Origin of the sequence: Cetobacterium sp. ZWU0022 (genome assembly GCF_000800875.1) — a bacterium.
Classification (GTDB): Bacteria; Fusobacteriota; Fusobacteriia; order Fusobacteriales; family Fusobacteriaceae; genus Cetobacterium_A.
The window spans coordinates 1-57,671 of the sequence record NZ_JRJZ01000191.1 but is presented as its reverse complement, the minus strand read 5'-3'; the positions used below and the strand labels follow the sequence as shown (position 1 = coordinate 57,671).

The 57,671-nt window shown below is 32.0% G+C and carries 46 protein-coding genes and 1 riboswitch (1 of these 47 running past the window's edge); of the genes, 18 read left to right on the top strand and 28 right to left on the bottom strand.

Annotation, left to right across the window (positions count from 1 at the left end):
* Positions 1-178, top strand: the 3' portion of a protein-coding gene (locus tag L988_RS12970) for a replication initiation protein (RefSeq protein WP_047384893.1). 959 nt of this gene lie to the left of the window's left edge; only the last 178 of its 1,137 coding nucleotides appear in the window; its start codon lies beyond the left edge, outside the window; its stop codon occupies positions 176-178.
* Positions 179-222: 44 nt separating this feature from the next.
* On the opposite strand, the gene L988_RS12965 is transcribed toward L988_RS12970, so the two are convergent.
* The 8 genes from L988_RS12965 to speD all read right to left on the bottom strand — a co-directional run bounded on the left by L988_RS12965 (position 223) and on the right by speD (position 10,428).
* The gene (locus L988_RS12965; RefSeq protein ID WP_156111974.1) at positions 223-1,422 is read right to left on the bottom strand and encodes an NRAMP family divalent metal transporter; all 1,200 of its coding nucleotides are present in this window, start codon (positions 1,420-1,422) and stop codon (positions 223-225) included.
* 108 nt (positions 1,423-1,530) lie between these two features.
* Positions 1,531-2,808: an ArsB/NhaD family transporter gene (locus tag L988_RS12960; protein ID WP_047384892.1), complete on the bottom strand. Its 1,278-nt coding sequence runs from the start codon at positions 2,806-2,808 to the stop codon at positions 1,531-1,533.
* Between the two features lie 14 nt (positions 2,809-2,822).
* Entirely contained in the window at positions 2,823-3,746 is a 924-nt protein-coding gene (locus L988_RS12955) for a PTS sugar transporter subunit IIA (protein WP_047384890.1), read from the bottom strand.
* A 198-nt stretch (positions 3,747-3,944) separates the two neighbouring features.
* On the bottom strand, positions 3,945-6,713 hold the full coding sequence (locus tag L988_RS12950; protein ID WP_047384889.1) for an EAL domain-containing protein: 2,769 nt from the start codon (positions 6,711-6,713) through the stop codon (positions 3,945-3,947).
* 92 nt (positions 6,714-6,805) lie between these two features.
* Entirely contained in the window at positions 6,806-8,500 is a 1,695-nt protein-coding gene (locus L988_RS12945; RefSeq protein WP_047384886.1) for a DUF2207 domain-containing protein, read from the bottom strand.
* Positions 8,481-9,032 carry a LemA family protein gene (locus tag L988_RS12940; RefSeq protein WP_047384885.1) on the bottom strand — a complete coding sequence of 184 codons (552 nt, stop codon included), beginning with the start codon at positions 9,030-9,032 and terminating at the stop codon, positions 8,481-8,483. The genes L988_RS12945 and L988_RS12940 overlap by 20 nt, the downstream gene beginning before the upstream one ends.
* A gap of 123 nt (positions 9,033-9,155) precedes the next feature.
* Complete coding sequence (gene speE / locus L988_RS12935) at positions 9,156-10,007, bottom strand: polyamine aminopropyltransferase (RefSeq protein WP_047384884.1); 852 nt, start codon at positions 10,005-10,007, stop codon at positions 9,156-9,158.
* Positions 10,008-10,011: 4 nt separating this feature from the next.
* Entirely contained in the window at positions 10,012-10,428 is a 417-nt protein-coding gene (gene speD / locus L988_RS12930; protein WP_047384882.1) for an adenosylmethionine decarboxylase, read from the bottom strand.
* A 223-nt stretch (positions 10,429-10,651) separates the two neighbouring features.
* Here speD and L988_RS12925 point away from each other — a divergent pair, with 223 nt between their 5' ends.
* From L988_RS12925 to L988_RS12915, 3 genes are all read left to right on the top strand, one after another.
* Positions 10,652-11,191, top strand: coding sequence for a helix-turn-helix domain-containing protein (locus L988_RS12925; RefSeq protein ID WP_047384880.1), 540 nt, complete (start codon positions 10,652-10,654; stop codon positions 11,189-11,191).
* 158 nt (positions 11,192-11,349) lie between these two features.
* A complete protein-coding gene (locus L988_RS12920; RefSeq protein ID WP_047384878.1) occupies positions 11,350-12,741 on the top strand; it encodes a hypothetical protein in 1,392 nt (463 codons plus the stop codon).
* Positions 12,742-12,822: 81 nt separating this feature from the next.
* Complete coding sequence (locus L988_RS12915) at positions 12,823-14,214, top strand: HTH domain-containing protein (RefSeq protein ID WP_047384876.1); 1,392 nt, start codon at positions 12,823-12,825, stop codon at positions 14,212-14,214.
* Positions 14,215-14,246: 32 nt separating this feature from the next.
* Here L988_RS12915 and L988_RS12910 read toward each other — a convergent pair whose 3' ends face one another.
* Together L988_RS12910 and L988_RS12905 are read right to left on the bottom strand one after the other, a co-directional pair.
* On the bottom strand, positions 14,247-14,540 hold the full coding sequence (locus tag L988_RS12910) for a MarR family transcriptional regulator (protein WP_047384875.1): 294 nt from the start codon (positions 14,538-14,540) through the stop codon (positions 14,247-14,249).
* A gap of 92 nt (positions 14,541-14,632) precedes the next feature.
* Positions 14,633-14,708, bottom strand: a riboswitch (cyclic di-GMP riboswitch).
* Between the two features lie 489 nt (positions 14,709-15,197).
* Positions 15,198-16,313, bottom strand: a complete 1,116-nt coding sequence (locus tag L988_RS12905) for an RNA-guided endonuclease TnpB family protein (protein WP_047384873.1) — start codon at positions 16,311-16,313, stop codon at positions 15,198-15,200.
* A gap of 76 nt (positions 16,314-16,389) precedes the next feature.
* Here L988_RS12905 and L988_RS14145 point away from each other — a divergent pair, with 76 nt between their 5' ends.
* Positions 16,390-16,611: a transposase gene (locus L988_RS14145; protein ID WP_369798255.1), complete on the top strand. Its 222-nt coding sequence runs from the start codon at positions 16,390-16,392 to the stop codon at positions 16,609-16,611.
* Positions 16,612-16,754: 143 nt separating this feature from the next.
* Here the strand turns inward: L988_RS14145 and L988_RS12900 are convergent, their stop codons facing one another.
* The 11 genes from L988_RS12900 to L988_RS12850 form a co-directional block, all read right to left on the bottom strand.
* Positions 16,755-19,106 carry a TIM-barrel domain-containing protein gene (locus tag L988_RS12900; protein ID WP_047384871.1) on the bottom strand — a complete coding sequence of 784 codons (2,352 nt, stop codon included), beginning with the start codon at positions 19,104-19,106 and terminating at the stop codon, positions 16,755-16,757.
* Between the two features lie 58 nt (positions 19,107-19,164).
* Positions 19,165-20,463: a TRAP transporter large permease gene (locus L988_RS12895; RefSeq protein ID WP_047384869.1), complete on the bottom strand. Its 1,299-nt coding sequence runs from the start codon at positions 20,461-20,463 to the stop codon at positions 19,165-19,167.
* A 3-nt stretch (positions 20,464-20,466) separates the two neighbouring features.
* Positions 20,467-20,946: a TRAP transporter small permease gene (locus tag L988_RS12890; protein ID WP_052191860.1), complete on the bottom strand. Its 480-nt coding sequence runs from the start codon at positions 20,944-20,946 to the stop codon at positions 20,467-20,469.
* A gap of 12 nt (positions 20,947-20,958) precedes the next feature.
* Positions 20,959-21,933 (bottom strand): TRAP transporter substrate-binding protein, encoded by a 975-nt coding sequence (locus L988_RS12885; RefSeq protein WP_047384867.1) that lies wholly within the window; start codon positions 21,931-21,933, stop codon positions 20,959-20,961.
* A 29-nt stretch (positions 21,934-21,962) separates the two neighbouring features.
* Entirely contained in the window at positions 21,963-23,567 is a 1,605-nt protein-coding gene (locus L988_RS12880) for a mannitol dehydrogenase family protein (RefSeq protein WP_047384865.1), read from the bottom strand.
* A 26-nt stretch (positions 23,568-23,593) separates the two neighbouring features.
* Positions 23,594-24,640, bottom strand: a complete 1,047-nt coding sequence (uxuA, locus tag L988_RS12875; protein WP_047384863.1) for a mannonate dehydratase — start codon at positions 24,638-24,640, stop codon at positions 23,594-23,596.
* A gap of 30 nt (positions 24,641-24,670) precedes the next feature.
* Positions 24,671-26,074, bottom strand: coding sequence for a glucuronate isomerase (uxaC, locus tag L988_RS12870; RefSeq protein WP_047384860.1), 1,404 nt, complete (start codon positions 26,072-26,074; stop codon positions 24,671-24,673).
* 187 nt (positions 26,075-26,261) lie between these two features.
* On the bottom strand, positions 26,262-26,957 hold the full coding sequence (locus L988_RS12865; RefSeq protein ID WP_047384858.1) for a GntR family transcriptional regulator: 696 nt from the start codon (positions 26,955-26,957) through the stop codon (positions 26,262-26,264).
* Between the two features lie 83 nt (positions 26,958-27,040).
* Complete coding sequence (locus tag L988_RS12860; RefSeq protein WP_047384857.1) at positions 27,041-28,321, bottom strand: TRAP transporter large permease; 1,281 nt, start codon at positions 28,319-28,321, stop codon at positions 27,041-27,043.
* A complete protein-coding gene (locus tag L988_RS12855) occupies positions 28,321-28,851 on the bottom strand; it encodes a TRAP transporter small permease (RefSeq protein ID WP_047384855.1) in 531 nt (176 codons plus the stop codon). Before L988_RS12855 ends, L988_RS12860 begins: the two co-directional genes overlap by 1 nt.
* 4 nt (positions 28,852-28,855) lie before the next feature.
* Positions 28,856-29,833 carry a TRAP transporter substrate-binding protein gene (locus L988_RS12850; RefSeq protein WP_156111973.1) on the bottom strand — a complete coding sequence of 326 codons (978 nt, stop codon included), beginning with the start codon at positions 29,831-29,833 and terminating at the stop codon, positions 28,856-28,858.
* A 204-nt stretch (positions 29,834-30,037) separates the two neighbouring features.
* Here L988_RS12850 and L988_RS12845 point away from each other — a divergent pair, with 204 nt between their 5' ends.
* Entirely contained in the window at positions 30,038-31,453 is a 1,416-nt protein-coding gene (locus L988_RS12845; protein WP_047384853.1) for a hypothetical protein, read from the top strand.
* 39 nt (positions 31,454-31,492) lie between these two features.
* Here the strand turns inward: L988_RS12845 and L988_RS12840 are convergent, their stop codons facing one another.
* The 3 genes from L988_RS12840 to L988_RS12830 all read right to left on the bottom strand — a co-directional run bounded on the left by L988_RS12840 (position 31,493) and on the right by L988_RS12830 (position 34,018).
* Complete coding sequence (locus L988_RS12840; RefSeq protein ID WP_047384851.1) at positions 31,493-32,335, bottom strand: Rpn family recombination-promoting nuclease/putative transposase; 843 nt, start codon at positions 32,333-32,335, stop codon at positions 31,493-31,495.
* A 141-nt stretch (positions 32,336-32,476) separates the two neighbouring features.
* Positions 32,477-33,229 carry a transporter substrate-binding domain-containing protein gene (locus L988_RS12835; protein ID WP_231549851.1) on the bottom strand — a complete coding sequence of 251 codons (753 nt, stop codon included), beginning with the start codon at positions 33,227-33,229 and terminating at the stop codon, positions 32,477-32,479.
* A gap of 18 nt (positions 33,230-33,247) precedes the next feature.
* On the bottom strand, positions 33,248-34,018 hold the full coding sequence (locus tag L988_RS12830; RefSeq protein WP_047384848.1) for a MetQ/NlpA family ABC transporter substrate-binding protein: 771 nt from the start codon (positions 34,016-34,018) through the stop codon (positions 33,248-33,250).
* A gap of 176 nt (positions 34,019-34,194) precedes the next feature.
* Here L988_RS12830 and L988_RS12825 point away from each other — a divergent pair, with 176 nt between their 5' ends.
* The 3 genes from L988_RS12825 (at position 34,195) to L988_RS12815 (ending at position 37,572) form a co-directional block, all read left to right on the top strand.
* The gene (locus tag L988_RS12825) at positions 34,195-35,229 is read left to right on the top strand and encodes an iron-containing alcohol dehydrogenase family protein (RefSeq protein WP_052191859.1); all 1,035 of its coding nucleotides are present in this window, start codon (positions 34,195-34,197) and stop codon (positions 35,227-35,229) included.
* Positions 35,230-35,240: 11 nt separating this feature from the next.
* Entirely contained in the window at positions 35,241-36,386 is a 1,146-nt protein-coding gene (locus L988_RS12820; protein ID WP_047384846.1) for an aminotransferase class I/II-fold pyridoxal phosphate-dependent enzyme, read from the top strand.
* A 442-nt stretch (positions 36,387-36,828) separates the two neighbouring features.
* The gene (locus L988_RS12815; protein WP_047384845.1) at positions 36,829-37,572 is read left to right on the top strand and encodes a MipA/OmpV family protein; all 744 of its coding nucleotides are present in this window, start codon (positions 36,829-36,831) and stop codon (positions 37,570-37,572) included.
* Positions 37,573-37,653: 81 nt separating this feature from the next.
* Here the strand turns inward: L988_RS12815 and L988_RS12810 are convergent, their stop codons facing one another.
* Positions 37,654-38,241, bottom strand: coding sequence for a sigma-70 family RNA polymerase sigma factor (locus L988_RS12810; RefSeq protein WP_047384843.1), 588 nt, complete (start codon positions 38,239-38,241; stop codon positions 37,654-37,656).
* A gap of 307 nt (positions 38,242-38,548) precedes the next feature.
* On the opposite strand from L988_RS12810, the gene L988_RS12805 reads away from it, so the two are divergent.
* From L988_RS12805 to L988_RS12775, 7 genes are all read left to right on the top strand, one after another.
* Positions 38,549-40,063 carry an ABC transporter substrate-binding protein gene (locus L988_RS12805; protein WP_047384841.1) on the top strand — a complete coding sequence of 505 codons (1,515 nt, stop codon included), beginning with the start codon at positions 38,549-38,551 and terminating at the stop codon, positions 40,061-40,063.
* Positions 40,064-40,174: 111 nt separating this feature from the next.
* Complete coding sequence (locus tag L988_RS12800; protein WP_047384839.1) at positions 40,175-41,413, top strand: TolC family protein; 1,239 nt, start codon at positions 40,175-40,177, stop codon at positions 41,411-41,413.
* Between the two features lie 9 nt (positions 41,414-41,422).
* Positions 41,423-42,484, top strand: a complete 1,062-nt coding sequence (locus L988_RS12795) for an efflux RND transporter periplasmic adaptor subunit (RefSeq protein WP_047384837.1) — start codon at positions 41,423-41,425, stop codon at positions 42,482-42,484.
* Position 42,485: 1 nt separating this feature from the next.
* Positions 42,486-45,512, top strand: a complete 3,027-nt coding sequence (locus L988_RS12790) for an efflux RND transporter permease subunit (RefSeq protein ID WP_047384834.1) — start codon at positions 42,486-42,488, stop codon at positions 45,510-45,512.
* Between the two features lie 8 nt (positions 45,513-45,520).
* Positions 45,521-46,324: a MerR family transcriptional regulator gene (locus L988_RS12785; RefSeq protein WP_047384833.1), complete on the top strand. Its 804-nt coding sequence runs from the start codon at positions 45,521-45,523 to the stop codon at positions 46,322-46,324.
* A gap of 98 nt (positions 46,325-46,422) precedes the next feature.
* Positions 46,423-46,773, top strand: coding sequence for a hypothetical protein (locus L988_RS12780; protein WP_047384832.1), 351 nt, complete (start codon positions 46,423-46,425; stop codon positions 46,771-46,773).
* Between the two features lie 151 nt (positions 46,774-46,924).
* Positions 46,925-48,346, top strand: a complete 1,422-nt coding sequence (locus tag L988_RS12775) for a helix-turn-helix domain-containing protein (protein ID WP_047384831.1) — start codon at positions 46,925-46,927, stop codon at positions 48,344-48,346.
* 73 nt (positions 48,347-48,419) lie between these two features.
* Here the strand turns inward: L988_RS12775 and L988_RS12770 are convergent, their stop codons facing one another.
* On the bottom strand, positions 48,420-51,131 hold the full coding sequence (locus L988_RS12770) for a hypothetical protein (RefSeq protein ID WP_047384830.1): 2,712 nt from the start codon (positions 51,129-51,131) through the stop codon (positions 48,420-48,422).
* A gap of 299 nt (positions 51,132-51,430) precedes the next feature.
* Between L988_RS12770 and yjeM the strand changes: the two genes are divergently transcribed.
* Together yjeM and L988_RS12760 are read left to right on the top strand one after the other, a co-directional pair.
* Positions 51,431-52,945 (top strand): glutamate/gamma-aminobutyrate family transporter YjeM, encoded by a 1,515-nt coding sequence (gene yjeM, locus L988_RS12765; protein WP_047384828.1) that lies wholly within the window; start codon positions 51,431-51,433, stop codon positions 52,943-52,945.
* Positions 52,946-52,984: 39 nt separating this feature from the next.
* On the top strand, positions 52,985-54,367 hold the full coding sequence (locus tag L988_RS12760; protein WP_047384826.1) for an aminopeptidase: 1,383 nt from the start codon (positions 52,985-52,987) through the stop codon (positions 54,365-54,367).
* Between the two features lie 25 nt (positions 54,368-54,392).
* Here the strand turns inward: L988_RS12760 and L988_RS12755 are convergent, their stop codons facing one another.
* Positions 54,393-56,396 (bottom strand): GGDEF domain-containing protein, encoded by a 2,004-nt coding sequence (locus L988_RS12755; RefSeq protein ID WP_047384824.1) that lies wholly within the window; start codon positions 56,394-56,396, stop codon positions 54,393-54,395.
* A gap of 197 nt (positions 56,397-56,593) precedes the next feature.
* Positions 56,594-57,671, bottom strand: a 1,078-nt coding sequence (gene rfbB / locus L988_RS12750; RefSeq protein WP_047384823.1) for a dTDP-glucose 4,6-dehydratase, incomplete at its 5' end; no start/stop codon positions are given.

Below are 57,671 nucleotides of genomic sequence, written 5' to 3'. Positions count from 1 at the left end.
GACAATATATAACATAATGATTGGATATAACTTTTACTATTCATTAAACTTCAAGTTTTTAAAAGATATAAAAGAGTTCCAAGAAGGGGATACATTTTTCTATAGAGATGAAAACTACATTATTTTTGGAACATATCTTGAAAATCGTGGAAGTTTTAAGATTTTCCAACCCCAATAAAAAAAGCGTATCAGATTATATTAGTTTCTGATACGCTTCATTTTTTAAAGAATTGAAAATATACTATCTAGTGATGATATTCCTTCATATCCCATAACTAAAACAACAATCACACCGAATATAGTTAAAATTGTTGAGTGTCTATAGTTACCTACTATCTCCTTTTTTCTAGAAGCAAGTAGGGTTATTCCTAAAGTTATTGGTAAAATAAGACCATTCAATGCACCCGCTAAAACTAGAAGTGATACTGGTTTTCCGATTCCTGCCATAACAATTGTTGAAAGTAAAATAAATCCTATTATGAATCTTTTCTCATATTTTAATACAAATGGGAAAAGAGTTTTCAAAAATGAGATAGATGTATACGCAGCGCCTATTATCGTTCCTAACGATGATGCTAGTATTACAACTCCAAATATTTTATAACCTATATATCCCGCTCCCTGCATAAAAGCTGAAGCTGGTGGGTTATCTGGATTAAGTTTTGCTCCAGAAGATACAACCCCTAAAACCGCTAAGAAAAGAGCTATTCTTATAACCGAAGCTATACTCACACCTATAAGTAAACTTTTATTTATATTTTCTAGATTTTCCTCACCTTTAATATTTGCATCTAAAAGTCTATGTCCTCCTGCAAATATTATATAGCCACCTATTGTTCCACCAAGCAGTGTCAGTAGTGAAAAACTTAAATCACTATAACTCTCTGGAAAAATAGCACTATATGCTGCTTCTACCACAGGTGGTTTACTTTCTAAAGCAACATACGATATAACTAAAATCATTAAAACCCCAAGTACTTTTGTAAACTTATCAATAAACTTTCCTGCATCTTTCGAGATAAAAATCAAAGCTCCTATCCCTCCAGCTATCAGTGCTGAATAAGTTAAATCAATTCCAAAAAGTACGTTTAATCCAAGTGCCGCTCCTCCAACATTTCCTATGTTAAAAGCAAATCCACCAAGAGCAACCAAAATAGCAATCAAATATCCTAAACCTGGAACAATTTTATTTGCCAAATCCTGCCCTCTCATCCCAGAAACACCGATGACCCTTGAGATATTAAGTTGAACTATCAATGTTATAACTATTGATAGTAAGATTGAGAATGCAAAATTTGCTTTAAACTGCTCTGTAAAAATCGATGCTTGAGTCAAAAAGCCCGGTCCTACTGCTGATGTCGCCATTAAAAAAGCGGCACCTAAGACAGCACCACCACTCTTTGAACCCATATTTTTTTTCATAAAAAAAATCCCTCCGTTATACTAACATGTTAAATAATGCTCAGACATTATATACCTTTATTAGTACTTTTACTAGAGGGAATTTTATTTTTTTATTACAAATTCAGTTTATAGATATCTAAGCTTTAGATAGATACCAGCAATCACAAGAGTTTGTACTGCTATTAACGCTCCAAACTTTAAGAATTGTACGAAATCTATTTTACAACCAGATTTCCCTGCTACTCCTACAGCTACAACGTTTGTTGCTGAACCTAGTATCGAGATGTTTCCACCTAAACATGATCCAAACGATAGTGCCCACCAAAGAGCATCAGTATGAACACCATTAAATGTAGGTGCCATAACATCTATAATCTTTGAAACTGTCGCTGCATTTGCTACGTTACCTATAATTGATGTAAATAGTGCTGATAGAGTCATTATAGAGTAAGTTGCTAATCCAAAGTTTCCTTTTGTCAGCTTTATCATCTGTTCACCAATAACATCTATAACGTGGATTTTCTCAATTCCAAGAACCATCATAAACAGACCTATGAAGAAGAATAGAGTGTCCCACTCAACATGCTTAAATATGTCTGCTGGCTTTCTTTTAGCTAGTGTTACTAGAAGTATCGCTCCACTTAAAGATATTATTGCAAGTCCTTTATTGATGAAGTTATTCAATATAAATCCAAGAATAACAAGTGAGAATATAATTCCAGCTTCTTTTAATAACTTTTTATCTTTTAAAGTTCTAGAAGGGTTCATTTCCATAATTCTAGCTTTTAGCTCTGTTGAAACATGGAAATCTTTTCCGTAGATAAAGTACACATTCACAAGTAAAACTACCATCGATATTATAGCTACTGGTGATGTATTGAATAGAAACTCATTGAACCCAAGACCACTCTCATGCCCGATGATCAGTTGAGTTGGATCTCCAATCAGTGTTGCATTTCCACCTATATTCGCAGCCATAATCTCTGTTATTACAAATGGGAATGGATTTAATTTTAACTCTCCCGCAAGTAAAATCGATATAGGCGCCATTAACAATATCGTTGTAACGTTATCTAAAAACGCCGAACATATAGCTGTTACTATCGCTAAAAATACTATCAGAAGGAATGGTTCCCCTCTAACAAATTTAGCTAACGTAATTGCAAACCATTGGAAAACACCAGTTTCTGATATCAAATGAACTATAATCATCATACCTATCAATAGGAATAAAATCTCTAATCTACTTGCTATTGCATGTAGTGCTTCCTCTTCATTAAATAAACCAACCATAGACATAGCTAAACCACCAATCATAGTTGCCCATGCCCCTGGGACTTTCTCTGTTATTATACAGTAGAACACTGCAATAAATATAGAGAGTCCTAATACTAAGCTTAACATAAACTCACTTCCTTTTATATATGTAATATTTTTCTTATAATATCCGACCTTAGAATAATTCCAAGATACCTTCCATTTTCAATAACATATATTCTAGTAACTCCACGATTCATAAATAGATATGAAACCTCCATTAAAGATGCTTCTTTATCTACTGTTACAACTCCATCTTGTCTATAAAGTTCTTCTATCGTAGTTGTTTTCTCATTTATTAGGTAGTTCTCAAAAGGTTCTCCAACAGTCATAAAGTTTAAATCATTTAAAATTGTTGTATACTTTGGCATTCCAAAGGCGATAAGCTCTCTTTCAGTTATCTCTCCTAAGAACTTGTTATTTTTATCCACAACAGGAATTCCACTTACCTTTTCCATAACTATTCTCTTTGCTATATCCTCTAGTGTATTAGTTACACTTGCAGGTCCTGGAGTATTTGTCATCAAATCTTCAGCTGTTATGTTGTGATCTATCTCTATATTTTCAGCTTTTAATATCTTTATTGTTTGAACAGGATCTTTTCCTGCTATTATTTTATCTAAAACATCTCTATTTTTTATAGCTAATTTAGAGATTCCTGACATTATTTTTAATATTTTTTTACTTTTTAATACATCAGCAAGTACAAGGATAACTATTTTTAATTCCTCTTCTTTATTATCTAAAGTTTTTACTTTAATAGGTTTTTCTGGGAAACCAATTGCTACTAATATATCATCATAGTGCTCTAACCTCGCGTGTGGGATAGCTACTCCATACCCTAAGTATGTTGATGCTTCTTCCTCTCTCTTCAAAACAGCCTTTTTCATAATCTCTTTTTCAAGTTTTAACACTTTGTTGTTTTCAACTAATTGATTCAACATATTCTCTACCAACTCGTTTATATTACTCCCTTTTATGTTGGGAATAATTACCTTTTCTGATAGATAGCTAGACAGCTTCATTTGAACACCTCCGTTATTTTTACACTACTTTGTTTTTTGTTCATTTTTAGTATAGCACATTTTTACAAAAAGTAAAGTCTTTTTGAACCATGAGTCAAATTTGTAGATAAAAACTAAAAAACCTTCTTCAGATTAGTCTAAAGAAGGTTTGTCTACAAATATATACTTTATATATTTTAATTTCCTTTTAAATTTTTATTATAATTTTTCTTCAAATTCATCCTTTGTTATAGGTTTACTAAATATATAACCCTGTCCTATCCTTACATTAGAACTAGCTAGGAATAGTAATTGTGCTTCGGTTTCAATTCCCTCTGCAACAATCATAACATTTAAATCCTTCACAAGACCTATAAATGCACTATAGATATTAGAAGCTACTAAGTTATCCTTTGTTCCTATGGCATCTAGTATACCTTTATCAAATTTTACAACTTCAAGTGGTAAAAGTGGAAGTAAACTAACTGTGGAATGCCCTGCTGTGAAATCATCCATAGCGAGAGATAATCCGAGTCTTTTTAATTCATCTATCTTCAATAGTGTAGTTTTTAAATTTGTTGAGAAAATCGATTCTGTTATTTCAACTTCTAACCATTTTCCTAAAACATCATTTTTTTCTAATAGCTCTTTTATCTTTTGAACAACATCGTCTCTTTCTAAAGTATTCATAGAAAGATTGAATGACAACTTAAACTCATCATCAACTAACTCATTCTCTTTTAAATCCCTAATAAACTTTATAGTCTCATCAGCTATTTTATAATCCACTAAATGAATCAGATTTATCTCCTCAGCTATTGGAATAAACTCAGCTGGTGATATAAATCCTAGCTCTTTATCAGACCATCTAGCTAAGCTTTCTCCACCAATAACTCTCTTTGTTTTTATATCAAACTTTGGTTGATACACAGCATAAAGTCCTGATAAATCTTTATTTCTTAAAAGGGATTTTATCGAATACTCTCTCTTCTTTATTTTTAAAAGCTCCTCTGTTGCTTCTAAATAGTAAGTTCCATTTCTTTTCTTTGCTTCCTCCATAGCCATATAAGCATGTTTAAAAGCATTTTCTAAATCCTCTGTTCCATTCTTTTTATAGTAACCTATACTCAAATCTAATTGATATGCTAACTTCAAAGCTTTCAATTCCTCTTTTAAAGAGTTTAATCTCTCTATTAAAAACTCCTCTTGAACAAATACATCAAACTCATCTCCAGAAACTCTATAGATATACTGCTCTGGGAATATTTTTTTTAAACACTGTCCTACAGCTTTTAAAAGATAATCTCCAGATGCTTGACCATATTTGTCATTTATCTCTTTAAAGTTATCAATATCCATAGTTATTGCATATCCTTTTAAAATTTTTCTCTTTGAAATAAAATTCAAAAACTCCGTTCTATTTGGCAGTCCTGTAATTAAATCTTTTTTTAACTCTCTTGTCACTTTATAGTTTGAAAGAATCTTATAGATAGAAGCCATTCCAAGTAAGCATGAGATTCCTAGCAAAATATACAATATTTTGTTTGTCACTTGAAACTTCTGATATTCATTAAAAGCTTCCTGCTTTTTTATTATATTCGCTTCCTCTTCTAATTTTTTTAGATTTAATCCATTCTTTATCCCCTTATTTAAAATGTTTGTTAACATCGCATCCTCTTCATGAAGAGCTAAGGAGATTGGTATTTTTACAAATTCATCAACTCTGAACTTGCTCGTATCCATTTTATTTATATCAAATTGTAGCGCTGTGTTTATCTCATGTCTATTTAAAGCTTTTTCTAATTGATCATAATTTCCATACAGCTTTATATCCCCATCTGAATAGAAATCCCTTGCAAACGTCTCTTCTACAGATCCTTTTACAACGCCTACTTTAGTATTATGAGTATAAAAGCTCGATATTTTATACAAAGTTGGAGTATATATCGCCTTTGTAAATATTAATTTCTTATTCCACTCTTTATTCTCTGGAAGAGGAACAATTCTTATTTTTTTATTTAAAAAATCTGCATAAGTATTGTTCCAATTATTATTTTTGTCATTTATTATTTTAAATTTTATACCTGTTCTTTTTGATAAGTTTTCAATAAAGAATGGTATAACACCAATAAATTTATTCAAACCTTTAGAGTAATAGCTCAAAGTATGATTTGAATCTAAAGCTATTGAGATTTGTGATAATCCTTGAAGATAAACCTTCTCCTCATCTGTCAAAGAGGACATAAATTTATTTTGATATGTTATATGTGTTCTTCTTTCTAAATGTCTATTTATTTTACCTTGGTACTTTTCTAAAAGAGCATTATTTATAATCTCTATTAAATCTCCTAGCTCTTTTTTGAGTGCTATTGACACATCTGGAAGATAACCAACTTTTATGCTTTCATCCCAACTCAAGACATTATATTTAGATGTTAAAAAAATCTTATCTTTTCTTTCGTAACTATCTTTAACTTCTATAATCTTTGCATCTATATCATTATATTTTAAAAATTTTTCTAAATACTCAATATAAAGAGAGCTTTCTGTTGCATATATCTCTTTTCCATTTAAAGATTCTAAATTATTTGGATCAAATTTCCCCTTACTTGAAGATGAAATATATATTAAATCGTCATATATAGGTAAACTGAAAACAGAACTTTCTTTTCTCTGCTCGTTTTGAGTCATTGTTCCCATGATATCAATCTCTTTATTTTTATAAAGTGTGATTACCTCATTCCAATCGCTCTTTATTACTCTGATATTCAAATTTAGATAATCTACTAACATCTCTTCAATTATACTATTCAAAGACTCTCCATCAATCATAGTATTATCAAAATCTGATGATTTTAATCCTAAAACCAACTGACGCCCTTTATAACTCTCTAATATTTTTTCCTCTTTAGTATTTTTTGGTATGTAGTTAGCAGAAAATATAATCTGAGTTAATAAAAGAAAATACAATACAAAAACCTTTCGCATTCATCCTCCCGCTCTTTTTATAATGACTTATATTATATCAAATTTTATACGGCCGGTCAAATTAATACTACTGTTTTTGTATGTTTCTTTCACTACCAGCTTCCGCCTCCGCCTCCACCAGCTCCACCACCAGAAGAGCCTCCACCCATAGATGAACCTCCCCCTCCAAAGTTAGTCGGTGCCTTCGGTGAAGATAACATACTTTCATTCAAAGCTCCCATAGAGTTATTTATTCCTCTCATGAACGCTGTCATAACAAACACATTTCCAACACTATTTCCTCCATACCACTGTGGTGGTTGAACTTGTAAATCCTTGAATTTATCAGCCCATACATCACTCACACCTAAAACTATTGTATAGGGAAGTATGTTGTAGAAATATCCAGGATTTTCATCTATAAGCATCTCTAATTTTCTTTTTTCAGCTGTTTCTAAGAATCTTTTAAATCCTTGAACACGTCCTAAAATCTCTCTACCATACTCTGTTCTCTTTTTTATCTTCGCACTGATTCCAACTGTTACTAGAATTGATATTCCAGCTAGAATCACTGTCATTCCCAACTCTAATATATCTCTAATATTGAAGTAGTTAACATATATAATAGTAGCAACAATAACTAAAAGTATTGACGCTCTGACGCTATCCCCAATCCTTAAAGACTTTGAATCATATAAAGTTTTTTTATTCATAATCAAATCAATCTCTAAAACTTCACTCGCTTTCTCCATATGCTTATAAAATCTATTTTTTAAACTTGATATTTTAACTTTTCCATCTAAATTTTTAAAGCTTTCTAAAGCTCTAAACATATAGTTTTCAAACTCTTTTGAAATATCATTTCCAGATTTTAAAAACTCTATTTCGAAATCATCTTTTGAGAAAAGTCCACTGCTTTTTATCTCATTTAATTTTAGATAACCCTTATCAGCCCAATAAAAAATTAAACTTGTTAAATCTTTGCTATGAACTACACCATCTATATAATATCCTACCTCTGTTGGAGTGAGATTATCTGGTGGATAAAACTCCACAGTTGGAATAACCTGCTTTTCATCTCTAAACTTCTTCCAAACTATAAAAGCTATTGCTGGAATAGCTATATAAACTATATACAGCAAAGTTTTTAAAAGATAGTATATACTTTTCTCTGCACTAAAATCAAAATATCCCTCTGGAAGCGGTAAAGCTATGGTTACACTCTCTTTCGGTCCTAAAGGTTGAACTGTATACCCCGAGATTGTATTTCCCGTCACGCTCCATTTTACGCCTTCATTGTTCGTACTACCACGAACACCTGAAGTGAAGTTAATTTTACTTTTATCAAATGATTTTGGAAGTGTTATCGTAAACTCTAATTTTTCTATAGTAGTATCCCAATCGTTTCCAATTAGATTATAATAAACCTCATCATATGAGCTCTCTCTATCCCATCCTAAATCATGATTGAATTTGATGAGATAATTTTTTATTCCTGTCACATAAAGATTTGGATTTCCCATTCTCAAATATATGTAATCTCCCTCATCTTTAGCTGAAGTTTGAACATTCGTCTGAACATTCCTAACTTTTATATCTCGACCATTAAACACCTCAGGAATAACTCTATATATCCCTCTTCGTGGCTCTTTAAAATCTACAGTTATATTTTCTGAAACCTGATATATATTTTTCTCATCTATAGTTATATCTACTCGATAGTTATCTATAACATATCCTGAATCTGCAAATATGTTACTAGCTAAAGAAACTAAGAGTAGAAATAAACTAAAACTGTACCTTAACATTTTGTCTTTCCTCTTCATTTTCAACTTTGAAGAATGGATATTTTTTGAATCCAAAGTTATTTGCAACTATTAAGCTTGGGAAAGTCTCACACATAGTATTATAAACTCTTACACTTCCATTGTAATATTTTCTAGCTTGAAGAATATCCTCTTCAATTTTTACAAGTTCATCTTGGAGTTTCATAAAGTTTTGATTTGCTTTTAACTCTGGATATGCCTCAGTTATAGAGAATAATCTACCTAAAGCTCCCGTAATCATATTTTCATTTTCTATTTTCTCCTCTGTTGTCGTTGCACTCATATATCTATTTCTAGCTGCTATAATTCTTTCTAAAGCTCCACCTTCATAATCTTTATAACCTTTTACTGTCTCAACTAAGTTTGGAATCAGATCATATCTTTTCTTCAAATACGCATCGATTGTTGAAAACGCCTCATCCACAAAGTTTCTCTCTTTAACAAGCTTATTGTAGATTCCTACACCATAAGCTACTAATAATGCTAGTAACACTAAAACAACTATTAAAATCATATAAATCCTCCTCTAAATCTTTATTTACTTCTTTGTCTATTATACAATATCTTGGTTAAAAATCCTCAAAAAAAAGAGGCAAAGATATCTCTTTTCCTCTCATTTTTATAGATATATATAGATTTATTTTTCTAATTGCTTTTTCACATAGTTTGGCAGTGCGAATGCCGCTCTTTGGATATCTGTATTATAGTAGTTTGTCTCTAATCCTAAAGCGTTCCATGCACTCTCATTACAATCTGACACCGGGTCATACTTTTTAGAAGCAAATCCAAATAGCCAATGCCCCGAAGCGTAAGTTGGTTGATGGAATTGATATACCTTTGCAATTGGGAAGATATTTTTTATCTTCTCATGAGCTTTTTTCATCTCAGTAGCATATCTTTCATAGTATGGTGATTCGTGTTGATTTACTAAAATCCCATCCTCTTTTAAAACTCTAAAACAGTTCTTGTAGAACTCAGTTGTAAACAATCCCTCTCCTACTGAGATAGGGTCTGTTGAGTCAACCAAAATAAGATCGTAAGCCCCACTCTCACACTCCTCAACGAACTTTAATCCATCGTCAAAAATAAGAGTTACTCTCTCATCCTCTAATCTATCCGAAGTAAACGGTAGATACTTTTGAGACAGTCTCACAACTCTCTCATCAATCTCGACCATATCGATTTTTTCAATAGAGTTGTATCTTGTAAGTTCTCTTACAGTTCCTCCATCTCCTCCACCGATAACTAAAACTCTCTTTATATTTAAATTCGTACACATAGGAACGTGAGCTATCATCTCGTGATATATAAACTCATCTTTCTCTGTTATCATAATCATTCCATCTAATGTAAAGAATCTTCCATACTCATCTGATGTAAAGAAATCTATCTTTTGAAAAGGTGTCTCTTCTGAATATAGATGCTCTTTAACCTTTATAGAAAACTTTGTATTTTCTGACCACTTCTCTGTAAACCATAAATCTAACATCTTTTTACTCCTCCTCAGGTTTGAAGGTAATTTTTCCTAACTCTTTTGTCGAATAGTTTCTGATTTTATCTACCATTCCTCTAGGTACCTCTATCGATTCACTTCTATCTGATTTAAATACATCCTCTAAGAATTTAAAGGCTGTCCATGGATCTATTTTATCCCCACATGTAAACACATCTACTGCTGCATATCCATACTCTGGCCATGTGTGTATCGCAAGGTGTGATTCCGATATTATTACCGCTCCTGATACTCCATATGGATTAAAGTGATGAAATACTGACTCTACTATAGTGGCATTAGCTATTCTTGCCGCCTCATTCATGTGCTTATCCACAAGAACTGGATCCTTTAGTATCTCCTCATCACAGTTGTAAAATTCAATTAATATGTGTCTTCCAAGTGTTTCTAATTTCAATTTTTCCTCCCCGATTTCAGTTTTTTAACAAACTTTTTACATTATTTTAACAAAAAATTAAATTCAATTCTTAAAATATTAAACTTTTGTTTAAAAAAATATATTTGAAATTTAATATTTTTAACTTTTACAATATAATATTAAATTTTTAGATTTTTGTCAATTGATTTTTTCTAGAAAAGAGAATATACTATAATTATCGATAATTTAAGGAGAGATTTAGATGGAAATCGGAAAAAAATTAAAAAGACTAAGACAGGAGAAATACCTTACTCAGGATGAATTAGCTAGCCGTTGCGAACTTTCAAAAGGTTTTATATCTCAAGTAGAAAGAGACCTTACATCTCCATCTATCGCAAATTTAGGAGATATCCTTGAGGGTCTTGGAACAAATTTAAAAGATTTCTTTAGTGATGACGGTGAAGAAAAAATCGTCTTTGATGAAAATGACGCTTTTGAAGTCATCGATTCAAAATTAAAGTACAAAGTTGAGTGGATTATTCCGAATGCTCAAAAAAATCAGATGGAACCTATTCTTTTAACTATTGAAGAGGGTGGGAGATATAAAGAGGAGATTGCTCACGATGGACAGGAGTTTGGATATATTCTAGAGGGAGAGATAAATATCCATTTAGGCGATAAAATTTTTAAAGCTAAAAAAGGAGAATCTTTTTATTATAGCTCTGGAAAAAACCACTACCTTTCTAACTGTGGAAAAGGAATCGCTAAAGTTCTGTGGGTTTCAAATCCACCATCATTTTAAAAGATATAGAGTCAATCTGTATCTTTTTTTATTTCTAAATATGAACTTTTTTACCCATTTTTTTTCATTCATCATGAAATTTTTCGTATTTTCTAGTTGTCTCTTTTATGCTACTATACTAACAGTATTAGTATTACTAAAAAGGGGGCGGGAATACTATGAATTCTACAAATGTAAATATTTTAAAACTTTTATCTCAAGGGAGTTTTTCTCCAGAATCATTGGCTTTATATGTCAATGTTGAAAAAAACTCTATTCAAAAAAATATTGTACAGATCAATGAATTTCTAAAAGACAACTCTTTTGACTGTATTAAAGTAAAGGATTCTGAATTTTCTTTAACATTGAGTATTAAACAGTGGGAAAATATATTTTCAAGAAAGGATTTTATCACTTCTAATGAGATTTCAGATTATCTTTTTATTAAATTTATACACAATAAATTTATAAACTTAGAGGTTGAAAAAGAGATTTTAGATCTTTCTAGAAGCTCTATTGTTAGATACTTCAAAGATATCAAAAAGATATTAGATTCGACTGGTACTACATATACATACCAAAGCGGTAAAGGAGTTAGAATCACTCACGTTTCAGAGGAGTGCAAGTATGTTTTCTGCAAGAAGCTTGTAAAATTCTTCATCAACGGAGATTTTACCCTAAAAAAAGATTCGCTTTTAGCTTCAGTTTTAGTTGAATATAACTTTATGGAACTTTTTGAAAAATTATACACGACATTAAAAAAAGCTGAGGTTTCTAGTACTAATTTTATAATTTCATTTCTTTCAACACTTTTTGTGCTGAACAAAACTCTTGGCGGCTTTGATTTAAAAGTACCTAATTTAGATTATTCAAAATATGAAGATTTGAGAGCTTTTATATCTCTAACAATGAAAGAGTATGATAAAAGTTTTCAAGAACAAACCTTCATTTTTATGGTCAATATAAAAAACAATCTCTCTTTCTTCGAAAAAGAGATTGGAAATAAAGGAGATATTCTTATATCGAAAATAAAAGAAAGATTAAATTTTTCAAAATTAGATTCAGATTTAGAAACAATTCTTCTAAGAAAAATCTGTATCTCATTTTTTAAATATGAAAACAAAATACTTAAAGTAAAAAATATTCCTATTGACCAGTCAGATGAGAAATTAATCGATATTTTAGATGATATTTTAAAAGAATTAAATTTCAAACTATTTTTCCATGATAAAATCTCAATTGTGAGCATTTTAAAAAAGATTATAATTGAACATAATAAAGAGTTAGTAAAGGATGTCCTTTTACTATTTAATGAGATTACAATATCCGATGATCACTACTTAAAAGATAATTTAAAAGTAAAAGCTCCTGATATAAATTTTCATATCGAGCCTGCATTCCTCTATAAATTGAATACAACTTTGTATAACCATAAGTATAATCTGGTTTTAAGTGATGAAAGTTATATCTACCAAAATATTAAACTTTTAGATTCATATAACTATCTAAATATACTTAATCTTGTTAACAACCATATCTTAGAGGAAGTTTTAAAAGGTCTTAACTTATAATTAAGACCTTTTTTTGATTTATTCCTTTTTTCATGTTATAATATTGCCCAATGAAATAATAATTTTAAGGAGCAGTTTGCTATGAAAATAAATATTAATACAAACCACATAAGAATCTGTAAATTATTAGAATATACGTCATACAAAACGACAGATTTTATCGCAGAGTTTTTGAAAATGGATAAACAAAATGTTAATCTTTATATAAAACAAATCTACTCCTTCACAGATTCAGAAGAGTCCAAACCTACAATCCAATCTATGATTAACTGTATTTGTAAAAATACAACTCTTCTAGGTGATTTGAAAAAGGAGCAACGTTTTACAAAAGAGAATAGAGTTCTTTATATAATTTTAATTCTTTTAAGAGATAGATACATAAATTTAAATAGTCTTTCTAGCTTGTTAGAGGTTTCAAGAAGGGTTATCGGAACTGACTTGGCTTTCGCTAAAGAAGCTCTTAGCATCTATGATTTAGATATCAATAGCTCAAATGCGAAGGGGATATCTATTTCAGGAAGTGAAAAAAACTTAAAGCTTGCTAGTTTATCATATCTTTATAAACTATTTGTTGAGTTTGAAGAACTTCCAACTATAATTACAAAAGATTATCTTGATTTTTTTGATGAGCAGTTTCATATAAAGTTAAATAAAGATGTCGATACCTTTATAAATGAGTATAGCTTTGATTATTTTTCACAAAACAAAAATCTTCTAAAAGCTTTCTTTATAATCTATGGTAATTTAGCGGATCCAGATGAACCTACAATAGACTCTTTGAGTTTCAATGAGTTCAAAATATATTTTAAAGATTTTATAGGAAATCAGAAACTGAAATCTTGCTATAGTTTTTTTAAAATCTCTTTTATGGGCAAGATACTTTTAAAAAACTTAAACATATTTTTAGATACTTTAAAATTCTGTGATGGTGGTTTATACGAAAGGAGAAATTCACTTTCAAAAGAGATTAACACTGTAAAAGCGATGGTTTTTAAAAATCTATCTCTACTGATAACAAAAACAAACTTCTTGGAGAAATTTGTCAACAAAGTGAGCTTAGCTCATGACAAAAGTATTCCTTTAAAAATATGTGACTTAGAGTTTTTACGATTCAATCTACCTGAAGAGGATAGATTAAAATGTCTTCAACTTTTCTTTACTCTAAGAAAAATCTATCAAAATATACAATTTTCAAATGTTATCTTTTTATATATGTGGAGTTCCCACGAGGAAAGTTTAAGTAGCGTTAAAAATACACTTGTTGTTTTTGACCGTATTCCAACATTCCTCTTCCCAATTATAAAAAATAGATTTCTTCTAAAAGAAAATATGAATATTTTGAATTTTATAAAAGCAGATGAATTAGAAAACTATCTTTCTAACTCTGATATAAACTGTGTTATAACTTTTGAAAAACTGAATTCCGATAAAGAGTATCCTTTTATCAAAGCGTATACTCTTCCAATTTTATAAAATAAAAAACTCCTTTATTTTTGAAGGAGTTTTTATATTTTTACAATTTTTATAAATTTAATTTTACTGTATAAATCTTTTCCTATCTTTGTAGGATGAATTTTGAATACTCTTTTGTCATCAAAAGTTCCAAACTTTTGTATAAGTTTTTCCTCTTCTAACTTCTTTAAACATAATGATACAGATCCTTTTGATAACTGCATTCTTTTTGTCAACTCACATAATGTAATTCCTGGAGTTTCGTTTATCGTAAATAGTATCTCCTCTTGAGTATAATTGATATGATACTTCTTTAATTCATTTTTAATTTCCATCATTTTACACATAGTAACACCCCTAATATTAAAAGTTTTTGACTCTATAAAACAGTTGTATTTTTATAAAAAAAATACACCTATATTATGAGTTGTTCATAACTAAGTGCAACTGGCTGCCATTTTAAAGGCCCTATAGCTTTGCGTCATAGAGTTTCCTCTACTTTGCCGTATTTATCTTTCGGTATTATTATAACTCATTTAGGATATTTTTGCAACAATATTTCACCCTAAATACAGACAGGATGGATATTAACCACCCTGTCTACTGTATATATTATTAGGATTAGGCAACTTTTTTACAAACATCTTCATAAATTTTATAAATCTATTTGGACATCAAAATTAATGTTTTACATTGAATTATAATAACATATTTATATAGTTAATTATATAATCCATTTTTTATTTTTTTGAATGCAAATTTGACATGTTGAATGTCTTTTATTTTCCTGTAAAAATACAAAAAAGACGATTCTAAATCGAATCGCCTTTCCTCTTTTGAACTATATTATTTTATTAATCCCATTAATCTTGGTAATGCAGTTGAAAGTTCTGGAACGTGAACTACCACCGCCCTAATAGAGGGCGGGGCTTCGTGGGAAGTATCTGACTCATGTCGGATATATTAATCACGCTCTACGGGTAGTCCCTACCCTGATATATGCTTTAATAGGCTAGTAGCTCTTTACCAACCTCACGAATATTTATACTTGCGTTTAAGTCTCTATCTATCTCTGAGTTACATTCATCACATTTGTAAACTCTTGAAGATACTGGTAACTCAGCTTTTATAGCACCACAAAATGAACAAGTTTTTGACGATGGAAACCACTTGTCGATTTTTATTACTTGTTTACCTAAAAACATTGATTTGTATTGAAGCATGGTTGTAAACATTCCCCAACCATTATCAGCGACGGATTTACCAAAATTCAATGCTGCACTCATGCCTTTCATGTTAAGGTCTTCAAGTATTATTGCGTTATACTTAGTTACAAGTTCATTTGATAATTTGTGTAAAAAATCTTTTCTACTGTTTTTGATAAGGTTATGAATTTTAGCAACTTTTAATTTTGCTTTATGCCAATTTTGGGAGAACTTAACTTTTCTTGATAATTCTCTTCCAGCTTTAATGAGTTTAGCTTCTAACTTTCTAAAAAATCTAGGATAGTGAGCCCTTTGGTTATCGGAGCTAACAAAAAGTTCAGACATAGCAAAATCAAGACCAACAATATTGTTATCGCTTGGAACTTCTTTAATATCCTTTTCAAATTCAGTTAGTAAAGAAACATAGTAAGCACCATTAGGTTCTTGGCTAATGGTAGCTGATTTAATTACATAATTTTGAGGTATCTGTCTATGAAGTTTAGTTTTAACTAAACCTAGCTTTGGAAGTTTTAGAAAATTTCCTTCAATTCTAATATTATTACTTGTAGATACTGTATTGTACGATTTTCTAGTTGACCTTTTAGATTTGAACTTAGGAAATGCTGTACGCTTTTGAAAGAAATTCTTATACGCAGTTTCTAAATTTTTAAGTGATTGTTGTAATGCTATTGAATCAACCTCTTTCAAGAATGGTAATTCAAGTTTAAGTAGGGGGAGCTCTTTAGCTTGGGTATTGTAAGTTACAGATTTTTTCTCTGCCTCATACAATTCTTTTCTCTGAGCCAAGAATCTATTATACACAAGTCTAGTACAACCAAAAGTTTGATTAATTGTATTCGCTTGAGTTTCATTAGGATAGATTCTGTATTTAAAAGATAAGTTATATGTCTTCATAGTTTTCACCTCCATTTTTTAAATTTAATATGCTATGATAATACCATATTAAAATTTAGTTGTAAAGGAGAGTAGAATTCCGAATACAGAATTTAAAAAGAATAGGCATTCTATCTACAATTTAACTTATCACTTAGTTGTAATTACAAAATATCGTAGAAAATGTATTGATGGGGAAGTTTTGGAGGATTTAAAAGAAATATCAAAGAGATTATTAGGTGTCAAAGATGAGAGTGTTTTAGAGGTGAATGAAGAAGAAGAGCATTTGCATATTAAGCACTGGTGGAGCAACGATTGAAACTATTAAGCGGTATATTGAATCGCAAGGAACTGAAATTGCCCCGATTCATCCTCTCCCTAATAGAGGAAGAGGTTTTCTCGGGGCGTTTTGATAAACTACTAATAGTAATACGAATATTATTACAAATCAGTTTTCAATGATTATTTTATTATTTTTCTATTTTTTGAATCTATAACAATTATTTCATATTCCTCTTGAATAAATTTAATATCCCCATCTTTTTGAATATTTATAGAAATTGTTTCTTCACTAGTTACTACTTCTACACTTATTTTTGCATATTTTCCTGACTTATAATTTTGTGTTAATCCGTCATCTTCAAATGATACGAACTTTGTTTTATTATTATTCTCAGATGCATAAACAATAAATCCTCTTTTATCTTCATCTTTCGTCTCGAAATTATAATCATTAATAGTATTTATAGGAATAATTGCTCCCTCTTTTATAAATAGTGGAAAGGTACCTAACCCTGCTTCAACTTCTATCGTTTGACCACCTTCATATATTTTATTAGTATTATAGTCGTACCATGAGTTTCCTTCTGGTAAGTATACTTTTCTTGTTTTTTCTCCTTCTGTAATCACAGTTGCAACTAACATATTATCACCTAATAAAAATTCATCATTTTCATTAAATGTATTTTTATCAGCTTCATAGTTATAAAATGTTGGTTTCATTATTGGAGTACCATCGATATGAGATCTATATAGTAAATTATATATATAAGGAGTTATCTTTCTTCTAAAGTCCATAGCTTTTTTTATTTCTGGTAAAACTTCTTTATACATCCAAGGTACATTTACTGTTTTATCATCATTCCAAGAATGAATTGTGAATCTTGGGTAGAAAATACCATTTTGTATCCATCTTACAAATAGTTCTGGAGACGGTGCTGGACCTGAGAATCCTCCAACATCATGACCCAAGTTATAAACTCCTGACAAAGATAAACTTATTGCCATATAATTATTATATCTTAATGTTTTCCATTCTGTTCTATTATCTCCAGACCATGTTTGAACATATTTTTGCATACCAGGACATCCTGCTCTTGAGATAAGATATGGTCTTTTATTTTTATCGAACTCTTTTTGAGCTTCAAATGATGATTTCATCATAAGTAAAGTTTGAATTGGTCTTATTAATTCTATATCCAGTTCTTCTCCAAATCCATTACATCTAGCTTTTGGGTCCCAAATCTCATATTCATTATTATCGTTCCAAGTTGAGTCAATTCCTAGCTCTAAAAGTTTCTCTTTTACATTTTCTTTCCACCAATTAATAGCTTCTTGATTTGTAAAGTCTATATACGCTCCATTATCATCCCAGAATTGAACTAACTCAGGCTCATCACTAACGCTCTCTTTTACAAATAGACCTTTCTCTTTCATCTCATTAAATTTTGGATGGTCATGTAAAAATGCAGGCTTTATATTTGCACAAAGTCTAACTCCATTTGCATGATAATTATTTGTAAACTCTTTTACATTTGGGAACTTTTCATTATTCCAATTAAATACATATCTCTTATCTCCAATAGAAGTGTATCCTGAAGACAATTGAAATGAATCACATGGAATTTCATATTTTTTACAATCATCTAAGAAATTATTTAACAGTTTTTGTGACTCTGGTAAATCTGTATAAGTCATAGTTGATCCCGAATAACCAATACTCCATTTAGGTGAAAATATAGTTTTTCCAGTTAACCAAGAGAATCTTTCCGTTACATCTTTAACTTGTGGCCCAGCAATAACATAATAGTCTAAATCTCCATCTTTAGCCTCAAAATATCTATATAATCCGTGGTAGTTATCTAGTTCTGTTCCCATCTCAAAAGTTACTGTTGAGAAATTATCATAGAATAATCCAAATGAGTATTTAGTTTCTGGATTTCTAGTTATATAAAATGGAATATGTTTATATAAAGGATCACTATACTCCGCATCATAGCCCATTGGATCTAAATTTTTCATTCTCATTCTTCTAAAATGTTTATTTACTTTTCCACTTTTTTCACCAAATCCAAAATATTGTTCCTTTAAATCTCTTTCTAAATAATGGTAAATATGTTTATCCCAATATCCAAAGTTATACGCTTGTGTTTTTCTATCTTGGGCTATTTTTATCCAACTATTATTTATTTTACCAAACCAAGTCATCTTCATACCGTTAAGATCTACAACAACTTTTAAAAGTTCAGTTGAAATTATTACTGTTTCTTGAGTTTCTTCAATTTCAAATTTTGGTAACTGGAATGCTGAATGATCAAATCTCTCCCTTCCTTCTATTGGAAAATCTTCCATTCCAGGTGTTACAGTCCAAGTTTTTCTAAGTTTTAATTCACCTTCTTTTAAAAATGTTACTTTAAAAATATCTTTTTCTAAAATCGAAAGCTTTACTTCTAAATTTAATTCTTTTGAAACAAATGTTACTATATTTTCTCTATTGTCTTTTTTTTCAAATAAATAGTTCAATTTTATTCCCATAATATACTTATGAGGGTAAAATTAATTTACCCTCGCCCTCCTTATTTATACAATTTTTTTATAGTAATTTAAATAGTTTTGGTAATCCTAAACTTATCCATGGAATATATGTTATCATTAAAAGAGTTATTATTAATCCTATAAAAAACGGTACTAATTCTTTTATAACCTCTTCAATTTTAACTTTGGCTATCCCACACCCTATAAATAATACACTTCCCACTGGGGGAGTACAAATTCCAATACATAAATTTGATACTAACATTATACCAAAATGTACTGGATGTAATCCCAATTTTGTTGCAATCGGTAAAAATATTGGTGTAAATATTAATATTGCCGGTGTTAAATCCATAAATGTTCCAGTTATTAATAAAATAACATTCATTAACAGTAATATTATAATCTTATTATCTGATAATCCTAAAATTGTATTTGTTATAAATTGAGGTATCGTTGAAAATGCCATTGCCCAAGACATAATACTTGATGCACCTATTAAAAACATTATTATTCCAGTCATTTTTATAGTATCTTTAAATATCGTTTGCATATGCTCAAATGTTAGACTTTTATAAACTATAACAGATAAAAATAGAGTGTAAACTACTGATATTGCAGAGGCTTCCGTAGCTGTAAATATTCCAGCAATTATTCCTCCAATTACTATAACTATTAGTAGTAAACTCGGAATTGCATCTAAAATAATTCTTGTAGCTTCCCCAAATGAAACTTTCCCTTCAACTGGATAATTATTCTTTTTAGCGATAAAATATGCTATTATCATCACACTAAGACCCATAAGTATTCCAGGTATATATCCCGCTACGAATAGGGCTCCTATTGATGTTCCTCCACTTACTAATGAGAAAACGATCAGAGATCCACTTGGTGGAATAAGCAATCCCGTTGGAGATGATGCTATATTTACTGCTGCGGAGAATTTAGGATCATATCCCTCTTCCTTCTGTAAAGGATCTAATGTTCCTCCAATTGCTGCTGCTGCCGCTACTGCCGATCCTGAAATCGATCCAAATAACATATTCCCTAAAACATTAACCTGAGCAAGTGATCCAGGTAATCTTCCACCTAATAGCTTGGCAAAGTTAACTAATTTTATTGCAATTCCGCCTGTATTCATTATACTTCCTGATAGAATAAAGAATGGTATTGCCAACAGTGTAAAACTATCCATTCCAGTTATCATTTTTTGAGCAGATGCTATAACTGCTACATCAAAAGGTAAATTAATAAGTATTGTTAAAAATGAAGCTAATCCAATTCCTATAGATATTGGTGTTCCTATGGCTAATAGAATGAAAAAACTTATGAATAAAACGCTTATCGTTAAAGCCATTACTTATTCCCCCTCCTTTAAAATACCATTTAGTTCAACTATATCTATTAACATATATAATAGATTTATTACTCCTGAAATAGGAAGTATTGAGTATATAATTCCCATTGGAATTTGTAAAGATGGTGATAGTTGTCCCATTGTATTTAGTGATAGTTGTCCTCCACCAATTACTTGAACCAGCAATATAAAAATTAAAACAATCACCGAAATAAGTATTTGCAATTTTATTGTCTTTTCTTTTGTTAACTTATTAAATAATAAATCTATTGACAAGTGAGCTTTTACTCCGAAAGAATATGTTGCTCCTAATAATCCTATCCATATTAAACTAAATCTTGAAAACTCATCTGTAAATGTACTCGGATTATTTAATACATATCTTGATATAACCTGCCAAGTAACTGCTAAAACTAACAGTGTTAAAACTAGCGAGGAAAATAAAATTATTATTTTATTTATTTTATTTCTTATACTTTCCATTATTAACCCCCTTTATTTTGAATCTCTGATTGAATTGATTAATCTAGCCATTGTTTCGTTTTTCATCAACTCGTCATACATGGGTTTAACTTTTTCTTGAAATGGTTTTTTATCTGGATATACAAATTTTACATTCATCTCTTTAGCCTGCTCTATTTGTATTTTTTCCATTTCATCCCATAAAGCTACTTGGTACTCAAAAGCTTCTTCCGCTGAATCTTTAAATATCTTCTTTTGCTCATCATTTAACTTTTTCCAAGTAGAATTACTAATAAAGAAAACATCTGGCACAATTGTGTGCTCGTCATATGAATAAAATTTCGATACCTCTCCATGTCTATCTGTTGTTATAGCTGAAATATTATTTTCAGCACCATCGACAACTCTTTGCTGCAATGCTGTATATAACTCTCCATAAGATAAAGGCGTTGCTGTTCCACCTAAATACTCAACCATTTTTATAGCTGTATTACTTGGCTGAACTCTTATTTTCAATCCTCTTAAATCATCTGGTGATTCAACTGGTTTTGAGCCATAAAAGTTTCTAGTTCCTGCCGTAAAATATCCCAACCCTACAAATCCACTTTTTTCAGTCATCTCTAGGAATTCATCTCCAACAGAACTTTTTAATGTTTTTAAAAAATGCTCATAACTATTAAATAAATATGGCATTGAAAATATTGCATATTCCTTAACAAATCCTTCTATTGGAGAAGCACTAGCTTTTGTCATATCAATTGCTCCAGCTTGCATAAGTTCAATCAATTCTCGTTCTTGACCTAATTGACCATTAGGAAATATTTGAATTTTTACTTCTCCATTTGTTTTTGCTTCCACTAATTCAATAAACTTTAGCATTCCTTTATGAACTGGATGTGTTTCACTTAACCCGTGAGCTAATTTTAAATTTAAATCCCCACTACCTTCATTTTTATTGCAACCTAAGATTGTAAAAAGTATGATAATTAAAAAAATTATTTTTTTCATATCTTTTGCTCCCCATAAATTTTAATTTTTTATTTTACTTCTAAACACTTGTGTAAAGTGTTTCTAACTGCATCCTCCCCAGATAACATTTCCACAAAGTAATTCTCTATTAATTCTGAAAGACCAACCTCTTCTAAATTTACTCCAAATATTCTTTCATTTGTAAGTACATTTTTCAGTTGTCCAGTATAAGTTTCTGGTTTTCCAAACTCGATTCCACTTAATTCATTTTTAAGCATCTCTAACATTGGATCGCTACTAATTGATCTTTCTAATCCTTTATCATCTACCCCTAAAAGATATCTAAACCATCCAGCTAAAACTAGCGGGATATATTTTAATGATTTAACATCTAAAGTTTCGTCAGCCATATATGACTTTATAGTCTCTCCAAATCTGATAGCTATCTTTTGAGAAGTATCTGTAGCTATTCTTTCTGGTTGATCTGGAATATATGGGTTTAAGAATCTTTCGTTTATAACCTCATCTATGAAGGCTTTTGGATCGATTATTCCTGGGCTTTCAACAACTGGTAAAGCTTCGTTATAACCAACCTCTTTTATTAATCTGTTTAAATCCTCATCACTTGCAGTATCGTAGATTGATTTCTTATTTAGAATACATCCGAATATTGCTAGTGTTGTATGTAGTGGGTTTAAACAAGTTGTAACTTTCATTTTCTCTGTCTTTTCAACAGTTTCTCTATCTGTTAAGAACACTCCTGCTTCTTCTAGCTTTGGTCTTCCATTAGGGAACTTATCCTCAACTATGAAGTACTCAGGAATCTCAGCATTAACAAAAGGAGCTACGAAACTATTTCTATTTGTGATAACTGGTGACATATCTTCAAACCCTAGGTTCTCAAGAGCTACTTTTACCTCTTCAGCTGGTCTTGGAGTTATCTTATCTATCATAGTTACAGGATAAGCAACCTTAGATTCATCTTTTAAGTAAGTTAAGAACTCAGTCTCAATTCCACCGTTAGTGTTCCAAGCTGTAGCTATCTCTAAAACAGCTTCTCTTATCTTGTCTCCGTTTCCAGAGCAGTTATCCATACTAACTAAACTTATTGGAGCTCCATTAGTTTTGAATCTTGAATAAAGTAATCTTGTAATTAAAGTCATCACATGTTTTGGAGAGTGGAATCCATTTTTGAAATCTTCTAAAATAACACCGAAGTAGTTTCCTGCTGGGTCCTTTAAGTTATATCCTTTTTCAGTTATTGTGAAACTTACCATTTGTAATGATGGATTGTTTACAATAGCCTCTAAAGCTGCGAAGTTTTGAGTTGTAGCTTCTATTGACTCTACAATACTTCCTAAAATCTCATTTTTGAAATCTCCATTTTTGTTTAACGTCGTTAAGATAGTTAAGTTATCAAATGGTGTATAAGCTTTCTCGATAATCTCTGTATCGAAACTTTCTGCTACAATAATCCCTGTGTTCTCTAGATTTTTTTCAATTAAAACTTGTGCTACTTTCCCCATGTATGCTCTAAAGATGTTTCCAGCACCAAAGTGTAACCACTTTGGAGTTTTTAATGTGTCCTCTTTTACTTTTTCAATATCATATTTTGGTACGATTACCCCTAATGAACCATCTATGTTTTTTATATCCTTTAAGTTTAATTTCATGTCATATCTCCTTTTGTTAATAAATGTTACTTTAACTTAGAAAGAGTTTCCCAGATTCCAGTGATATAACTTGCTCCAAGAGCTCTGTCATATAATCCGTATCCTGGTTTTCCTGTTTCTCCCCAAATCATTCTTCCGTGATCTGGTCTTAAATATCCTGTGAAGTTGTTCTTATGAAGTGCTTTCATAATATCAACGATGTCTAATGATCCACATCCTGAGTAGTGAGCTGACTCTTCGAAGCTTACACCATCTTCAAGAAGCTTTACGTTTCTTACATGCATGAAGTGAATTCTTCCCATTGCACTGTACTTATCTACTAATTTCTCCATGTTGTTGAAGTTAGCACATCCTAAAGACCCTGTACAAAGAGTTAATCCGTTGTTTTTGCTATCTACGATGTTTAATAATCTATCGATGCTCTCCTCAGAAGTTATGATTCTTGGAAGACCGAAGATTGGCCAAGGTGGATCGTCCGGGTGGATACCCATATCAACATCCGCTTCCTCAGCAACTGGAATGATCTCTTTTAAGAAGTACTCTAGGTTAGCCCATAACCCTTCTGTTCCGATACTCTTATATCCAGCGAATAACTCAGCTAATTGCTCTTTTGTGTAACTTGAATCCCATCCAGGTAAAGATAGGTTGCTGTTTAATGGATCTAATGCATCAACTTGGTCTTTGTAATAAACAAGAGTTGTTGATCCATCCTCTAACTCTTTATCTAACTGTGATCTAGTCCAGTCAAATACTGGCATAAAGTTGTAGCATATAACTTTAACTCCAGCAGCTCCTAAGTTTCTTATGTTTTGCTTGTAGTTTTCGATTAACTCATCTCTTCTTCCGATACCTAATTTGATATCCTCATGAACAGGAACGCTCTCTATAACATCAAACTTTAATCCAGCTTTCTCAACTGTTTCCTTTAAAGCTAATATTTTCTCCATTGGCCAAACCTCTCCAACTGGAACGTCGTATATAGCTGTTACGATGCTATCCATTGTAGGGATTTGCTTTATATATTCCAGTTTAACTGGATCGTTTTCTCCATACCATCTAAATGATAATTTCACTTTTGCCTCCTTAAAATATCTATATATTAATTAAATTTCTAACTTAAAATAGTTCTTTGCATTGATGAAGCATATCTCTTCTATCATAGCTTTTAAAATCTCCTCATCATATGGAACCTCTCCATCCTCTACCCAAGTTCCTACAAGGTTACAAAGTATTCTTCTGAAATACTCATGTCTTGTATAAGATAGGAAACTTCTTGAGTCTGTTAGCATTCCTACAAATCTTCTTAAAAGTCCAAGTTGAGATAGAGCTGTCATTTGACGAATCATTCCATCCTTTTGGTCATTAAACCACCATCCAGATCCGAATTGAATCTTTCCTGGAGTATCACTATTTTGGAAGTTTCCAATCATCGTTCCAAGAACTTCATTATCCTTTGGATTTAAACAGTAAAGAATTGTCTTTGGAAGCTCTCCATTTACATCTAAGCTGTTTAATAACTTTGATAGTACCTCTCCATAGTTATTATCTGCTATTGAATCAAACCCTACGTCTGCTCCTAATCTCTTGAACATTCTTTCGTTGTTGTTTCTAAGAGCACCCATATGTAGTTGCATTCCTAAATCATTTTTGTAGTAGATTTTTCCAAGTGCTAGGAATATCTCAGTTTTATAGATATCCGCTTCCTCTTTAGTTAGCTTTTCATCAGCTAATCTCTTCTTGAAAATCTCTTCGATTTTATTTTCTGTATCTCTAGTGAAGAATGGTGCTTCTAAGCTGTGGTCTGTTACTAGACATCCATTAGCCTTAAAGTATTCTACTCTAGTTTCTAACACTGCTACTAATTTTTTGAAAGAGTCTATCTTTTCATTTGATACACTCTCTAATTTGCTAAGCCAAATTAGGTAATCCTCTTTCTCTAGGTAGATAGCCTTATCAGGTCTAAACGTTGGAAGAACTTTAACTTTGAAGTTCTCATCTTTTAAAATCTCTTGGTGGTACTCTAATGTATCGATTGGATCATCAGTTGTACAAAGAGCTTTTACGTTTGATCTTTCAATCAACTTTTTTGCTCTGAACTCCTCTGTTTTTAAAAGTTCATTTGCTTTGTTCCAGATAGCCTCTGCTGTCTTTCTATTTAAAACTTCCTCTATTCCGAAGTATCTTTTTAACTCTAGGTGTGACCAGTGGAAAAGTGGATTTCCGTAAGCATACTCCATCGTCTCTGCAAAAGCTAAGAACTTCTCAAAGTCAGTTGCATCTCCTGTTATATACTTTTCATCTATTCCATTACTTCTCATAGCTCTCCACTTGTAGTGGTCTCCGTATAACCAGATCTGTGTTATATTTTCATAGCTTTTATTTTCTGCTATCTCCTTTGGATTAAGGTGACAGTGATAATCAAATATTGGCATTTTCTCTGCATATTCATATAACTTTTTACTAACATCGCTTTTTAATAAAAAGTCTGAGTCCATAAATTTTCTCATCCGCAACTCCTTTTAAACTTTTGTATTAGTTGTATGCAAGTATGATAACTAGTTTTTTTTATTTTGTCAACAAAAACTTTTGTTCTAATTCCAAACTTTACTGTTCGTTTTAAAATAAAAGACACCTAAAAACTCAGATTTTTCAATCAAATTTCAGGTGTCTTTAATTATTTATTTTTTTTATTTTTTACTTATCACAAAAATATTCTGGATATTTTTGCTCATATTTTTTTATCATATCTTTATAGTTTAAAAGATGTTTCTCAACTGAGCACTCTATCTTCTCTATATTTTTTGATTTGATTAACTCTACAATATCTATATGCTGGTCTAAAGTTGCTTTAATGTTTGTCTTCTCTAAAGCATCTAAAAGTCTAAGTCTATCATAGTGTGTCGAAAGTCTCTTTATAGCTTTCCAACTATTCTTTTTATTGTAGTGGTCAAACAGAATATAATGAAACTCATTATCTAATGTAAAGAACTCATGAAGATCCTCATTAAAATTTAGAACTATCTTTTGATACTCTATATTTTTCTCTAACTTACTTATCAATTCATCTACATTTTTATCTTGGCAAGCCATTTTCAAAATTCTACTCTCACATGTCTCTCTTACAAATATCGCTTCGCCAACCAAATTCAGATTGATCTTTGATACGAACGATCCCTTCTGTGGGAAAACCTCTAAAAGCTTCTCCTCTATCAATTGAACTATCGCTTCTCTAAGGGGTGTTCTACTAACATTTAAAACCTTACTTAACTCTATCTCTCCTATAGACTCTCCAGGTTTTAAGTTTAAATTCATTATGTTCTCTCTAAGGACTCTATATATATACTGCCTAGTATTCTCCTTTGATTTTTTTATAACTCCTTCTAATGCCATTTTCTCTTTCTCCCGTCATCTATATTTTCATAATATTATAACAGGAATCTTTGATGTATGCTAGTCATATAATAAAATATAATCTATTTCATTAAAAAGTTAGGTAACCACAATGTTAAAGCTGGAATAAAAGTCAAACACACTAAATATATAAACAGCATACAATAAAAGGGTTTTAATGATTTCGCTATCTTCTCTATCGATATCCCCGCTATTGAACACCCCACAAAAAGTGTCGATCCAACTGGTGGCGTTATCAGACCAATTCCTAAATTTAGCATCATTATTATCCCAAACTGTATTGGATCTACTCCTACCCTTGTTACAACAGGAAGAAGTATCGGTGTCGCTATCAAAATAAGTGGTGCCATATCCATTATCATTCCTAGCATCAAAAGAATCAGATTAACAAGAAGAAGAATTGCAATCTTATTATCTGTGATTCCTATCAAAGTATTTGTTATAGCTTGTGGAACTTTTAAATATGCCATCATATATGCAAATGCACTTGAAGTTGCTATAACAGCCATAACCATTGATAAAGTTTTCAAAGTATTTATCAAAACTTTTTTAAACTCAACTATGCTTACTTCACGGTATACAAAATATGTTATTATAAATGCATATATCGCTGCTACAGCTGCTGATTCAGTAGCCGTAAATATTCCAAAGATTACTCCTCCCATTATAATAACTGCTGTCATAAGTCCTAAAAAACTATCCTTTACTATCTCTAAAGATTTTTTCAATCCTATCTTCTCACCTTTCGGATAATCCCTTTTCACCGCAAGAAAATAACTTAAAGCCATCAAAGATATTCCCAACAAAACTCCTGGAACAATCCCTCCTAAGAAAAGTTTTCCTATTGAAACTCCTCCAGCCGCTACAGAATATATAATCATATTGTGACTCGGAGGTATTATAACCCCCTGAGTTGAAGAAGTGATTGTAACATTAACTGCATAATCTTTATCATAACCTTGTTTTTCCATCATCGGAATCATTATTGTTCCAATCGAAGAGGTATCTGCTACAGAGGACCCAGATATTCCACCGAAAAACATACTCGAAAGTATGTTTACCATAGCTAAACCACCTCTAACTCTTCCCACTATGACATTTGAAAAATCTATAAGTCTTCTTGAGATTCCACCCTGCCCCATTATCTCTCCTGCTAAAATAAAAAATGGAATCGCCATCAACGAAAAACTTTTCACTCCCTCAACCATCTTTTGTGCTATTACCATCGTAGGAATACCCAGATAAAGAGCTGTCAACGTTGCTGATAGTCCAAGTGCAAAAGCTATAGGTAACTTTATAATTAAAAATAGAAATAATGAACCTATAAGTATAAATACCTCCATCAAATCACCTCCTCCATCTCGACATCTTCATTTTTGATATCCTCTATCTTTTCAACTCTACTCCTAACTAACTCCTTCATCAATTTTACAAATGAGAAAGCTACTATGAAAAAACCACTTATTGGTACAACTAAATATAAAACTGCTGTCGGAACTCCCAAAGATGGAATTGTTGAGTACATAGCCATCTGCGTTAACATAGCTCCTCTTGTCATAAGAATATATCCAAATATTATAACCAAAACCTCATTCACTATATAAATAACTTTTCTTTTTCTCTCTGTTAAAATATTTACGAAAAACTCTATACTCAAATGTATTCCTCTTTTTACGCCTATTCCTATCCCTAAGAAAGAGAACCAAACCATAAATATAAGAGCTATATCCTCAGACCACTTCGGTGTAAAATTTAAAAAATATCTACAGAATATCTGACTTCCTATAACTATAACCATCCCTATTAGCAACAACAAAGCTATCATTTCGATAACCCTCTCCAAAAAATCAAGCACTCTTTCTATAAATCTCATGGGATTACTCCTTTATTATTTGATCTATCTCTTCAGACTGTCCTTTTGCAAATTTATCATAAAGATGTTTTACTGCATCTTGGAACTCTTGTTTCTCCTCTGCTGTTAATTCAACAATTTCAACTCCTGCTGCCTTTATCTTGTTCATTGATCTCTCTTCTCTCTCTTTCCAGAACTCTCTTTGCTTTATAGCAGCATCTTTTGCAGCTTCTTTTATTAACTTCTGATCATCTTTCGAAAGTGAATTAAACTTTTTATTATTTATTATTAACATCTCAGGAACTCTTGTATGAGCGTCTAAAGTATAGTGTTTTGCAACTTCAAAGTGCCCTGTTGAATCGTAGCTCGGTGTATTATTTTCTGCTCCATCTATAACGCCTGTTTGAAGTGCTCCATAAACTTCCCCAAATGCCATTGGAGTTGCCGAAGCTCCTAATGCTTCAATAAGTCCCATCATAAGAGCACTCTCTTGAACTCTAATTTTTAATCCTTTCATATCACTCACGTTTCTTACTGCTCTTTTAGAGTTATAAAAGTTTCTTGCTCCTGAATCAAACCAAGATAATCCCAACAAATTATTTCTTGTAAGTGACTCTAAATACTTATCTCCTAACTGTCCATCTAAAACTTTAAACATATGTACATCATCTCTATAAAGATATGGAAGCATTAAAACATTCAATTTATCATTATACCTTGTAAGTGGTGATATGCTTGTTCTTATCATATCAATCGCTCCAAATTGAACTTGCTCAATCGTATTCTCCTCTGACCCTAGTTGTCCTCCTGAGTAAACCTCAACTTTTATTTTTCCATTACTTCTTTCATTTACTAATCTAGCAAACTCTTTATCTCCAAGTACTGTTGGATAATCATCTGCATGATTATCTGCAAGTTTCAAAATAATATCTGCTCCTAAAGCTAAATTCCCCATTACAATTCCTAAAAATAAAACTTTTTTCAATAAATTTTTACCTCTCATAAAAACCTCCTATAAAGTTGTATCCTAGTACTCTAAATTGACAAGTATTAATACGATATATACAATATACAATCAATATTTGTCAAATTTTTTTGTTAATTGACCTTGTGAAAAAATTAATTCCACAGATGAAATAATTTTTTTGACTTACTACGATTCTAAAGTTATAATGTTAAGAGAAGTATATTGAAGAGGTGATGCTTAATGAATAACACAGCTGCTAATATTTTAAAGATTCTATCTCAGAGCGAGATGTCAATAGAAGATATGCACCTGTATTTAAGAGTAGAAAAAAGTTCAATTTTGAAAACGATTACGCAAATTAACGATTTTTTAGTTTCACTTAACTTACCCATAATAGAGAAAGAGGATACAACTTTTACACTCCCTTTATCTAAAGATCAGTGGCGAACTCTCTTTAAAAATTTTAATATTTTAACGTCTGAAGAGAAAATCGATTACCTTTATATCAAATTTATCGCTTACGGTTTTCTTAACTTAGAGAAAGAAGCAGAGTTTCTAGATATCTCTAGAAGTACTATTCTTAGATGTTTTCAAACTGTAAAAGAGGAGTTCTCTAAAAATGGATCTAACTATGAATACCTACATGGAAAAGGTCTATCATTGACAGAGTTAAGTAATCTAGATAAACATCTTTTTTATAAAAAGGTCATGAAGCTATTTATTGAAGAGGATATTCTCGTTCCTCCTCTTAAAACTTTACTAAAAAGTATAAAAAAATTCGATACTAAAGTTAGATTGAGTCAACTTTATCCTATACTTAAACACGTAAAAATATCTATCAACTATTTTTTACTATCATTTATTTGCTCTTTAGAAGTTTGCACAGACCTATTCGATGGTTTAAACTTCCAAAAAGATAGATATAGAGGAACAAAAGAGTTTAAAGAACTGACTGCACTAATCAACAAGTATGGAAAAGATTTTACTCCTAAGTACAAAGAGGAACTAGCCTTTTTCCTAAGTGCTTTAAATAACAACGATAATATTTTAGAAGATAATCTAAGAGATAAAACTCTAGACTTTATGAGTGATTTAAAAGAGCAATTTGGAATTAAATTCTTAAATCCTGATTTAGAAAAAATGCTCTTTAGCAAACTTTATCTTTCTTTCTTTAAATTTGAAAACAAAATCTTAAAACTTAAAAGTGTGAGATTTGACAAAACACAAAAAATTATTTTACATAAATTAGAAACTATACTTTCTGAGCACTCTTGTGATTTATATCTAATAGATAAGTTTGCAATTATTTTTGTTCTTCGAAGAGCATTGATAGAGGAAAATTTTACAAATATAAAAAATGTACTACTTCTTTTTAATGAAGTAAGTGCTAGCGATCACAACGTATTCAAAAAAACATTAGCAAAATTAGTTCCTCATGTCAATTTTGAACTAGAAGCAACTTTTTTCCATAAAAAAAATATTATAGCAAAGTATGAGAAATACGACCTTATCATCAGTGATGAAAAGATCAACTCTGATGTTATAGTTATTGATTTTTACAACAGTTCTAAGGTCCATGACATCATAGAAAAAAAAGCTTTCGAAATAGGAGTTAATAAACTCAATGCTATTAATACAGCTACAAAATATTTATAAATAAAAAACTCCTTAAAAATCTAAGGAGTTTTTTCTAATTTACTTCAATAACTCTATCTCTTCTATACTTAATCCTGTTATACCTGATATTATTTCAGAGCTCAATCCATTTTTAAGAGCTGTTTTAGCTATTTCTAATTTCGCCACCTTCTCTCCTTCGGCTCTACCTCTAACTACGCCTTTATCTTCGGCTTCTAAAAGAGCATTCATTCTTTCACTCATAGCATTTTGACGCAGTCTATAATACTCCGCTTCTTTCGGGTCTCTACTCATTCTTGCTAATTCTATTTTAGCTTCGTGAAGCTCTACTACCCTACTCTCTAACTCTATTATTTTTTCATCATTTGGATCATTTATAAATCCTGTCCAAACACTCAAAAGATCGTCTGGATCTATCTCTTTCATTTTAGGTAACTCTATAAAATGAAGCTCTATAACATCTGTTAACACATCATTATTTTTATCATTTTTCAAAACATACTTATTATGGTAATTTTCTTCTGCCAGTAAATTAAAATCCAACACATTTACACACACTGTTCTTGGAAGTTCACTGTATCTACTCTTTCCACCGTACTCTCCTGAAAAAGCTTTTGACCAATAGTAAAGACTACGTTTTATCATATTTTTTTCATCAGCTCTTTGCATCTCAATGTTTATTATCTCACCTTTATCTGTTTTAGCTAAAATATCCAACCTTGAAAAACTATCCTCTATATACTCTTTTGTCAATTCACTATTTTTTATTTGAACACTCACTATTGGACTCTCTGGTTTAATGCAAGCATTCAAAAAAGATATCAATATTTTGGGATGCTTCTCTGATCCAAACAAATTCTTAAATATATAATCTACCTTCGGTTTGAATAAAACTGTACACATACTATCACATCCTTTTTTTAATATATTATACCATATTCTAAAGATCTCATCAAAAAAGAGATGATCTAAAATTCTATATTTATAAGTAAAAAATAACAAAAATGAGAGTCATTATCTGGCTCTCATTTTTCATTTTTCACTCTAATTTACATTATATTTCTTTTTCAGGTTCTCAATCGTTCCATCTTTTATAAGCTCTAAAAGAGCTGCATTTATTTTGTCATAATCCTTATCATCTTTTGATAGAGCAATAGCTTTTGGTTCCCCCTCCAAAACACCAACTAAAGATAGTTCTGAATTATTTTTTACATACTCATAAGCCACGCTTTCATCTAAAACAATCCCATCGATCTGATTATTTTTTAGTGCTAATAGTGCCGATGTATTATTTTGATATGGAACCACTGTTGTTCCTGCTATCGATTTTGCTGTAGCTTCTTTTGTTGTTCCTAACTCTGCTCCATACTTTTTATTTTCTAAGTCGTCCATACCCTTGATTGGAGCAGTCTTATTTGTTATAATTGCCACATTTGATGTCAAATACGGATCTGTGAAATGAACCATCTTAGCTCTTTCTGGAGTTATACTCATTCCAGCTATAACGACATCTATCTTTCCAGTTTGAAGTGCTGATATAAGTCCACCAAACTCCATGTTTGCCCACTTATATTGATAACCCAACTTCTGAAATATAGCTTCTATTATATCTGGGTCTAATCCTACAATTTTCCCGTTTTCTAAATACTCAAACGGAGGATATTCAGCATTCGTTCCTATAACGAAAACTCTCTCAGCCTTTGCTGTCTCTTTTTTTCCTCCACAACTAAACATAATAAGTCCAATCAATACTAAAAAAATCCCCTTCATAACCTTTTTCATTTTTAAAATTTTCATAGTGACCTCCTAAAGAATTTAAAATAGCGGTATAATTCCACCTTGATACTTTTCTAATATGAACGTTCTAACCCTGTCACTCCTTAGAACTTTCATTAGAATTGCTATCTCCTCTTTATTTTCGTCACCCTTTCTAACCGCTACCACATTCCCGTAAGCACTCTCCGTTCCCTCTACGATAAGAGAGTCCTCTTGAGGTGAAAGCCCCGCATCTAAAGCGTAGTTGCAATTGATGATAGCTAAATCTACATCATCTAAAGCTCTTGGTAGCTGAGCTGCTTGCAGCGAAACAATCTTTAATTTTTTTGGATTTTCTACAATATCAAACTCAGTAGCCATTAAATCCGTCGGATCAGATAACTTGATCACTCCGTTGTTATGAAGTAAAATCAGTGCTCTTCCTCCATTTGTTGGATCATTTGGTATAGCTACTTTATCCCCTGTTTTCAGTTCTTCTACTGATTTGTACTTTTTCGAATACCCTCCTAGTGGTGGTACATAGATATCCTCTAAAGGTACTAAATCCAATTTTTTCTCTTTCATAAAGTTAGCTAAATAGGGTTTGTGTTGGAAGAAGTTAGCGTCTAAAGATCCATCTGCCAAGGCTAAATTCGGCATTATATAATCCGTAAACTCTACAATCTCTATATCTAATCCCTCTTTTGCTAAATCCCCCTTTATTTCATTTAGTATCTCCCCCGCTGGAATTGGAGTAGCTCCAATTTTAAACACATCTTTTCCCAAAGCTAAATTTGAAACTAAACAAAATAGTAATAGTGCTCTTTTCATGAAACCGCCCCCTCAATCAATGTTTAGAAAATGATAATCATTTTCTGCTCTTTTGTCAATCTTTTTTTCATTTTATTTTTTAAAAAAAATATTTTTTTATTTTTTCTTTTACATATGCCAAGTTTTGTGATATAACTATCTAAATTTTATTTTTATTTTTTGGGGAGGTAATAGTTATGATTTTAACAGATGTATATATGGAAAGTTCTATTTGGAAGAGCCTTGCTGAAGAGATTAAAGATTATAAAAACATCTTAGTTATCCACGGTACTAAATCTTTAGAAGCTGTAAAACAAGATTTATTCAAAATTTTATCAAACAAAGATTTTAGCTTTTTTCATTATGGCGATGAGTGCTCTTACTCTTTTCTAGACTATAATTTACATGATCTAGAAAAGAACAACTACGACCTTATCATTGGAATCGGAGGTGGAAAGGCTATCGATCTTTCAAAACTTTTGATGGATAAGCTAGATATTCCTCTTTTCACAGTTCCAACAATCGCTTCTACTTGTGCTGCGGTTTCATATATCTCTGTGATGTATCATGAGAATCACGTTTTCCAAGAGTTATATTTCTTGAAAAGACCACCCCACAAAACATTTATAAATCTTGAAACTATTTTAAATGCGCCAAAGAGATATCTATGGGCAGGGATTGGAGACACTCTTGCCAAGTACTACGAGATGAATATGAAGGCCGAGGGACAAAGACTTAACTTCAATACAACGATGGGTGAAAAACTCTCTCTTCTTTGTAAAGAATCTATGCTCAATTACGGTGCCTCTGCTCTTTTAGCCACAGAGGTCACTCAGGATTTCGAAGAGGTCGCTGGAGTTATTCTAGTTACAACAGGTATGGTTTCAAACCTTATCGATTTTAAATACAATGGAGCTTTGGCTCACTCTATATTTGATTCTCTCACTCAGATTAAAAGAGTCGAAGAGGAACATCTTCACGGTGAGGTTGTAGCCTTTGGAATTTTGGTTCAATTGGAACTAGAAAAAAAATTCGACGAATTGGAAAGATTAAAAACATTCTATAAAAATATAAAACTTCCAACTGATTTAAATGAAGTTGTTATCAGAGAGGAGTATTTAGAGAAAAAAGAGCTTGTCATTGGAAAAATTTTAGATTCAGCTGCTTACTCTGATATCCCTTTAAATTTCACTAGAGATGAGTTTATTGCTATTTTAGAAAAAAATATATAAGGAGAAAACATATGAGTGGAGATAAATTTTTAGCAAAGAGATTTCAAAATAAACAGGAAACAACTTTCAAATCTATCGACGGACCTGAAAAAGCAAAAATTATCAACTTAGGAATTGGTGACTTAGATGTGCATACTCATGAAATTGTTATAAATGCAGCTTTTAAAGATACTCTAAACGGTCATACTCACTACACAGACCCACTTGGAGATTTAGAACTTCGAAATGAGATTATAAAATATCATAGAGATGAATTCACTAACTACAACATAGCTCAGGATGAGATTATCGTTTTATCTGGAGCTTGCCACGGAATGTATCTAGCTCTTCAAGCCACTTTAAATCCTGAGGATGAAGTTATCATCTTAGCTCCTTTCTTCCCTGTATATGTGGATCAGATTGAAGAGGCAAAAGGGATTCCTGTGATTGTTCACACAACTATTGAGAATGGCTATCAAATTGTTAAATCAGATTTAGAAAAAGCTATAACACCTAAAACAAAAGGGATTATTATAAATACGCCCTCAAATCCAACTGGCGTTTGTTACTCAAAAGAGAGCTTAGAGATTGTTGCTAATCTTGCAAAAACATATGACCTTTTAGTCTATGCAGATGATATCTATGATTTTTATGATTATTCAAACTCATTCCTTCCTATAGCTAGTTTAGATGGAATGAGTGAAAGAACAATCTCAATCTGTAGCTTCTCTAAGAACTTTGCTATGACTGGTTGGAGAGTTGGTTACAATATAGGACCGAGTGCTATCATAGATACAATTAGAAAACTAAATGAGGTTATTGTCTATAGCGCATCCTCTGTTTCTCAAAGAGCTGCCCTTGCCGCTCTTCAAAATAGAGACCTTATTAAAGAGAGTATTGTTCCTCTATATAGAGATAGAGTTCAATACTCACTAGATAGAATCAATAACATAAAAGGATTAAAGGCCTTCCCACCAGAGGGTGGAATCTACATCTTTGTGGATATAAGTGAAACTAATATGAACTCAATCGAGTACTCTAACTACCTTTTCGAAAATCTAGGAATCAAAGTTATCCCTGGAAAACCATTTGGTGATGATAAAGCAATTAGAATAGCTTGTTCAAACCCTTTAGAGACTTTAAAAGAGGCGTTTGATCGAATAGAGTCCATCTCTTAATCTATTTGAAAAACAATACCTTTTTCTCTAAATTTTTTATAGATGCTTTTGACTTTTTGAAAAAGATAATGTATAATTTGTACATAAACGAATATAAGCTAATGTTGATTTAAACATTGTAGGAAGAGTTGGAAGTCGGAAACCAACTCTTTTCTATTTTTTGGAATTATGATATAATTTTACTTGTGGTTACTTACCTCTGAAAGGGGGTGTTTAAATCAAATGTTAAAACTTATATTCGTATGGATACTTTTTCTTTTACTAGTTGAAAAAGTGTACTAAGTAACCACTGAACCAAGTGCCGACTCACTTGGTTTTTTATTTTATTAAATAATCTATTTGAAAAACGATACCTTTTTTTCGTAATAAATTTCAATGTGCTGATTATCACTTTATATGGTATAATTTCACCGTAAAATTATACAATCAGGAGGGAAAAATTATGAAAAAAGTTATTCTTGGTATTTTAGCTCTTTCTTTATCTTCTATGGCTATAGCTAACGATAAAGTTGGAGTTGGATTAGGTGCTGGAGTTTCTAATAGTATCTTTAAGGGAGCTGACGACAAAGCTTACCCTGTACCACTTTTAGATATCAACTACGGTAACTTCTATGCAAAGGGTATCACAGTTGGGTACACTTTCTTTAGAGGAGAGGACCTATCATTATCAGCTTACTTAGATCCTATGGCTGGATTCGCTATTGAAGCTGAGGATATGGGTGCTGGATACAGAAATATCGACGATAGAGATACTCAAGCTATGGTTGGATTAAGAGCTGACCTTAACACTGGAATCGCTGGTATCAGAACTGGAGCAACTGTTCAATTTGGTGAGCACGGTTCAGAAGCTAAAATCAGTGCATTCAAAGCATACCCAATGGGAGAGAAGTTAGTTTTAGTTCCAAGTATCCATATGAAAGGATTCTCTGGAGACTATGCTGATTACTACTTCGGTGTTACATCTGAAGAGGCTGGAAGAAATAGATTCGATGGTTTAAGAGAGTACAAAGCTGATACAGCTTTCTCTTACGGAGCTACTTTAACAGCTGAATACAAGATGAGCGAAAAGCTTTCTCTTATCGGTATCGTAGGAGTTGAAAAGTTCTCTGATGAGATTACTGACTCTCCAATCGTTAATGACGAAGCAATTGTTTTAGCAAGTATTGGAGCTAAATACTTCTTCTAATTCAATTTAAAAAATGATAAAAGGGTGTCACAACTAAAGTGTGACACCCTTTTCTATTAATCCTTATATTTTGGTTTTACTTTATTTAGAATACTCCTCTAAGTATCCTAAAATTTTCTTTTTCACCCTTTGAATAGCATTATCTATTTTTTTAGGTGGCTCATTTAAAAGCTCTGCAATCTCAATATACTTATATTGCTTACATATATAGTAAAACACCTTTTTCTCTAAAGGAGTTAGATTTTGATTTAGAAAATCTCCAAGTAGATTTACTAGCTCTTTTCCTATCAGTATCTCCTCAGGTGAATAGTAGTTTAATGATGGTTTTGAATATTGTGCTAGATCATCTAAGTTTACATCTTTATCCCCAATTATCGATGTATTCAATTTCAAGTTCTTATTTGAGTTTGATGACTTAACCGCTGTAATAATCTGTCTTTTTATACACAGATTAGCAAAAGTACTAAAACACACCTCTCTACTTTGATCATACGATTTGATGGCCTTTATTAGACCAATATACCCCTCCTGTAACAGATCATCTATATCTCCACCTTTTATAAAAAGATGTCTACTATTTCTTAAAATATCACTCTTATACTTCAAGAAAACCTTCTCCATAGCTTCACTGTCACCATTTTTTGCCAATATTACATCTCTTTCATCCATAGTTTTGCCCCCTTAACTATACAAACGACCCAAAAAGATGAGCTTTCGCTCACTCGCCAAGATGCTAAAAATAATAAAAAAAAATTTCATTATTGTCTTATGTTAACACATTACTTTTCATTTTTAAATATTTCAATTTTTCTTTTCAAATAATAATTTTTGAAATGCATCAATTTTTTTCAAATTTTGTGATTTCGTTTTTGGTAATTTATTTTTAAATAGTTAATATATAAAAATTTAATTTGACGCTATACTTTTTTTTTGATACTATAGTTCTAATTATTAAAAAACAATAAGGGGGCGTTATATGAAAAAATTATTGAATTTTCTTTTGTTAATAGTACTTTTTGTTAGTTGTGGTAAAGAGAAAGAGGCTGAAAAAGGATCAGCAGCAGCATCTACACCAAATAAACTTATCTATACTCAAAGTAGCGAATCTGTTACTCTTCATCCACACGAAGCTACAGATGTATACTCAAGAAGAATAATATCTAACATTTTTGACAGACTTATTGAAACTGATGAATCTTTAAACATAGTGCCTGGACTAGCTGAAAGCTGGGAGCAAATCTCTCCAACTGAGTTAAAGTTCAATCTAAGAAAAGGGGTTAAATTCCAAAATGGAGAGGAGCTGACATCTGAAGATGTTAAATACACTCTTGAAAACGCTAAAAAATCAGCAAAAGTTGGAACTCTATACTCAGCTATTGAAAGTGTCGAAACTCCTGATAAATATACAGCTATTGTTAAAACAAACGGACCATCTGGTTCACTGATTCACCATTTAACACATATAACAGCATCTATTTTAAATAAAAAATATTACGAAAATACAAAGGATACTAACCACTCTCCTATGGGAACTGGAGCTTACTCATTAGTTGAGTGGAAGCCTGGATCATATATGACTTTAAAAAGAAATGACGACTACTTCAGAGGAAAGCCAGCTATTGAGATTATCGAGGTTAGACCAATTCCAGAGGAAAACAGTAGAGTTATAGCTGTTGAAACTGGAGAACACCATATAACTGGAGATATCGACTCTATCGGAAGAAAAATTCTTGGAGATAGAGAGGATGTTAGAGTTGAAGAGATCAGCTCGCTTGGAGTTGGATACCTTGGAATCAATGTTTCTAAAGGAGCTCTTCAAGATAAAAGAGTTAGACAAGCTATCGCTATGGGAATCAATAGAGACCTTATGATTGAAGCTGTTCTAGCTGGTGCTGTTGAAAAAGCTAACAGTATTTTAGGCCCTGGAGTTGTTGGATACTCAAAAGAAACTAAACCTTTTGACTACAACCCTGAAGAAGCTAAAAAACTTTTAGCTGAATCTGGTCACCAAAATTTAGAGTTAGTTCTTGCTACAAGTAACAATGAACTTAGAAAACAGATGGCTGAGATTATCCAAGCCCAATTAAAAGAGATTGGAATCAATGTAAAAATCGAGATTCTTGAATGGGCAGCCTTCCTAAATGCGACAGCTACAGGAAAATGTGATCTATTTATGTTAGGTTGGTCTAACTCATCTGGAGATGCGGACTACGGAATGGGTTCTATGCTTCATAGCTCGATGATGGGATCATCTGGAAATAGAAGTTTCTTTAACAATCCTGAGTTTGATGCGCTTTTAGACGCTGGTAAAGTTGAACTTGATCCAGTGAAAAGAGCTGCATTCTATGCAGAAGCTCAAGACATTATGAACGAAGAGGTACCTATCCTTCCAATCTACTTTATGCCTGCAAGTGCTGGTATTAGAAAAGAGGTTAAAGGGTTCGTTCAATCACCTATAAACAATCCAACTTTTTATAAACTATCATTCTAATAGATGGAGAGCTAAACACTCTCCATTTTTCTTTTTTATTCTCTTGACTCTCAACTTACTTTATAGTTTATAATTCACTATTGTGAAATAAATTTTTTAAAAGGAGATGCTATGAAAAAATATCTTTTGCTATTTTTTGCTTTCAGTATCGCCTCTTTTTCTAGAGAGTTATCCCTAGATGAATCTATTGATTTAGCTAAGAAAAATAACAGACAACTGAAAGAGAAGAAGATCAGCGTACAACAAAAAAAGCTAAATGAAAATGTAAAAATCAAAAATGCTCTGCCATCTGTTAGAGCTCAAGGAACGTACTCTGATTATGATAAATCTAGAAATCTAGATAGCTCATTCCAAAATGGAGTTTATGTATCACAATCTCTTTTCAGTGGTGGTGAGATATATTACAACGCTAAAAGCAGTAAAGCTTTAAGAGAGTTTGAAGAGAACGACTACAACGCCCAAAGTATAAACCTAACTCTTGAGGTTATACAATCTTATATCACTACTCTTCAATTGAAGAAGAGTTTAGCTGTCTACGAAGCATCTCAAAAAGAGAAAAGTGAGGAACTAAATAAAATAAAGGAGTTCTACAACTTAAGCCTTGTGGATAAAAGTGAAGTTTTAAGAATAGAAACATCACTTTATACTACTGAAACATCTATTATAAAGGTAAAGAATAGTATCACAACTCAAGAGCTTATCCTTAAAAATCTTTTAGGATTAAATATCGATGAAAATATTACACTTAAAGAGATGGAGATCACTAACTTTGGTACTGATGGTATCGACCTTGCAAAAGATATCGATTCTGCTATGAAAAATAGTACTCTTGCACAAAAGTTAGATAAAAATATCACTATAAGTGAGTATAATGCAAAGAGTACAAGAAGTACATTTTTACCTAAAGTCGATTTAGAGTATGGGTATGAATCTTTAGAGGATAGAAGCTACTCTAGAGCAAATGAGGATTGGCAATGGAAAGTTGGTGTCACAGTGAAATGGGATATATTCAACTTCGGAAGCGGAATGGATTCATATAAAGAAAGCTCTCTTGAGATCGACAAACAAAAGCTATCTAAAATCGACTCTTTAGAAACTCTAAAAAGAGAGATTACAACAGCTTACCTAGATTTGAATATGTCTAAAGAGACTATAAAAACAAATGAGAAAGCTCTGCTTACAGCGCTTGAAACATACAATATAGATAAGGAGAAGTTCAACAATAGAATCATAGATACAGTTGATTTCTTAAAAACTGAGTCTGAGTTAAGAGATGCACAGATCACTCATATAAACTCACAACTTGATTACTTCATCTACTACCAACAATACTTGTCACTATTAAAATAGGAGGATTCAATGAAAAAAATATTATCAGCACTACTTCTTACTCTAGCTTTAGTTGGATGTGGTAGCGACAAAAAAACTGAAGTTTCTGCACCTGAAGTTGTAAAAGATGTAAAACTTCAAGAGTTAAAAACTCAAACTGTAAATACAACAAAAACATATAACGGAGATATAAAACCTAAGATGGAGATAGGGATTGTAACTCCAACTGGGGGATATGTAAAAGATATAAAATATAAAAATGGAGACTCTGTTCAAGCAGGAGCCACTATTTTAACTCTGACTGATGCCGCTACTGAAGCGAGCTACTACGAAGCTGAGGGAACTCTTATAAAAGCTAAATCGAGCTACAATACAAATAAAACATCTTTTGATAAATACAGCACTCTTTTCAATAAAAAGCTGATATCTGAAGAGTTATATTTAGAATCTAAAAACAAGATGGAAAGTAGCTTAGGTGATTTAAAAATCGCTGAGGCATCATACATCAGAGCTAACGACAACTTCAAAAGACTTTTTGTAACTTCAAGTATCAGTGGTGTTGTCACAGATTTAAATGTAAAAAAAGATGAAAAAATTAACTCTGTAACTAACCTTGTAACTGTTGTTCAAAATGATGAGATGGAGATTGTTGTCGCTATCAGTCCAGAGGATATCGGTGGTATATATAAAGGTAAGGCTGCAAAAGTTACAGTCTCTGCTACTAATAAAACTGTGATTGGTTCAGTAAGTGAGATCAATCTATCAGCTAATTCTGATACAAAGAGATTTGAAGTTAAAATAGCCCTTCCTAATGAGGATAAAACTCTTTTAAAAGGTATGTATGGAAAAGTTGAGATGGTCGGTGCTGAGGTTAACGGTCTTTTCGTTCAAAAGGAAGCTGTTATGATAAAAGATCTTTACTCATATGTAGCTATTGTTAGAGATGGAGTTGTTTCTATATATAAGGTTAACCGTGGAGTTTCAGAGGGAAATCTTCAAGAGATATTCTTCAACGAATTCAAAGAGGGAGATCAGATTGTTGTTCAGGGTCAATACCTTCTAAATAACAACGACAAAGTGAGGGAGATTTAGTATGAGAATACTTTCAGAATTTTCCATTAAAAAGCCAGCAACGGCAACTATGGTAGTTATCTCTATGATATTCTTCGGATTCTTAGGTCTTTCGAAGATGCCTATCGAGATGATGCCAAACACAGCTAACCCAACTGTTAGAGTCACTATTGAGTGGAAGGGAGCTACTCCTGAAGATGTCGATAAGATGATTACAAAAAAAGTAGAGGATATCCTTCCAAATGTCGATGGTATCACAGAGTATTCATCAACTTCAAGCTCTGAGACATCTAAAATCAACGTTAAATTTAAATATGGTACTGATATTGAAACAAAGATAACTCTTATTCAAAATGAGATTAACCAGATTAAAAGTAAGCTGCCATCTGATATAGAGGAACCATCTATCAGAGAGCAATCTATGGGTTCTATTCCAGCTGCTGTTTTAACTATGTCCGGTGGAGACCCGATGGAGGTTAGAACTTACGCTGAGAACTCTTTAAAACCACTTCTTGAAAGAATCGAGGGTGTTTCTCAAATCATCATCTTCGGAGGAAAAGAGCAAGAGGTTTTAGTTGAGATCGATCCTGAAAAACTTGAAAACTATAACCTGAATGTTATGCAGGTTTCTGATATAATCTCTAAGGCTAGTACGACTATCCCAGGAGGACAAGTAAAAGAGGGAGAGAAGGAGTTCTATATAAAAGTTCAAGGTGAACTTAAAACTCCAGATGAGATTGCAAACATAATTTTAAGAAATAGTAACGGTCATCTTTTAAGATTAAAAGATGTAGCCGATGTTAGAATTGATACAAAAGATCCTTCAAACCTATTCAGAAAAAATAGAGAGGATGGACTTGTAATCGTTGTTGCTAAAACAGATGATGGAAACGCTATTGAGATTGTTCAATCTGTGAATAAAGTTTTAAGCAGTGTTAAAAACTCTGTACCTTTAAACTCTCATGTGGATTATGATTTCGATTCAACTGTTATCATAATGAACTCTATAAACAACGTAAAAGAAACTGGATTCATAGGACTAGCTTTAGCTTCTATTATCCTATACATATTCCTGAAAAGTATATCTGCAACTATCGTTATAGCGGTTGCAATACCTATATCTATAATATTTACATTCTTCCTGCTAAATGCTCAGGGACTAACACTAAACCTTGTATCACTGATGGGGCTCTCTTTAGGAATAGGAATGCTTGTGGATAACTCGGTTGTTGTACTAGATAATATCTATAGACATATGACCGAACTGGGAAAAGGTAAAGTTGAAGCGGCAATGGATGGAGCTGCTGAGATGGGACTGCCTGTTTTAGCTTCAACTCTTACAACGGTTTCGGTATTTTTACCTATCGTTTTCCAAGAGGGAATGGCTAAAGAGCAGTTTAAAGATCTATCTTACTCTATCTCATACTCGCTTCTTGCGTCACTGATTGTCGCTTTAGTTTTCGTACCTATGGCTTCGAGTAAGATTTTAAATGAGAAAAAGGATCTGACTTCAGAAGGAAAAGTTATTAAAAAAGTAAAAAGAGTATATATGTCTATCTTAAGATGGAGTATCAAAAATAGAGGGATCGCTGCTATTGGAACTGTGCTTCTTTTCGTAGGATCAATATTTGCTGCTTCAACTTTGGGTGGAGGATTTATTCCTACAAGTGACGAGGGAAGATTCGCCGTTGTTGCAAAGTTACCTTCAAGTGCTGATATAAATATGAGTGATAGAATTGGAACTATTCTAGAGGATAAAGTTAAAAATATCTCTGTTGCTCAATCTTATACAATGTCTGGTGATACAACTAACGCCATCGTAAATATAAACGCTGGTTTAAAAACATCTAGAGATGAGAGTATGACAGATATCATGAAAAATCTGAGAGAGACCTTCGTGAGTATCCCGGATGTAGTTTTAACTATTGTTCCATCATATGTATTCGGTGCGGATGGAATCTATGATTTAGAGTTTGAACTTTACTCTGACAATGAGATTCAACTACGTGAAATCTCTGAGCAACTAAAATCTAGGATGTATAATATAGATGGAATCACAGATATATCATCGTCATTTGAGGGCGGTAAACCCGAAGGTAAAATCATAGTAGACAGAGAGAAAGCTAAGTTCTACGGAGTGGATATTGAAACTCTTGCTCTTATGATTAAAACCCAAATTCTAGGTGATCAACCTATAACTATAAACAGTGATAACCAAGAGATCGACGTAACTGTTCAACTTCAAAGAAAGTATAGAACATCAACTGATCTTCTAATGGATTCTAGAATCACTTTAGACAATGGAAAAAATATTAGAATCTCTGATATTGCAACTCTTTCTATCGAAGAGGGGCCATCAAAGATTGAGAAGAAAGATAAAAAGAAAAAAGTTGTTCTTTATGCTAACTTAGAAAGTGGAGCTGATCTTCAAGGAGCTAAGACATCTCTTATCGCAGCCTTTGATGAGCTATCGCCACCTGAAAGTGTAACATATGGATTTGGTGGAGATTCTGCAGATATGGCTGAGATGGGAGCTCAGATGGTTATCAGTTTCCTTGTAGCTATCTTCTTAGTATACTTCATACTAGTTTGGCAGTTTGAATCGTTTATTCTACCATTTATCATAATTCTTTCTATCCCTCTATCAACTATGGGAGCACTTTATAGTTTAGCACTATTCAGAGTTAACTTAGATGCTATGGTTGCGGTTGGATTCGTTATGCTAGCTGGTATAGTTGTAAACAATGCCATCGTTTTAATCGACTTTATCAATATCAGAAGAGAGAGAGGAGACAGTATCAATAGAGCTATCATAATCTCTGGTAAAACGAGACTTAGACCGATTCTTATGACAACACTGACAACTGTTCTTGGAATGATTCCACTTGCTCTTAGTAACGGAGATGGATCAGAGATGTACGCTGGTATGTCATTCGTTGTTATCTTTGGTCTTTCAACAGCCACACTGTTTACACTTATAGTTATTCCAGTGTTCTACTACTTAGTAGATGACTTGAAAAAATTCGTAAAAAAAATTATTAAAAGATAGGAGAAAATATGTTTGATGACTTTTTTACAATTGGAGATGTGTCTAAATCTACAAATATTCCAATATCTACACTGAGATATTATGATAAGGTTGGCCTTCTATCTCCAGCCTTTAAAAATGAGGAAACAAGCTATAGATACTACACTCCAAAGCAGATTATAATGCTAAAAATTATAAACCATATGAGAAATATGGGCTTCTCAATCGAATATATCAAAAGTCATTTTGAAAATATGAACTATGACCACACTCTAGAGCTTTTTCAAAAGGTTCTTTTAGATACAAAAGCCGAGATAAAAAGACTTAAAAGTGTTGAGAAGGAGCTGATTGAAGCTTGTAATAGATTTAAAACTAGCTTTGAACTTGAGCAGAAAGTTGGTATTCCATTTATCGAGGAAACCCCTGGTATCAAAGGGGTTATCTTCGGAGGAGCTACCCACTCTCTGCCAGAGCTACACAAAGCTCTTAAAAATGTGGATGATTTTGAGTTAGCTAACAACCTTCATCCTGTTCTGAGAGGTTTCAAAGTATCATTTAACAATTTTGAAAAAAATAGATTTACAAAAGACCATCTTATTGTTAGTATGAGAGAGGAGGGTGCAAACCTTTCTGTCATCATTCCTGCAGGTAGGTATGTATGTGTATATGGAAAAGGAATTTTTGAAGAGGATGATATTGTTGAAAAACTTTTAGTTTGGATAAAAGAACAGGGGTATACACCAAAAGAGGATTTCTATCTCACTTTTACCGACCTTATTATGTTTAAAAGTAAGAAGGATTTCCTTTATCTTTTAAGAATCCCTATAATTTGAAATTTATTACAATAAAGTTTGCATAAAATTTCAAATAGATAATTTTTTCACTTTCTTATATAATTAACATAGATTGATATATTTTAGGAGGAATAACAGTGAGAAAAATAAAAATGCTTGTTTTAGCAGCTACTTTAAGCTTATCAGCTTTTGCTGGAGTTGTTAACGGAACAGTTACAAAAATCAGAACTTATGACAAAGGAAACCAAATCAGATTTGAATCTAAAATACCTAACTTAAGCTTCCAAGTTAGAAAAGTTGATATATTAAAAGCTATGACTAGAATCGGAAAAGTAACTTCAGTTGGAGATTTAGAAAGAAACGGATTAATCGCTAGCGAAGATAGAGCTGTAGTTATCCAATTAGACAGAGTAAAAGATGGATTACACATCAAATCAAGAAACCACTCAATGTTCGTAACTGAAAAAGAGTTAGACAAAGTTAGATAATCTTTATCTTAGTTTGTTATAATACGAAAGCCCAGTATTAGAGAGTATTCTCAACTACTGAGCTTTTTTTTATTTGTATATATTGTGATTTTACTGTAGAATATTACTATTAACGTTTGAGTTTCTACACTCTTAAGAAAGGACAAAAGTGATGTTTTTAAATAAAAAATCCCTGTATATACTAAGTTTATTTTTCTCACTAAACAGATTTAGTTACTCTGATTTAGAGAAAATTTTACATATAAAAAAACGATCTATCGATAACAATATAAATATTATAAATGACTTTTTAGCTAGCTATAAAATTCAAGGAATTCAAAAGATGAAGGATCTTTTCTTCTTAAGACCTTGTACTATAAGTAGAATCAAAGAGATTTTACAATTTGCTCCTCTATCTGTTACAGAGAGAAAGGAGTATCTTTTACTACAACTTTTTTTTGAAAATACAATCAATTTAAATGACAATACCGATAAAATTCAAACCACTAGAAGAACACTTAACTACGATTTAAAAGATATAAAAGAGTATTTAGAAAGTAAAAATCTAAAAATAGATAGCGTTTCAGGAAAGGGTATATTTTTAGATGGAGATGAGAGAGTCATCCGTGAACTTTTCAGTATTCACCTGACAAAGTATCTTATAAATAAAAATATAAACCACAATCTTTTCACAGATTTAATAAACAACTACTTCCACGAGGATACGATAGAGTTCAATAAAAACTTTGTTCTTAGACTTTTAAATGGAATATCTGTGACTCTTGTGACTGAGGATTTCTATAAAATTGTAGCTATCCTTCTAATCAATCCTCTGAGAGAAAATAAATCTACATTTGAGAATGAGTATATACCAAAAGAAAAAGTTATATCTCATAAGTTCTATGGAAAAACTGCAAAGTTTTTAAAAGCTCGAGGTCTTGATTATTTAAAACCCTATGAGTTAGACTCTATTATCGAAACTCTTTTCTATCTCGATACAAAGAGCTACGACGAGTTAGATGAGCTGACATCTAAGCTGATAAAAGAGATCGATCGTGTTTTCAATATCGATTTGACTCAAAATTTTCAAACTGTTATGAGAGTTTCAAATCTTTTAAGAATTGGAAAGCTGAAAAGTGAGTATAACTTCTATGAGAATAAGGAGGTCTACGGACTAAATAAGCATCAAAAAGAGGAGTATAAAAAAATTGAGGATATTTTAACCTCACTCTCTTTAAACTTCTACTCTGAAGATATCATATACCTTGGAATAGTTTTGAAAAATCACTATGAGAATAGTCAAGTTGATAGAACAAAGCATAAGCGTGTCGTGATTGTAGATGATACCTTTGACCATATGTATGGAAGTCTTCTGTCAAAATACTTAAAAAACTTCTCATTTATCGAGGTGGTTAAAATAATTGAAAGCTATGAGATAAACTCACTTTTAGAGGATCTATTTGAAGTGGATTATCTTATCACAATCGACGATCTACAAAATCTCAAACTGAACATCCCTCTTGTTAAGATAAATCGAGAGCACTTCTTAGACAACACCTTCGATCTATCTCAACTGAGCTTAATTTTAAAATAGTTTTACAACTAAACCAAAAGAGGTAGAGCATCAAATGCTCTACCTCTACTTTTAAACGGGGGATTTTTAAATCTTATAAACTCTCTTTTGTAAATCTATGAATCTCTACATCATTTATTATTGCCCAATCATTTTCAGCCTCTGAAACTCTCACAACAACCTCGTTTGTTAAATACGGTGCTACTGCTTTAATCTCTTTGTGAGCATTCACATAGTTTGTTGAGTAATCTGAAGCTGCAAGCTCTACTAACTCACCTGTTAAAGGCTCTTTTACTAAAAGTTTAAACTGTCTTACAAGCCCTGATGATTTGCTTCTGTAGCTCAGAAGTTTCATTGAATCAACTAAGAACAGATCTGCAAACTTTATTGTTACATCTGTGTACCCTTCACTTGTAAAGAAATCAGATGTGTAGTAACTCGTTAATGATGCATCTCTTAAATTGTCAACATTATTAAACTTTCCATGAGATGAAAGTAAAGTTGATCTATTTAGATCCATCTTTGAATCCTCTGCTGTTTCACCTAAGAATGATTCGAAATTCATCTCATTTGTAGTAACATTATTTACAATTGAAACTCCATGTAATACAACCTCTAACTTTGTAGCACAAAGAACTGGTAGGTGTACAACTACAAATGATCTACTTTTGAAGTGCTCTAAAACATATTCACACTCTTTTCTTCTCTCTACACCTAAGGCATCACAATATTTCACTTCAACGTGAGATGGGAATCCTTCTGAAGATATCTGAATCTTATTCAAAACTCTAACTCCATCTACAGGTATCTCCACAGTTACAGATTCACCAGTTGGAGCATTTAAAATCTGCTTTGCTATCTCCAATCTTTCTGTGAATCTACCATTCAATAGTGCTCTTGACTCTAACTCTTTTACAGTCTCAACTGTTACACCTGCTTTTAGTGCAGTATAAGTTGCATCTGTAAATATTGCATCTACCTCAGTGTCTAAAGTCGTATATTGATATACTCTCATCTCATTGATTCTAGCTTTGAAATCTTTAGCGTCATGGATTCTAACCATTAGTTTATCTGTGTAGTATGGCTTTAACTTTGTTACCATATACTCATTTGTAACACCATTTCTCTCTCCAAATCCTAGACTTACCCATTGTCTATCGTGAGTTCCCTCATCCCAGCTAAGTCTAGCAGCTGAGATATCCTCTGCTAAGATTTCAAACTTATTGATATGCCCAACTTCCCCTGCAAAGAAGCTCATTATATCAACTTGACCAACGAACATCTCCTTTTGTAGATATATTTTTATATCTGCACATCCAGCTGATCTAAAATCAAGACTTCTATAGTATCTATCCTCTCTTTTATCTCCAAGTCTTAAAAGATTGTTTTCGATTGGATCGATAGCTGGTCTCATTGGACCACCTGGATAACAAGGTGGACACCATCCATGTATTGGAGTATCCTCATAAAGAACCATCAGTGGTTCTACAAATGTTCCATCCATATAGCACTTGTTTATCTCTACCTCTGTATCTTTCTCCTCAGTCAGGAAAGCTCCATCTAAAGGCAGTGACTTATACTCAACAAACTGTACCTCATTCGCTCCGTAGATTAAAATCTCAACTTCATCACTTAAAATTCTCAGCTTTCCAATAATTGGATGCTCAACACCAATTCTTACAACACCGTTTGTTATATCCTCTGGATACCAGTAAAGTCTTCTAGAACATAGGTTTCCAGCTATATCCTTATACTTAATAACACCTTTTAAAATATCTCTGCTGTTTGTAAAAGCGATATGGTTAACAAGTGTTATCTCTTTTAAATCTAATTTTAAAATTTTCGCTTCTATATTTTCTCTATCTATGTATAGATCACTAGCTATATCTAGCATTCTCATATAGTCCTCAGTGTAGATTACTCTCTCTTTTAAAGCTACGATAGTCTCTTGAGTTACGTTGCTTTTCAATCTAGATAGAGATGCTGATGTGAATAGATCCATCAGTTCTGTTCTGATTGTTGAGTATTTTGTGATGCTTACATCAGCTAAGAATATCTTGCTATCAGTACTCTTTGTTACTACTATACGAAACTCATTAGCTAAAACTGGTTTAAATATATGTGTCGCTGTTTGAGAGTGATTGTTTACAACAGTTATAAACTCTTTCCATGCATCCTCTTCAGAACTTCTGTAAGAGATTGTGTAGTTGTTTAAAACTTTTGTATCATAGATAGTTGAGAAGAATTTAAAGTGATCAACTAAACAAGTTGTTCCTGTTTTTATGATAACCTCTCCAAATCCTTCGGCTGTGTAAGGCTCACTTTGGAAAATACTGTGAACATTATCATTCAGTGCATTTGTAATTACAAAGTTTTCCTCATGATTTTTATTACTTTTTATAGTCATCTTGCTGTTTTCTAAAAGATGACCGTGAGGTGTGTCTTCAGACTCTTTAAATTTAGTTTGGTCAAGAGCAACTATTTGAACACCCTCAACTCCATATTCATATATATCATAACCGTTGATCTCTAATTCGTAGTCCTTCATGTAAAAGTAATCAAACTCTAAAACTACAGATTCCCCATTTTGAATTACATTTTTTACATTTTTTACAATCTCGTAACCATAGCTATCAGTATACTTCACACTTCCGCTAACTATTTTACTTTTAGAACTAAATTGAATTTGATTTCCAACAATCATATCCTCAGTTCTCATTTTAAAGAATAATCCTTCAAGATGCCCACTTCTATTTCTAGAATTAAGAACCTTTAGATACTCAGTTGTATTTTTTCTCATTTCCACTGTCAATCCTCCCGTTGTTCATGTTTATCAAATTATTTTGAATTAATTTTACATAATCGTCCAAAAGAAGTCAACTTTTTTATTTTTTTAAACCATTTTTTAACAGCTTAAAGTAATTTTATTTTTTATATAAAAAAACACACGTAAAAAACATATGGTATTTCATTTTTATATGAACTGTGCTAAAAATGTAGTATTTTCAATATTTTATAACAAAAAAGTTTGACTTTTTAGAAATAAAGGAATATAATTCGCTCTGTGAGATTTTAATAAAATAACATTAAACGGGGAGAGTTAAAATGGCAAACACACACACAGGCAACAAAATGAAATTGATACCATTGATTCTAATGATTTTCACTTCAGTTTTTGGTTTCAATAACATCCCAAGATCATTCTATCTTATGGGATACTCTGCAATACCTTGGTATATCTTCTCTGGGGTACTATTCTTTATTCCTTACGCATTTATGATGGCTGAGTATGGTTCAGCTTTCAAAAAAGAGACTGGTGGTATCTACTCATGGATGGAGAAATCAGTTGGACCAAAATACGCATTCATCACAACATTTATGTGGTATTCATCATACGTTATTTGGCTAGTAAATATATCTTCTGGAATTTGGGTAGTTGTATCTACAGCTGTTTTTGGAAAAGATTTAACTCATCAGCTAAATCTATTTGGATTAAATTCAACACAGAGTATGGGTCTTTTAGGGGTTGGACTTATAACGGCATTCACTTATATAGCTTCAAAAGGTTTAAACAAAATAACTAAAATCGCTTCGATTGGTGGGGTTGCAGTTACACTTTTAAACTTAGTTTTACTTCTTGGTTCACTTATTGTTTTCATCAACAACGGATTCACTTTAGCACAACCTATCGAATCTATAAGCGGTGCTTTCTTCACATCACCTAATCCGAACTACTTAAGTGGATTATCTATAGCATCATTCCTAGTATTTGCTATCTTTGCATATGGAGGAATCGAGGTTGTAGGTGGATTGGTTGATAAAACAGAAAATCCAGAAAAGAACTTCCCAAAAGGGATATCTATCGCTGCTATCGTTATAGCTGTTGGATACGCTATTGGAATCTTCTTTGTTGGAATATTCACTAATTGGGAGTTTTTAATCAATAAAGGAAATGTTCACATAGGTAACTTCTCATATGTTTGTATGGAAAACCTTGGATATCAAATAGCTATCTCTTTCAATCTAAGTGAAGCGACAGCTGTTACAATCGGACAGTTCATGTCTAGATATATGGGTATATCTATAGTTCTTTGTTTAACAGGAGCTTTCTTCACTCTTATCTACTCACCTTTAAAGCAACTGATTGAGGGAGCACCAAAAGAGATGTGGCCAGCTAAGATATCAGAGATTAAAGATGGAATGCCTCAAAACGCTATGTGGTGTCAATGGGGAATCGTTGTTCTATTTATTTTAGGAATAACTTTCGGTGGTCAAGGAGCAGAGGCTTTCTTTATGAAGCTGACTCTTATGACAAACGTTGCTATGACAATACCATATCTTTTAATAGCAGCTGCATTCCCAATATTTAAGAAAAATGATAAGATTGAAAAACCTTTCGTTATATTTAAAACTGATTTCTCAGTTAAAATAGCTACATTCTTCACTGTACTACTTGTTGGATTTGCCAATATAGCTACAATCGTAGAACCAGCTTTAAATGGAAAGATAGATGATACAATTTGGATGAGTATTGGACCAGTATTCTTCATTTTATTAGCATTAACTATTTACAAAAGATACGAAATAGGGTATCTTCATAAGAAGGAGCATTTAGCTTAAACGCTCTTGAACAAACAGAAATTAAATGGGGTGAAAAATATGTTTAGAAAAAATGGTTGGACAAAAGAGAGAGTTGAAGATAAAGCTGTTATATTCGATTTCTCAGAAAACTACAAAAAGTTCTTAGATGATGGGAAAACAGAGAGAGAGGTTGTAAAGATCAGCAGAAAGTTAGCTGAAGAAAACGGCTTCGTTCACATTGAAAATGTAGAAACTTTAAAAGCTGGAGATAAAGTTTATTTTATCAATAGAAATAAAAATATCGTTTTAAGTGTTATCGGAGAGGATGATATTTTAAAAGGAATCAACTATATTGTTTCTCATATCGATTCACCAAGAATTGATATAAAAGCTAATCCACTATATGAGGAGTTAGATTTAGCATATATGAAAACTCACTACTACGGTGGAATCAAAAAGTACCAATGGGCAACTATCCCTCTTGCTCTTCATGGAGTTGTTATCTTAGAGGATGGCACAAAAGTTGATTTGACAATTGGAGAGTGTGAAAACGACCCTATCCTTATGATACCTGATCTACTTCCACACCTTTGGGGGAAATCTCAAGCTGAGAGAAAGGCTCCTGAAGTTTTCCTAGGAGAGGAGCTACAGATTTTAGTTGGTTCTATGCCTATGTATTTAGAGGAGTGTGAATCAAAAGAGCTTATCAAAACTCACATCTTAGAGATTTTAAAATCGAAGTATGGTTTTGGTGAAGAGGATTTCGTTTCAGCTGAGTTACAACTTGTTCCAGCTGGAAAAGCTAGAGATTTAGGATTGGATAGATCAATGGTTGCTGGGTATGGACAGGATGATAGAATCTGTGCTTACACATCACTAAAGGCTATCTTAGATTTAAAGGCGACACCAAAGAGAACTGTTGTGTGTTTCCTAGCTGATAAAGAGGAAACTGGTTCGAATGGATCAACTGGTCTTCAATCAAACTACTTAGAGTATTTCACAACTGAGCTTATTTTAAAGGTAAAAGGTAGCTTCAACGCTTTTGATCTTCAAAAAACTCTTTGGAACTCAAAGGCTTTATCTTCAGATGTTAACGTTGCTATGGATCCTATCTTCAAAGGGGTTCACGACTCTATGAACGCAGCTAAACTGAACAACGGTATAGTTATCACAAAGTATACTGGTGCTAGAGGAAAAAGTGGTACAAATGACGCTGATGCTGAATTTGTTGCAGAGATTAGAAATATGTTAAACAAAAATGATATCGTTTGGCAAATCGGAATGCTTGGAAAGGTTGACGAGGGTGGCGGAGGAACAGTTGCTATGTTCTTAGCTCAAAAAGGGATTAAAACTATCGACGTTGGTCCTGCTCTACTTTCTATGCACGCACCTATGGAGATCTCATCAAAACTTGATGTTTATGAGACTTACAGAGCTTACTTAGCTTTCTACAATCTATAATTCACATAAAAAGAAGAGGTTGGATTTAACTATCCAACCTCCTCTTTTTATACCACTCTTTTTTCCCTCTTTTAGCTTCATACATAGCTAAATCTGCAAATTTAAATGCCTCTCTCATAGAGACTTCTCTCTTTTTAAAATAGTAACCCAAACTAAACGTGACTCCATATTTCCTCATCAAATGTGATTCTTCAAATATTCTTTTCAATTTTTTTATTTTTATCTCTACAACAGATTCATATGAAGAGAATACATAAAACTCATCACCAGAAATCCTAAACACATAGTCATCCTTAAAAACAGCATTTAAATATCTCCCAGTTTCGATAAGAATCTCATCACCACAATCATGCCCATAGACATCATTTGCATTTTTAAAGTTATTTAAATCTAACAATATTGTGACTCCACTAGTAGTATCGTTACTTTTACAAAATTCATTATAAACTCTTCTACTATAAAGTCCAGTTAACTCATCTCTTAAAAGCTCTTTTGTTTCCTCTTTTTGTTGCATATTTTTCACTGTTTGATTTACTCCAAATACAAATATAATTATTATAAAAGGAATCGTTACATTTACCAATTTGTGGTAACGTTCCCGCTCTCTAAGATCATTTTTCTTCTTATCCAAACTCGATATATCTAAAAACTCATTCATATTTACCATCTCTGTTAAAGCTTTATCCAAGATATTTTTCAATATAACATTATCTTTTCTCAAAGCCAAATTAAATGGTACCTGTTCTAAAACATTTATATCAAATCTGTTTAAATCATACCCCTCTGTAGTCAGCGTTATTATTGATGATAACCGTCTATTTTTGAAAGCTGCTACCATTCTATTTTTATCGACATATCTCTCAATTTCAGATTCTAAAAAGTGTTCTTTTGCTATCTCCTCTTCAACAGTATCTTTTAATACACCAACTTTAATTTTATTTTGATATAAGACTTCTATATTATCTATTCTATATACATTTAAAGAACACAACTTTTGTGTGAACAGAAACTTTTCTTCTCTCTCCTTCGTTTTCGAGAGAGTTAGTATATCTAAATTTCCATTTTCAAATTCAGAGTATTTCTCATCCCATTCAGCACCTCTTAAATTTTTAGGTTCACAAAAAACTATATTTAAATTATTGAGTAGATAGTTTAAAAAAATATGTAAAACTCCAGTATAGTTGTTTTCATTTGATATATAGCTTATCTCCTCTACATTTGCATAACCTATTTTTAGATGATTCAAATTTTTTATATATATCTTTTCATCCTCTGATAAAACCTTATCAAATTTATTTTTAATAACACTTTGTTTTCTATTCTCTAAAGAATCGTTCATATCTTTTATATATTTTTCATCGAGAGCGTTGTTTATTATCTCCAATAGATCTATATTTTTTTTATGAACTCCTATTGCATTTTTAGGTAATTTTCCTATCTTTAACTTATTCGTTTTTTCTATCAGATTCATATCTGAATCCACGTAATTAGCATATCTATCTCTATCTATTCTATCCACTCTTATTATATTCAAATCCAAATCATTTCTATAGTTAATTCGCTCTAAAAAACTTTCATACACTGTATCTTTTGTTACATAGACATCTTTTCCTTTTAAATCATCTAGGTGATTCAATCTTTCGCCTTTAGCAACAACAACCAAAGTTTCATTTAAAATTTTATTTGAAAATAGTGCTAACTTTTCACGCTCTGGTGTTCGTGTCAAAAAAGGTATAAAATCAATCTCTCCCTTTACAAATCCTTCATATATCTCTGGCCAATCCCCTTGCCTTATCTCTATATCCAAATCTAAATAATCCTCGAAAAGCTCTTTAGCTATATCGTTCAATGAGCGTCCACCCACTTTATCCTCTCCAAAATAAAGAGTTCTCAAACCCAAAACATATCTCTCTTTTCTTGCTTTCTCAAGAGTTTCCCGCTCCTTAATATTTCTTGGAGCATATTTTTCTCCTCCAAATACACTTATAACACTTAAAATAAAAATTAAAAAAATCTTTTTAATTCGCACGTGTTCCCCTCCTAAAACAAACAATCTTCCCCTAAAAAAAAAGTTATCACGAATGATAACCTTTCCCTAAGTTTTTCAAATTGTGAGAATTTGATAAAACTCTATCACTATATTCTACAATATCTTTGATTTTTTTGTAACTTGAAATTTTTTTAATTTTTTTTAAAATCTCTTCTAGAATAATTTTATGAACAAATCTATATTTTTGTTGAAGATTCTTCTACTTCTAAGACCCAAGCTTGGTTATGCAGATACCATCTGATAGTTTTTTCAATTCCCTCTGTGAAGGCAGTCTCTGGATACCATCCCAACTCATTCATAATCTTTGTAGGATCAATAGCATAACGACTATCGTGTCCTAACCTATCCTGAACATGAGTTATAAGGTCATAATTGATATTCTCTAACTCTGTAGTCAATAGACTTCTGTATTGTGGTTCATCTCTCATAATTCTGGCTATAATATCTATAGTCATTTTTACAATATTGATATTTTGTTCCTCATTGAATCCACCGATATTGTAAATCTGGTGAGTTGGTGCCTTAGACAGTACCATATCGATTCCTTTACAGTGGTCCATAACAAAAAGCCAATCCCTTACGTTATCTCCCTTTCCATAAACTGGTAACTTCTTACCAGCTAAGATATTCTTGATGATTAAAGGAATCAACTTCTCTGGGAAGTGGTAAGGCCCATAGTTATTAGAACATCTTGTTATATTGAATGGAAACTTATATGTTTCACCATAAGCCACCACCATCATATCGGCTGAAGCTTTCGATGCTGAATATGGACTACGTGGATCAAGTGGAGTTCTCTCTGTAAACATCGGGTCATTCAAACCTAAACTCCCATATACCTCATCTGTTGAAACGTGATGGAACTTCTTTCCTTCTTTATAGATAGGATAGCCGTTATCATCCTTTCCAACAGTCCAGAAAGATTTTGCAACCTCCATCAGGTTTTGTGTTCCAAGAATATTTGTCTCTAAAAATATCCCAGGATTCTCTATACTACGATCCACATGAGACTCAGCAGCAAAGTTAACGACTGCATCTATATCATGTGCCATAAATATATTTTCCACTAACTCTCTATTACAGATATCTCCCTTAAAGAAAGTTACTCTGTTATCCTTTAACTCCTCTCTTATAGTTCCAAGATTTCCTGCATACGTTAACTTGTCTAGGATAACTATCTCTATATTCTCATACTTCTCTAACATATATTTTACAAAGTTAGCACCGATAAATCCAGCACCACCTGTTACAAGA

What these genes read in the sequence shown, in the direction of transcription:
- L988_RS12885 (WP_047384867.1), bottom strand. Translation starts at nt 21,933, where the DNA reads ATGAAAAAAATAATTTTTTTAATTATCATACTTTTTACAATCTTAGGT.
- L988_RS12910 (WP_047384875.1), bottom strand. Translation starts at nt 14,540, where the DNA reads ATGTGTAAAATGATGGAAATTAAAAATGAATTAAAGAAGTATCATATC.
- L988_RS12950 (WP_047384889.1), bottom strand. Translation starts at nt 6,713, where the DNA reads ATGCGAAAGGTTTTTGTATTGTATTTTCTTTTATTAACTCAGATTATA.
- L988_RS12955 (WP_047384890.1), bottom strand. Translation starts at nt 3,746, where the DNA reads ATGAAGCTGTCTAGCTATCTATCAGAAAAGGTAATTATTCCCAACATA.
- L988_RS12775 (WP_047384831.1), top strand. Translation starts at nt 46,925, where the DNA reads ATGTTTTTAAATAAAAAATCCCTGTATATACTAAGTTTATTTTTCTCA.
- L988_RS12890 (WP_052191860.1), bottom strand. Translation starts at nt 20,946, where the DNA reads ATGGAAAGTATAAGAAATAAAATAAATAAAATAATAATTTTATTTTCC.
- L988_RS12920 (WP_047384878.1), top strand. Translation starts at nt 11,350, where the DNA reads ATGAATTCTACAAATGTAAATATTTTAAAACTTTTATCTCAAGGGAGT.
- L988_RS12790 (WP_047384834.1), top strand. Translation starts at nt 42,486, where the DNA reads ATGAGAATACTTTCAGAATTTTCCATTAAAAAGCCAGCAACGGCAACT.
- L988_RS12915 (WP_047384876.1), top strand. Translation starts at nt 12,823, where the DNA reads ATGAAAATAAATATTAATACAAACCACATAAGAATCTGTAAATTATTA.
- L988_RS12895 (WP_047384869.1), bottom strand. Translation starts at nt 20,463, where the DNA reads ATGGCTTTAACGATAAGCGTTTTATTCATAAGTTTTTTCATTCTATTA.
- L988_RS12925 (WP_047384880.1), top strand. Translation starts at nt 10,652, where the DNA reads ATGGAAATCGGAAAAAAATTAAAAAGACTAAGACAGGAGAAATACCTT.
- L988_RS12855 (WP_047384855.1), bottom strand. Translation starts at nt 28,851, where the DNA reads ATGAGATTTATAGAAAGAGTGCTTGATTTTTTGGAGAGGGTTATCGAA.
- L988_RS12840 (WP_047384851.1), bottom strand. Translation starts at nt 32,335, where the DNA reads ATGTGTACAGTTTTATTCAAACCGAAGGTAGATTATATATTTAAGAAT.
- L988_RS12940 (WP_047384885.1), bottom strand. Translation starts at nt 9,032, where the DNA reads ATGATTTTAATAGTTGTTTTAGTGTTACTAGCATTATTAGTAGCTTAT.
- uxaC (WP_047384860.1), bottom strand. Translation starts at nt 26,074, where the DNA reads ATGAGAAAATTTATGGACTCAGACTTTTTATTAAAAAGCGATGTTAGT.
- L988_RS12800 (WP_047384839.1), top strand. Translation starts at nt 40,175, where the DNA reads ATGAAAAAATATCTTTTGCTATTTTTTGCTTTCAGTATCGCCTCTTTT.
- L988_RS12795 (WP_047384837.1), top strand. Translation starts at nt 41,423, where the DNA reads ATGAAAAAAATATTATCAGCACTACTTCTTACTCTAGCTTTAGTTGGA.
- L988_RS12815 (WP_047384845.1), top strand. Translation starts at nt 36,829, where the DNA reads ATGAAAAAAGTTATTCTTGGTATTTTAGCTCTTTCTTTATCTTCTATG.
- L988_RS12960 (WP_047384892.1), bottom strand. Translation starts at nt 2,808, where the DNA reads ATGTTAAGCTTAGTATTAGGACTCTCTATATTTATTGCAGTGTTCTAC.
- L988_RS12820 (WP_047384846.1), top strand. Translation starts at nt 35,241, where the DNA reads ATGAGTGGAGATAAATTTTTAGCAAAGAGATTTCAAAATAAACAGGAA.
- L988_RS12880 (WP_047384865.1), bottom strand. Translation starts at nt 23,567, where the DNA reads ATGAAATTAAACTTAAAGGATATAAAAAACATAGATGGTTCATTAGGG.
- L988_RS12825 (WP_052191859.1), top strand. Translation starts at nt 34,195, where the DNA reads ATGATTTTAACAGATGTATATATGGAAAGTTCTATTTGGAAGAGCCTT.
- L988_RS12905 (WP_047384873.1), bottom strand. Translation starts at nt 16,313, where the DNA reads ATGAAGACATATAACTTATCTTTTAAATACAGAATCTATCCTAATGAA.
- L988_RS12865 (WP_047384858.1), bottom strand. Translation starts at nt 26,957, where the DNA reads ATGGCATTAGAAGGAGTTATAAAAAAATCAAAGGAGAATACTAGGCAG.
- L988_RS12845 (WP_047384853.1), top strand. Translation starts at nt 30,038, where the DNA reads ATGAATAACACAGCTGCTAATATTTTAAAGATTCTATCTCAGAGCGAG.
- yjeM (WP_047384828.1), top strand. Translation starts at nt 51,431, where the DNA reads ATGGCAAACACACACACAGGCAACAAAATGAAATTGATACCATTGATT.
- L988_RS12835 (WP_231549851.1), bottom strand. Translation starts at nt 33,229, where the DNA reads ATGAAAATTTTAAAAATGAAAAAGGTTATGAAGGGGATTTTTTTAGTA.
- L988_RS12860 (WP_047384857.1), bottom strand. Translation starts at nt 28,321, where the DNA reads ATGGAGGTATTTATACTTATAGGTTCATTATTTCTATTTTTAATTATA.
- L988_RS12850 (WP_156111973.1), bottom strand. Translation starts at nt 29,833, where the DNA reads ATGAGAGGTAAAAATTTATTGAAAAAAGTTTTATTTTTAGGAATTGTA.
- L988_RS12805 (WP_047384841.1), top strand. Translation starts at nt 38,549, where the DNA reads ATGAAAAAATTATTGAATTTTCTTTTGTTAATAGTACTTTTTGTTAGT.
- L988_RS12965 (WP_156111974.1), bottom strand. Translation starts at nt 1,422, where the DNA reads ATGAAAAAAAATATGGGTTCAAAGAGTGGTGGTGCTGTCTTAGGTGCC.
- L988_RS12830 (WP_047384848.1), bottom strand. Translation starts at nt 34,018, where the DNA reads ATGAAAAGAGCACTATTACTATTTTGTTTAGTTTCAAATTTAGCTTTG.
- speE (WP_047384884.1), bottom strand. Translation starts at nt 10,007, where the DNA reads ATGTTAGATTTATGGTTTACAGAGAAGTGGTCAGAAAATACAAAGTTT.
- L988_RS12785 (WP_047384833.1), top strand. Translation starts at nt 45,521, where the DNA reads ATGTTTGATGACTTTTTTACAATTGGAGATGTGTCTAAATCTACAAAT.
- L988_RS12810 (WP_047384843.1), bottom strand. Translation starts at nt 38,241, where the DNA reads ATGGATGAAAGAGATGTAATATTGGCAAAAAATGGTGACAGTGAAGCT.
- L988_RS12760 (WP_047384826.1), top strand. Translation starts at nt 52,985, where the DNA reads ATGTTTAGAAAAAATGGTTGGACAAAAGAGAGAGTTGAAGATAAAGCT.
- L988_RS12900 (WP_047384871.1), bottom strand. Translation starts at nt 19,106, where the DNA reads ATGGGAATAAAATTGAACTATTTATTTGAAAAAAAAGACAATAGAGAA.
- L988_RS12945 (WP_047384886.1), bottom strand. Translation starts at nt 8,500, where the DNA reads ATGTTAAGGTACAGTTTTAGTTTATTTCTACTCTTAGTTTCTTTAGCT.